The 51429-nt window shown below is 68.7% G+C and carries 47 protein-coding genes and 2 pseudogenes; 24 read left to right on the forward strand and 25 right to left on the reverse strand.

Annotated features, from left to right (window positions below; translation table 11 throughout):
* Window positions 1-928, reverse strand: a 928-nt coding sequence (locus QZ500_RS05055; RefSeq protein ID WP_295851673.1) for an amino acid--tRNA ligase-related protein, incomplete at its 3' end; no start/stop codon positions are given.
* A 97-nt stretch (window positions 929-1025) separates the two neighbouring features.
* Window positions 1026-1670, reverse strand: a complete 645-nt coding sequence (locus QZ500_RS05060) for an LON peptidase substrate-binding domain-containing protein (protein WP_295851676.1) — start codon at window positions 1668-1670, stop codon at window positions 1026-1028.
* 79 nt (window positions 1671-1749) lie between these two features.
* On the opposite strand from QZ500_RS05060, the gene QZ500_RS05065 reads away from it, so the two are divergent.
* Complete coding sequence (locus QZ500_RS05065; RefSeq protein WP_295851679.1) at window positions 1750-2307, forward strand: YggT family protein; 558 nt, start codon at window positions 1750-1752, stop codon at window positions 2305-2307.
* Between the two features lie 57 nt (window positions 2308-2364).
* On the opposite strand, the gene accD is transcribed toward QZ500_RS05065, so the two are convergent.
* The 7 genes from accD to asd form a co-directional block, all read right to left on the reverse strand.
* The gene (gene accD, locus QZ500_RS05070) at window positions 2365-3237 is read right to left on the reverse strand and encodes an acetyl-CoA carboxylase, carboxyltransferase subunit beta (RefSeq protein WP_295851682.1); all 873 of its coding nucleotides are present in this window, start codon (window positions 3235-3237) and stop codon (window positions 2365-2367) included.
* A 78-nt stretch (window positions 3238-3315) separates the two neighbouring features.
* Window positions 3316-4125 carry a tryptophan synthase subunit alpha gene (gene trpA / locus QZ500_RS05075; RefSeq protein ID WP_295851685.1) on the reverse strand — a complete coding sequence of 270 codons (810 nt, stop codon included), beginning with the start codon at window positions 4123-4125 and terminating at the stop codon, window positions 3316-3318.
* On the reverse strand, window positions 4122-5423 hold the full coding sequence (trpB, locus tag QZ500_RS05080) for a tryptophan synthase subunit beta (protein WP_295851688.1): 1302 nt from the start codon (window positions 5421-5423) through the stop codon (window positions 4122-4124). Before trpB ends, trpA begins: the two co-directional genes overlap by 4 nt.
* A gap of 57 nt (window positions 5424-5480) precedes the next feature.
* The gene (locus QZ500_RS05085; RefSeq protein ID WP_295851691.1) at window positions 5481-6182 is read right to left on the reverse strand and encodes a phosphoribosylanthranilate isomerase; all 702 of its coding nucleotides are present in this window, start codon (window positions 6180-6182) and stop codon (window positions 5481-5483) included.
* The gene (truA, locus tag QZ500_RS05090; RefSeq protein WP_295851693.1) at window positions 6179-6982 is read right to left on the reverse strand and encodes a tRNA pseudouridine(38-40) synthase TruA; all 804 of its coding nucleotides are present in this window, start codon (window positions 6980-6982) and stop codon (window positions 6179-6181) included. Before truA ends, QZ500_RS05085 begins: the two co-directional genes overlap by 4 nt.
* Window positions 6983-7025: 43 nt before the next feature.
* Window positions 7026-9605, reverse strand: a complete 2580-nt coding sequence (locus QZ500_RS05095) for a FimV/HubP family polar landmark protein (protein WP_295851697.1) — start codon at window positions 9603-9605, stop codon at window positions 7026-7028.
* 120 nt (window positions 9606-9725) lie between these two features.
* Window positions 9726-10835 (reverse strand): aspartate-semialdehyde dehydrogenase, encoded by a 1110-nt coding sequence (gene asd, locus QZ500_RS05100; RefSeq protein WP_295851701.1) that lies wholly within the window; start codon window positions 10833-10835, stop codon window positions 9726-9728.
* Window positions 10836-11139: 304 nt separating this feature from the next.
* Between asd and QZ500_RS05105 the strand changes: the two genes are divergently transcribed.
* Complete coding sequence (locus QZ500_RS05105; RefSeq protein ID WP_295851704.1) at window positions 11140-12456, forward strand: diguanylate cyclase; 1317 nt, start codon at window positions 11140-11142, stop codon at window positions 12454-12456.
* A 48-nt stretch (window positions 12457-12504) separates the two neighbouring features.
* On the opposite strand, the gene leuB is transcribed toward QZ500_RS05105, so the two are convergent.
* The 7 genes from leuB to grpE form a co-directional block, all read right to left on the reverse strand.
* Complete coding sequence (gene leuB, locus QZ500_RS05110; protein ID WP_295851706.1) at window positions 12505-13581, reverse strand: 3-isopropylmalate dehydrogenase; 1077 nt, start codon at window positions 13579-13581, stop codon at window positions 12505-12507.
* Between the two features lie 70 nt (window positions 13582-13651).
* Window positions 13652-14305: a 3-isopropylmalate dehydratase small subunit gene (gene leuD / locus QZ500_RS05115; RefSeq protein WP_295851708.1), complete on the reverse strand. Its 654-nt coding sequence runs from the start codon at window positions 14303-14305 to the stop codon at window positions 13652-13654.
* A 137-nt stretch (window positions 14306-14442) separates the two neighbouring features.
* Entirely contained in the window at window positions 14443-15861 is a 1419-nt protein-coding gene (gene leuC / locus QZ500_RS05120) for a 3-isopropylmalate dehydratase large subunit (protein ID WP_295851710.1), read from the reverse strand.
* A gap of 53 nt (window positions 15862-15914) precedes the next feature.
* Window positions 15915-16865, reverse strand: a complete 951-nt coding sequence (locus tag QZ500_RS05125) for a LysR family transcriptional regulator (RefSeq protein ID WP_295851712.1) — start codon at window positions 16863-16865, stop codon at window positions 15915-15917.
* A gap of 110 nt (window positions 16866-16975) precedes the next feature.
* Window positions 16976-18106, reverse strand: coding sequence for a molecular chaperone DnaJ (gene dnaJ / locus QZ500_RS05130; protein ID WP_295851714.1), 1131 nt, complete (start codon window positions 18104-18106; stop codon window positions 16976-16978).
* Window positions 18107-18202: 96 nt separating this feature from the next.
* Entirely contained in the window at window positions 18203-20146 is a 1944-nt protein-coding gene (dnaK, locus tag QZ500_RS05135; RefSeq protein WP_295851716.1) for a molecular chaperone DnaK, read from the reverse strand.
* A gap of 127 nt (window positions 20147-20273) precedes the next feature.
* Complete coding sequence (gene grpE, locus QZ500_RS05140; protein WP_295851718.1) at window positions 20274-20828, reverse strand: nucleotide exchange factor GrpE; 555 nt, start codon at window positions 20826-20828, stop codon at window positions 20274-20276.
* 231 nt (window positions 20829-21059) lie between these two features.
* Here grpE and rpsF point away from each other — a divergent pair, with 231 nt between their 5' ends.
* From rpsF to dnaB, 5 genes are all read left to right on the forward strand, one after another.
* Window positions 21060-21509 carry a 30S ribosomal protein S6 gene (rpsF, locus tag QZ500_RS05145; protein WP_295851720.1) on the forward strand — a complete coding sequence of 150 codons (450 nt, stop codon included), beginning with the start codon at window positions 21060-21062 and terminating at the stop codon, window positions 21507-21509.
* Window positions 21510-21523: 14 nt separating this feature from the next.
* Window positions 21524-21814, forward strand: coding sequence for a primosomal replication protein N (priB, locus tag QZ500_RS05150; protein ID WP_295851721.1), 291 nt, complete (start codon window positions 21524-21526; stop codon window positions 21812-21814).
* 18 nt (window positions 21815-21832) lie between these two features.
* Complete coding sequence (gene rpsR, locus QZ500_RS05155; RefSeq protein ID WP_295851722.1) at window positions 21833-22117, forward strand: 30S ribosomal protein S18; 285 nt, start codon at window positions 21833-21835, stop codon at window positions 22115-22117.
* A 13-nt stretch (window positions 22118-22130) separates the two neighbouring features.
* The gene (gene rplI, locus QZ500_RS05160) at window positions 22131-22583 is read left to right on the forward strand and encodes a 50S ribosomal protein L9 (protein ID WP_295851723.1); all 453 of its coding nucleotides are present in this window, start codon (window positions 22131-22133) and stop codon (window positions 22581-22583) included.
* Window positions 22584-22730: 147 nt separating this feature from the next.
* Complete coding sequence (gene dnaB, locus QZ500_RS05165; RefSeq protein ID WP_295851724.1) at window positions 22731-24137, forward strand: replicative DNA helicase; 1407 nt, start codon at window positions 22731-22733, stop codon at window positions 24135-24137.
* Between the two features lie 75 nt (window positions 24138-24212).
* Here the strand turns inward: dnaB and QZ500_RS05170 are convergent, their stop codons facing one another.
* From QZ500_RS05170 to QZ500_RS05185, 4 genes are all read right to left on the reverse strand, one after another.
* Window positions 24213-24596 (reverse strand): hypothetical protein, encoded by a 384-nt coding sequence (locus QZ500_RS05170; protein ID WP_295851727.1) that lies wholly within the window; start codon window positions 24594-24596, stop codon window positions 24213-24215.
* Between the two features lie 13 nt (window positions 24597-24609).
* Window positions 24610-26463 carry a PhoH family protein gene (locus QZ500_RS05175; RefSeq protein WP_295851731.1) on the reverse strand — a complete coding sequence of 618 codons (1854 nt, stop codon included), beginning with the start codon at window positions 26461-26463 and terminating at the stop codon, window positions 24610-24612.
* A 159-nt stretch (window positions 26464-26622) separates the two neighbouring features.
* Window positions 26623-27102 (reverse strand): peroxiredoxin, encoded by a 480-nt coding sequence (locus tag QZ500_RS05180; protein ID WP_295851733.1) that lies wholly within the window; start codon window positions 27100-27102, stop codon window positions 26623-26625.
* Window positions 27103-27291: 189 nt separating this feature from the next.
* Window positions 27292-27666: an Mth938-like domain-containing protein gene (locus QZ500_RS05185; protein WP_295851736.1), complete on the reverse strand. Its 375-nt coding sequence runs from the start codon at window positions 27664-27666 to the stop codon at window positions 27292-27294.
* Between the two features lie 136 nt (window positions 27667-27802).
* On the opposite strand from QZ500_RS05185, the gene QZ500_RS05190 reads away from it, so the two are divergent.
* The 9 genes from QZ500_RS05190 (at window position 27803) to QZ500_RS05230 (ending at window position 35955) form a co-directional block, all read left to right on the forward strand.
* Entirely contained in the window at window positions 27803-29026 is a 1224-nt protein-coding gene (locus QZ500_RS05190; RefSeq protein ID WP_295851738.1) for a pyridoxal phosphate-dependent aminotransferase, read from the forward strand.
* A gap of 55 nt (window positions 29027-29081) precedes the next feature.
* Window positions 29082-30404 carry a homoserine dehydrogenase gene (locus tag QZ500_RS05195; RefSeq protein WP_295851741.1) on the forward strand — a complete coding sequence of 441 codons (1323 nt, stop codon included), beginning with the start codon at window positions 29082-29084 and terminating at the stop codon, window positions 30402-30404.
* Window positions 30404-31831 carry a threonine synthase gene (thrC, locus tag QZ500_RS05200; protein WP_295851744.1) on the forward strand — a complete coding sequence of 476 codons (1428 nt, stop codon included), beginning with the start codon at window positions 30404-30406 and terminating at the stop codon, window positions 31829-31831. The genes QZ500_RS05195 and thrC overlap by 1 nt, the downstream gene beginning before the upstream one ends.
* A 147-nt stretch (window positions 31832-31978) precedes the next feature.
* A complete protein-coding gene (gene mobB / locus QZ500_RS05205; protein WP_295851747.1) occupies window positions 31979-32536 on the forward strand; it encodes a molybdopterin-guanine dinucleotide biosynthesis protein B in 558 nt (185 codons plus the stop codon).
* 183 nt (window positions 32537-32719) lie between these two features.
* Complete coding sequence (glp, locus tag QZ500_RS05210; protein ID WP_295851751.1) at window positions 32720-33994, forward strand: gephyrin-like molybdotransferase Glp; 1275 nt, start codon at window positions 32720-32722, stop codon at window positions 33992-33994.
* Window positions 33991-34287 (forward strand): molybdopterin converting factor subunit 1, encoded by a 297-nt coding sequence (gene moaD / locus QZ500_RS05215; protein WP_295851754.1) that lies wholly within the window; start codon window positions 33991-33993, stop codon window positions 34285-34287. The genes glp and moaD overlap by 4 nt, the downstream gene beginning before the upstream one ends.
* Window positions 34288-34290: 3 nt before the next feature.
* Window positions 34291-34788: a molybdenum cofactor biosynthesis protein MoaE gene (locus tag QZ500_RS05220; protein ID WP_295851757.1), complete on the forward strand. Its 498-nt coding sequence runs from the start codon at window positions 34291-34293 to the stop codon at window positions 34786-34788.
* Window positions 34789-34798: 10 nt separating this feature from the next.
* Complete coding sequence (locus QZ500_RS05225; RefSeq protein ID WP_295851760.1) at window positions 34799-34981, forward strand: hypothetical protein; 183 nt, start codon at window positions 34799-34801, stop codon at window positions 34979-34981.
* Between the two features lie 470 nt (window positions 34982-35451).
* On the forward strand, window positions 35452-35955 hold the full coding sequence (locus QZ500_RS05230) for a DUF3592 domain-containing protein (RefSeq protein ID WP_295851762.1): 504 nt from the start codon (window positions 35452-35454) through the stop codon (window positions 35953-35955).
* 503 nt (window positions 35956-36458) lie between these two features.
* Here the strand turns inward: QZ500_RS05230 and QZ500_RS05235 are convergent.
* Window positions 36459-37379: a phosphatase PAP2 family protein gene (locus tag QZ500_RS05235; RefSeq protein WP_295851765.1), complete on the reverse strand. Its 921-nt coding sequence runs from the start codon at window positions 37377-37379 to the stop codon at window positions 36459-36461.
* Entirely contained in the window at window positions 37379-38335 is a 957-nt protein-coding gene (locus tag QZ500_RS05240; protein WP_295851769.1) for a Bug family tripartite tricarboxylate transporter substrate binding protein, read from the reverse strand. Before QZ500_RS05240 ends, QZ500_RS05235 begins: the two co-directional genes overlap by 1 nt.
* Before the next feature lie 164 nt (window positions 38336-38499).
* Between QZ500_RS05240 and clpB the strand changes: the two are divergent.
* Window positions 38500-41148, forward strand: a pseudogene (clpB, locus tag QZ500_RS05245) (ATP-dependent chaperone ClpB).
* A 12-nt stretch (window positions 41149-41160) separates the two neighbouring features.
* Window positions 41161-41475: a hypothetical protein gene (locus QZ500_RS05250; RefSeq protein ID WP_295851771.1), complete on the forward strand. Its 315-nt coding sequence runs from the start codon at window positions 41161-41163 to the stop codon at window positions 41473-41475.
* 113 nt (window positions 41476-41588) lie between these two features.
* On the opposite strand, the gene QZ500_RS05255 is transcribed toward QZ500_RS05250, so the two are convergent.
* A complete protein-coding gene (locus QZ500_RS05255) occupies window positions 41589-42107 on the reverse strand; it encodes a nucleoside deaminase (protein WP_295851788.1) in 519 nt (172 codons plus the stop codon).
* Between the two features lie 17 nt (window positions 42108-42124).
* The gene (locus QZ500_RS05260; protein ID WP_295851773.1) at window positions 42125-43174 is read right to left on the reverse strand and encodes an ABC transporter substrate-binding protein; all 1050 of its coding nucleotides are present in this window, start codon (window positions 43172-43174) and stop codon (window positions 42125-42127) included.
* A 557-nt stretch (window positions 43175-43731) separates the two neighbouring features.
* Between QZ500_RS05260 and QZ500_RS05265 the strand changes: the two genes are divergently transcribed.
* The gene (locus QZ500_RS05265; RefSeq protein WP_295851791.1) at window positions 43732-44676 is read left to right on the forward strand and encodes a 2OG-Fe(II) oxygenase family protein; all 945 of its coding nucleotides are present in this window, start codon (window positions 43732-43734) and stop codon (window positions 44674-44676) included.
* Window positions 44677-44706: 30 nt separating this feature from the next.
* Here the strand turns inward: QZ500_RS05265 and QZ500_RS05270 are convergent, their stop codons facing one another.
* Entirely contained in the window at window positions 44707-45294 is a 588-nt protein-coding gene (locus tag QZ500_RS05270) for a hypothetical protein (RefSeq protein ID WP_295851775.1), read from the reverse strand.
* 447 nt (window positions 45295-45741) lie between these two features.
* Between QZ500_RS05270 and QZ500_RS05275 the strand changes: the two genes are divergently transcribed.
* The 5 genes and pseudogenes from QZ500_RS05275 to QZ500_RS05295 form a co-directional block, all read left to right on the forward strand.
* Window positions 45742-46110 (forward strand): hypothetical protein, encoded by a 369-nt coding sequence (locus tag QZ500_RS05275; RefSeq protein WP_295851776.1) that lies wholly within the window; start codon window positions 45742-45744, stop codon window positions 46108-46110.
* Window positions 46111-46127: 17 nt separating this feature from the next.
* Window positions 46128-49373: a hypothetical protein gene (locus tag QZ500_RS05280; protein ID WP_295851779.1), complete on the forward strand. Its 3246-nt coding sequence runs from the start codon at window positions 46128-46130 to the stop codon at window positions 49371-49373.
* Between the two features lie 26 nt (window positions 49374-49399).
* A complete protein-coding gene (locus QZ500_RS05285; protein WP_295851781.1) occupies window positions 49400-49843 on the forward strand; it encodes a hypothetical protein in 444 nt (147 codons plus the stop codon).
* Window positions 49844-49943: 100 nt separating this feature from the next.
* Window positions 49944-51173 (forward strand): hypothetical protein, encoded by a 1230-nt coding sequence (locus QZ500_RS05290; RefSeq protein WP_295851784.1) that lies wholly within the window; start codon window positions 49944-49946, stop codon window positions 51171-51173.
* Window positions 51170-51429: pseudogene (locus QZ500_RS05295) on the forward strand (hypothetical protein); the annotation flags it as partial. The gene QZ500_RS05290 and the pseudogene QZ500_RS05295, both read left to right, overlap by 4 nt.

Consider the following 51429-nt stretch of genomic DNA (forward strand, 5'->3'; position numbering starts at 1 on the left):
TCTCGGCGATGGTGCGGATCAGCGTCTCGGTGAAGTCCATCAGGTCGCGGTAGTTCCAGTAGGCCGCGTAGAACTCCATCATCGTGAATTCCGGGTTGTGCCGGACGCTGATGCCTTCGTTGCGGTAACTGCGGTTGATCTCGAACACCCGCTCGAAGCCGCCGACGATCAGCCGCTTCAGGTAGAGCTCCGGCGCGATCCGCAGGAACATCTCCTGGTCGAGCGCGTTGTGGTGCGTCTTGAACGGCTTGGCGTTGGCACCGCCGGGGATTGGATGCAGCATCGGCGTCTCGACCTCCAGGAAGTCGTGCGACACCATGAATTCGCGCAACGCCGACACCGCCTTGCTGCGGGCCGCGAAGCGGGCGCGGGCCTGCTCGTCGGTGATCAGGTCGACATAGCGCTGGCGGTACTTCTGTTCCTGGTCGGCCATGCCGTGGAACTTGTCGGGCAGCGGCCGCAGGCTCTTGGTGAGCAGCCGCAGCGAGGTCACCTTGATCGACAGTTCGCCGGTCTTGGTTTTGAACAGCGTGCCTTCCGCGCCGACGATATCGCCCAGGTCCCAGCGCTTGAAGTCGGCGTAGGCCTCTTCGCCCAGCGCATCGCGGGTGACGTAGAGCTGGATGCGACCGGTGGCGTCCTGCACGGTGGCGAAGCTGGCCTTGCCCATCACCCGCTTGAGCATCATCCGGCCCGCGACGCCGGCTGCCGGTGCGGCGGCTTCCAGTTCGGGCGCCTCGGTCGCGCCATGGGTGTCGAGCAGTGCGGCCGCCCGGTCGCGGGGCTTGAAGTCGTTGGGGAACGCCGCGGTGCCAGCATCGGCATGGAAGGCCCGCAGGGCCCGGAGCTTGTCGCGCCGCTCGGCGATCAGCTGGTTCTCGTCCTGCGAGGGGAGGGCGGCGGTGTTCGGAGCGGAAGGTGCAGACATGGGTACGGACAGAGCGAGGGGCCGGACAGGCCAAACCCGCGATTGTAAATTTGTACCTGCCGTCCGCGCCGCCGGCACCGTGCCGGCCGCCACGACTTCAGGGGCCGATGCCGCTGCGCGCCAGGATGTCACCCACCAGCTCCAGCCGCACGACTGGATTCTCGAGGGCCATCAGCTGGTGGCGCAGTTCCAGCGGCAGCGGCAGCAGCTCGGCCCACCGGTTCGCGACCCAGCCGCAGTCGTCGAGCCGCCAGGGCGGCGTCATCGGCAGCGGTGGCGCCTCGGGCTGGTGGATGCGCTGCTCCAGGGTGTCGATCAGCTGGCGCAGCGCGTCGGCATGCGGCTGCAGGTCCTCGGGCACCGCGACCGCCCGGTCGTCGTCGATCTGCCGCACGTCCGCCAGCCACAGGCCGTGCTGCAGCTGCTGGTGCTGTTCGATCCGGAAACGCTGGGTGCCGGTGCAGCGCACCGCGAGCAGCCCGGCCTGCGGCGATTCCACCGACTCGATCACCGCCAGCGTGCCGACGGCCTGGAAGGTTTCCGCCGGCGCGCCGGCCGCCCGCACCTCGCGCCCGCCGGTGAGCGCGACAACACCGAAGGGCGCACCCGCCGCATGGCAGCGCCGCACCATGTCGAGGTAGCGCACCTCGAAGATGCGCAGCGGCAGCAGCCCGCCGGGAAACAGCACGGTGGACAGCGGGAAGAGCGGCAGGGAGCGCAGGCTGAGGTCGGACGTGGTCATGGCGGGCCTCTCGGAGGTGCCGACTATCATCCCACGGCGTCCCATTCCGCGGTGTCCGCGCTCCGAACGACCGTCCTCCATGCTCTACAACATCCTGTCTTTCCTGCTCGATACCGCCGTGGCCATCGTCGGCGGCGCCTGCCTGCTGCGCTTGGTGATGCAGCGCCAGCGGATGCCGTTCGGCAATCCGGTCGGCCGGCTGGTCTTCGCGCTCACCGACTGGATCGTGCTGCCGCTGCGGCGCGTGGTGCCGGGTATCGGCGGCTGGGACGTCGCGAGCCTGCTGGCCGGCTATCTGCTGGTGCTGGCCAAGCTGCTGGCGCTGTGGGGGGTACGCGGGGCGATGACGCCCGGGATGTTCCTGCCGGTGATCGCGCTGTTCGGACTGGCCCAGCTGGCGATCTCGGTCTTCACCGCGCTGCTGATCCTTTATGCGGTGCTGTCGTGGCTGCAGCCGCAGTCGCCGGTCATGCCGGTGCTCGACCGGATCTGCGCACCCCTGCTGGCGCCGCTGCGGCGCAGCCTGCCGTCGGTCAGTGGCTTCGATTTCTCGCCGCTGGTGCTGCTGCTGATCCTGCAGGTGCTCGGCATGCTGCTCGCCGGTGTGCAGGGCGAGGTGCTGCGGCTGATGTTCTGACGAAAAAAAGCCGCGATGGCACGGACCGTGCCATCGCGGCGGTGGGAACCGGATCGGTCAGGCGACGGCGTCGGCCGGCTGGCGCTGCAGCATCGCCAGGGCGCTGGCGATCGTCTTGCGCAACTGGCGGCGGTCGCTGATGAAATCGACCGCACCCTTGGTCTGCAGGAATTCGGCGCGCTGGAATCCTTCGGGCAGCGTGACCCGCACGGTGGATTCGATCACCCGCGGGCCGGCGAAACCAATCAGCGCCTTCGGCTCGGCGATCACGATGTCGCCCACGAAGGCGAAGCCGGCGGAGACGCCACCCATCGTCGGGTCGGTCAGCACGCTGATGTAGGGCAGGCCCTTCTTCGCCAGGCGGGTGAGCGCGGCGTTGGTCTTGGCCATCTGCATCAGGGACAGCAGGCCTTCCTGCATGCGTGCGCCGCCGGTGGCAGTGAAGCAGACGAACGGCACCTTCTGCTCGATGGCCGTTTCGACGCCGCGCACGAAGCGTTCGCCGACGACCGAACCCATGCTGCCGCCCATGAAGTCGAATTCGAAACAGGCGACGACCAGGCTGACGCTGTGCACCGCGCCGCCCATCACGATCAGCGCGTCGGTCTCGCCGGTGGCTTCCAGGGCTTCCTTCAGCCGCTCGGGGTACTTGCGGCTGTCCTTGAACTTGAGCGCATCGACCGGCAGCACTTCCTGGCCGATCTCGTAGCGGCCTTCCGGATCCAGGAAGGCGTCGAGCCGGGCCCGCGCGCCGATGCGGTGGTGGTGGCCGCAGCTCGGGCAGACGTTCTGGTTTTGCTCCAGATCGTTCTTGTAGAGCACCGTCTCGCAGCTCGGGCACTTGATCCACAGGCCTTCGGGCACCTGGCGGCGCTCTGTCGGGTCGGTCTGGGCGATCTTGGGGGGGAGGAGTTTCTCGAGCCAACTCATGGATGGGTCTCCTGGCTGCCGTGTGGAAATGGAGCGGGGCGCCCTTAGTGGGCGCCCCGGCAGGGAATCGGCGCGATTTTACCCGTCGAGGGCTTGGCGGATGCCGGCGATGAACGCGCCCGCGACCGTGGCGACCTGGTCGCGCGGCGCGTCTTCGACCAGCTGGATCAGCCGGGTGCCGATCACCACCGCGTCGGCCACCCGGCCGACCGCGCGCGCGGTTTCCGCATCCCGGATGCCGAAGCCGACGCCGACCGGAATCTTCACATGCTCGCGGATCTTCGGCAGCATCGCCTCGACCGCCGACGTATCGAGATGGCCGGCACCGCTCACGCCTTTGAGCGACACGTAGTAGACGTAGCCGCTCGCGACCTCCGCCACCTGGGCCATCCGCTGCGGCGTGCTGGTCGGCGCGAGCAGGAAGATCAGGTCGAGTCCGTGCGCCTTGAGCTGCGCGGCGAAGTCGCGGCACTCCTCGGGCGGGTAGTCCACCACGAGCAGGCCGTCCACACCGGCGGCCGCCGCATCGCGGACGAACGCGTTCGTGCCGTGCCGGCCGTCGTAGCGCTCCACCGGATTGGCGTAGCCCATCAGGACGATCGGCGTCGTGTCGTCGCGCTGGCGGAAATCGCGCACGATGTCGAGCACCTGCCGCATGCCGATACCGAGCGCCAGCGCCTTTTCGCCGGCGGCCTGGATGACCGGCCCGTCGGCCATCGGGTCGGAGAACGGCACGCCCAGCTCGATCACGTCGGCGCCGGCCGCGACCATCGCATGCAGGATGTCGGGCGTCGCGTCGGCGAACGGGTAGCCGGCGGTGATGTATGGGATCAGCGCCTTGCGGCCCTGCGCGCGCAGCGCGTCGAAGGTGGCGGCGATGCGGCTCATTGTTGCGTCCCCACGCCCTTGGCGCCCGAGGCATCGTGCTCGGCCACCATCGCACCCTTGACCACATGGCCGCGCATCGACGGCCGGTCGTAGAAGTCTACACCCGACAGGTCGGCGACGGTGCCGATGTCCTTGTCGCCGCGGCCGGACAGGTTCACCAGGATCGACTGGTCGCTGCGCATCGTCCTGGCCAGCTTCATCGCATAGGCCAGCGCATGACTGGATTCCAGCGCCGGGATGATGCCCTCGGTGCGGCACAGGTGGTGGAAGGCATCGAGCGCCTCCTGGTCGGTGGCGCCGACGTACTCGGCCCGGCCGATGTCGGCCAGGTAGGCATGCTCCGGCCCGACGCCGGGATAGTCCAGGCCCGCGCTGATGCTGTGCGTCTCGGTCACCTGGCCGTTGTCGTCCTGCAGCAGGTAGGTGCGGTTGCCGTGCAGCACGCCCGGGCTGCCGCGCTGGATCGAAGCGGAATGCTTGCCGCTGTCGAGCCCTTCGCCGGCGGCTTCCACGCCGATCAGCCGGGTGTTCGCATGCGGGATGTACGGATGGAAGATGCCCATCGCGTTGCTGCCGCCGCCGACGCAGGCGACCACCGCATCGGGCTGGCGGCCGGCGCCCAGGAATTGCGGCATCTGCTGCAGGCATTCGGTGCCGATCACGCTCTGGAAGTCGCGCACCATCGCGGGATAGGGGTGCGGGCCGGCGACTGTGCCGATGATGTAGAAGGTGTTCTCGACGTTGGTGACCCAGTCGCGCATCGCCTCGTTCAGCGCGTCCTTCAGCGTCTTGCTGCCCGATTCGACCGGCACCACCTGCGCGCCGAGCAGTTGCATGCGGTAGACGTTGGGGCTCTGGCGCTTGACGTCCTGGCTGCCCATATAGACCACGCATTCCAGGCCGTAGCGCGCGCAGATCGTGGCGGTCGCCACGCCGTGCTGGCCGGCGCCGGTCTCCGCGATGATCCGCGGCTTGCCCATGCGCCGGGCGAGCATCGCCTGGCCGATCACGTTGTTGATCTTGTGGGCGCCGGTGTGGTTCAGGTCCTCGCGCTTCAGGTAGATCTGCGCGCCGCCGATCTCCTGGCTGGTGCGCGCGGCGTGGTAGATCGGCGAGGGCCGACCGACGAAATGCGCAAGTTCGTAGCGGAACTCGGCGAGGAACTCCGGATCGTCGCGGTAGCGCGCATAGGCTTCGCGCAGTTCGTCGATCGCATGGGTGAGAGTTTCGCTGGCGAAGCTGCCGCCGTAGGGGCCGAAGTGCCCGGAAGCGTCGGGCTGCTGGTAGTCGAAGGACATGGTCGGAATCTCGAAGAAGGCCGGGCGCGGAGCCGGCCGGTGATCGCAGAAGGGAGGCTAGGCTGCGTCGGCGGCGCGCACGGCCGCGACGAAAGCCCGGATCTTGCCGGGGTCCTTGATGCCCTTGGACACCTCGACCCCGGAGCTGACGTCAACCGCGAGGGAGCGTCCCCGCGGGCGCAGCGCCGCGATCCCTTCGCCCACGTTTGCAGGCGTGAGTCCACCACTCAAGACGAGGTGAGCGTCGACGTTTGGAGGAAGCAGTGACCAATCGAATGTCTTTCCACCGCCGCCGTAGCCCTCGACATGGGCGTCGAGCAGGAGGCCGCGGGCGCGGGCGTGATCGGACGCGAATTTTACGAGGTCGACCGTCGGCGCGCCGGCGCCGAGGGGAATGCGCGCCGCCCGCAGGAAGGGGATGCGGCCCCGGTCGGATGCTTCCCAGCAGGCTTCGGGCGATTCGTCTCCATGAAATTGGAGGTTTGCGCCCGCCACACCTGCGCAGGCAGCTATCGTTTCAGGAGCAGACGCGTTGACGAACAGCAGCACTGGCGTGACCCAGGGCGGCAGGCGCGCCGCCAGCGCGGCGGCGCGTGCGGCGCTGACGTGGCGCGGGCTCGGCGGGTAGAGCACGAAGCCGACGGCATCGGCGCCGGCCTCGACCGCGGTGTCCAGGTCTTCCTCGCGGGTGATGCCGCAGATCTTGATGCGGGTGCGGGCGGGAACGTGGGGTGGGCGTGGGATCGGTGCGGCGGTCATGGCAGCCAATCGTACGCGGCGGCCGACGACGGCAGGCCCCAGGCCGGGTCGTAGACCGGGCCGACGAAGTAGAGCCCGTCGGGCGCGAAGGTCGGCGCGGCCGCGTCGCGCGAGCGGGCAGCGATCACCTCCGCGATCCAGTCGGGCGATGCGCGCCCGGTGCCCACCGCGATCAAACAGCCCATGATGTTGCGGATCATATGGTGCAGAAACGCGTTACCTTCGAAGTCGAAACGCCAGTAGGCCGAGGATGCGGCGCGGCTGTCCCGGCGGTGGATGTCGGCGCGATACAGCGTCTTGACCGGCGTCAGCGCCTGGCAGCCGGAAGCGCGGAACGAGGTGAAATCGTGCTCGCCCAGCAGGTGCCGGGTGGCCGCGCGCATCGCCTCGCCGTCGAGCGGCCGGAACACCCAGCCGACGCGGCCGGCCTCGACGCTCGGCCGTACCGGGGATTCCAGCAGCACATAGGCATACCGGCGGCGCTGCGCCGAGGCGCGAGCATGGAAGCTGTCGGACACCGGCTGCGCCCACTGCACCGCGATGTCCGGCGGCAGGAAGCTGTTGGTGCCGCGGACCCAGGAGCCCGGCGCCCGGTCGAGGGCCGTGTCGAAATGGACGACCTGCATCAGCCCGTGCACGCCGGCATCGGTACGGCCGGCGCAGATGGTGGAGACAGGCTGCACCGCGAAGGCGCCGAGGGCAGCTTCCAGCCGGTCCTGCACCGTGCGGCCCGACGGCTGGCTCTGCCAGCCTGCATACGATCCGCCGCCGTAGCTGACCCCGAGCGCGATGCGGCTCATGCCGCAGGTCGCGCGGCGATCGCGCGCCGGACTGCAGGTGCCGTCACTGCAGCGAGGCGAGCATGCGCTCGGCGCGTTCGCGCACCGAGCCGGAGGCCTCGGCAATCACCTCTTCGATCAGGTGGCGGGCGCCGTCCACATCGCCGATCGCGTTGAACTCTTCGGCCAGCGCGAGCTTGGTGGCGAGGGCGTCCTCGCCCGAAATCTCGCCGGGCTCGGCATCCGCCGCACCGGTGTCGGCGGGCGCCGGCGTGGGGCTGGGCGGCTCGCCGATGTCGAGCGACAGGTCGCCGAAATCGAAATCCGCCGGCGCGGGAGTGGGTGCGGGCGCATCCGCGATCGGTGGGCGGGCCGGCGGTTCGTCGAGGGTGAAGTCGAGGCCGAAGTCCGGGTCGGCCTCTGCGGCGGCAGCCGGTGCGGTCGGCGGAGGCGCCGGCGGCGGCTCGGAGAACGCGGAGAAATCCAGGTCCAGCGACGGCGGGATATCGATGGGCGGCGGGGCAGGCGATTCGTCCACTTCCGGAACGGGTATAGGCTCGGGCGGCGGCGGTGCGATCGGTGCAGGGGGCGGAGGCGGCGGTTCGATTTCCAGGTCGAGCGGAGGCGGTTCGGCCGAGGGAGGCGCGACGGTCAGTGCGGCAGCGCCGACCGCAGCACCGGCCATCAGACCGGCGCCACCGGCGGCTGCCTGGAACAGCGGATCGGCGGGATCGAGCTGCTCGCCGAGCGCACGGATGCGCTGCCAGTCCTCGCCGATACCGCCGGTCTGCCGGTGCGCCTCGGCGGCCAGCTCCTTGAATGCCGTAATGTCCTTGCGCTTGGCGTAGATCTCGGCCAGCTTGGCATGCAGCGCGGTGCGCGTCGGCTGGTTGCGCAGGGCTTCCTTGAGGATTTCTTCGGCCTGCAGATCGCGGCCGTACGCCAGATAGACGTCGGCCTCGGCCAGCGGATCGACGTCGCCGCCGGCATCGAGCTGGCTGGGCGAATAGGTGGTGGCAAGGCTGGAAGGCGCCCCCTCGCGGGTGTCCACATGCTGGCCGCCGCTGGCACCGAAGAAGGAGTCGGGCGGCAGCTTGCTTTCGAGGAAGCTGCTGTGGTTGTGGGCGGCCCGGCGCCGCTGCACCGTCCGGTAGGAAATAAGTGCGACCAGCAGCGCGACGAGCAGCCCGACGATACCGAGGACCCGCGGATCGCCCAGGGGGCCGCTGTCGAGCGGGTCTTCGGCGGGGGCGGCAGCGGGTGGAGCTGCCTGCGCGGTGGGCGGCGCGACCGGCGCCGCGGTGGGCGTCGGAGCAGGCGCGGGCGCCGTGGCTGTCGCCGGAGGCGATGCCGGTGCAGCCGGCGTCGGCGCGGGCGCAGCGGCCGGTGCTGGAGGCGCAGCGGCCGGCGTCGGTGTCGGCGTCGCCGCGACCCCAAGGCGATTCAGTTCGTTGACGTTGCGCGAGAGTTCCGCTACCCGGGCCGCGTTGTCGCGCGCCTGGCTGGCCTGGGCGATCTGCTGTTCGGCGTCGTTGCCGCCGCGTCCGGTGCCTTTGGACAGGGTCAGCCGGTCCGGGGTGGTGGCAGCCGGACGCCGGTCTTCCACTTGCGTCTGCACCGAGCCGGCGGCCGAGCGCTGCGGCTGCGCGGTTTCCACGCCGGGTGCGCGTCCGGCCAGCCGCCGGCGGAACTCGTTGAAATCGCGACTCTGGGCGACGATGATCTGCCGCGCTTCCGGTGCCGGTGTGGCGGCAGCCTGTGCGGCATCCGGCACGGCGAGGACGGCGCCGGAGCGGACACGGTTGACGTTGCCGCCTATGAAGGCATCCGGATTCGCCTGGAGCAGGGCCACCAGCATCTGGTCGAGCGACACACTCGGCGGCCGGACGCTGGCCGCGATCCGACCAGCGGTGTCGCCGGGGCGAACGGTGACCTGGCCGCCATTCGAGGTGGCCGGCGCCGGAGCGGCGCGCACGGGGGCCGTCCGTGCGGCGGCCGGCGCACGCGGCGGGGGTGCAGCCACCGGGGATGCCGGCGGCGGGGGCGCAGGTGCGATGGCAGGCGCCGGCACCGTCGCGCGAACCGGGGGCATCGGTGCAGGCGCCGTGACGACCGGCGGCGCAGGCGGCGGAAGCTGCGGCGCGACCGGCGCAGGACTGCGGTTCGCGGCGGCCGTCGGTGGATCGAGCAGCAACGTGTAGTTGCGCGAGAGCCGACCGCCGGCCCAGTTGGCCTCGATCAGCAGTTCCAGGAAGGGTTCGTTCACCGGACGGCTGCCGGCGACGCGCAATACCGCGCGGCCCGGGCTGCTGCGGTCGAAGGCGATCTGCAATCCTGCCAGCGCCGCGTTGAATTCGATGCCGGCGGCCCGGAACGCCGCGGGCGACGCCGGTTGTACCGAGAGAGATTCGGCCTCGGCGGCGGTGAGTTCGTTGACCTCGATCTCGGCACGCAGCGGCTCGCCGAGGTTGGAGCGCACCGTCATCCGGCCGAGCGACAGGGCCGCCGCATCCTGCGCCACGAGGCTGGCACCCAGCACGAGTGCGATGGTGGTGGCCGATACCCAGCGGTGGTGGTGGTCGTCGGAGGCAGTCGCTGCCTGCCGCACGCCGCGGCCGGGGATCGCCCCCACTGTTCTCGTCATGTCGCTGCCTGCCTCAAATCCCCCATGGCGGGATGGGCACCATAGCATCAACGTTTTGGGGTGACAAGCAACGTCGGTGCCGTGAGACAGCCGCTGCCGCAGCGGCTGCTCACAGTGCGGTCAGCGCGCCAGCAGGATGCGCAGCATGCGGCGCAGCGGCTCGGCCGCGCCCCACAGCAGCTGGTCGCCGATCACGAAGGCCGACACGTACTCCGGGCCCATGTTCAGCTTGCGCACGCGGCCGACGCCGACCTGCAGTCCGCCGGTGATGGAGGCGGGCGTCAGTTCCTTGACGGTGACCGCACGGTCGTTGGGCACCCACTTCACCCAGGGGTTGCCGGCCTTCACGATCGACTCGATCTCGGACAGCGGCAGATCCTTCTTCAGCTTGAGCGTCAGCGCCAGGCTGTGGCAGCGCATCGCGCCGATGCGCACGCACAGGCCGTCGACCGGAATCGGCGCTGGCGTGTCGAGGATCTTGTTGACCTCGGCCTGGCCCTTCCACTCTTCCTTCGACTGGCCATTCTCTAGCTGGGCGTCGATCCAGGGAATCAGGCCGCCAGCCAGCGGCGCGCCGAAGAATTCGGTCGGCACGTCCTCGCGGATGGTGGAGGCGACCTTGCGGTCGATGTCGAGGATGGCGGAGGAGGGGGTGCGCAGTTCCTCGGCCACCGCGTCGTGCACCACGCCCATGCCCTTGAGCAGCTCGCGCATGTGGTTGGCGCCGCCGCCGGAAGCTGCCTGGTAGGTCATCGAGCTGACCCATTCGACCAGCCCCTGCTTGAACAGGCCGCCCACGCCCATCAGCAGGATCGAATTGGTGCAGTTGCCGCCGATGTAGTTCTTCACGCCGCGGTCGAGGGCGCGCTGGATCACGTCGTCGTTGACCGGGTCGAGCACGATGACCGCGTCGTCCTTCATGCGCAGGGTGGAGGCGGCGTCGATCCAGTAGCCGTTCCAGCCGGCGGCGCGCAGCTTCGGGAAGATCTCGGTCGTGTACTCGCCGCCCTGGGCGGTGATGACGATATCGCACTTCTGCAGCGCGGCGATGTCGTGCGCGTCCTGCAGCGTGGTGTGCTGGCGGGCCTGCGCCGGTGCCTTGCCGCCGGCATTCGAGGTGGAGAAGAACACCGGCTCGATGACGTCGAAGTCGCCTTCTGCCTGCATGCGGTCGATCAGCACCGAGCCGACCATGCCGCGCCAACCGACCAGACCTACCAACTTGCTCATTTTCAAACGCCCCTACAGTGAAGAAACAGTGCCGACCGGGGGTGATCGCCTGGCTCGTCTGGGCCAGGAAGGGCGCACGACGAACCAGGCTGGATCAGCCCGTAATGGTCGTGGTTTTGGTGGTGATTGCGCGCGGCGCCACGTCAGCCAGGGCGGCAGGGACGGTGTTCGGTGCGAACGGGCGGGCGGCAAACATGGGTCGGCATTGTATATGCGGACGCGACAACGCCCTTGGCCTGGCGCGGATATAGTGCCGGGGCCGTCGCAGCGCCACGCCCGCGCGCGCCTCCACTCCAGGCCTCCCATGCCCGAATCCCCCGGCGTTCCGCCCGCTTTCCAGCACGACCTGGACCACCTCCGCGACCTGCTCGACCACAACACCGACTGGATCTGGGAGGTCGATGCGCAGGGGCGCTACACCTACTGCTCGGCGATGGTCACCCAGCTGCTCGGCCGCACGCCGGAGGAGGTCATCGGCCGCACGCCGTTCGACTTCATGCCGCCGGCCGAGGCCGCGCGGGTCGCCGGCACCTTCGGCGAGATCGTCGGCGCACGGCGGCCGTTCTCCGGCCTGGTGAACCGTAATCAGCGGCCCGACGGCAGCATCGTCATCCTGGAGACGAGCGGCGTGCCGCTGTTCGATGCCGCAGGGGCGCTGCGCGGCTACCGCGGCATCGATCGCGACATCTCCGCACTCGGCGAACGGGTCCTGCAGCTCGAGGCGGTGTACGACAGCACGCCGGTCGCGCTGTGCACGGTGGACCGGGACGGCCGCATCGCCATGGCCAACCGCGCGATGGGCGAACTGCTCGGCCGGGGCGCAGCCGAACTGCCCGGCCTGCGCATCGCCGAACTGCTGCCGGCGGCCCTCGACTGGATGGCCGCCGACTTCGCGCTGGCGGACGCCGACAGCGCCGCGCCGCTCGCGAGCCACGAGGTCGAGCACGACGGACGCTGGCTGCACGTCACGCCCCATGCGTTGCGGGATGCGCTTGGCGCGGTAGCGGGCCTGTCGCTCGCATGGCTGGACATCACGGCGCGCAAGCGGGCCGAACGCCAGTTGACCGAGGCGAACCAGCAGCTCAACCTGTATGCCCGTCAGGACTACCTGACCGGCCTCTACAACCGCCGCTACCTCGACGAGCGGCTCGCACGCGAGATCGGCCGCGCGCAGCGCGACGGCCAGCCGCTTTCGGTCTGCATGGTCGATGTCGACCATTTCAAGGATTACAACGACGCCCTCGGCCACCTTGCAGGCGACGCCTGCCTGCGGTCGGTGGCGCGCACGCTGGCGCAGGACGTGATGCGGCCGGGCGACCTGGTGAGCCGCTACGGCGGGGAGGAATTCGTGGTGGTGCTCGCGGCCACCGACGGGGACGGCGCGGCCCGCGTGGCGGAGCGCCTGCGTGCCGCGGTCGCGTCGCTGGGCCTGCCGCACCCGACGGCGCCGGCGGGCTGCGTGACCGTCAGCGTCGGTCTGGTCAGCTGCCGACCGCAGCGCAGCGGCACGGAGCTCGACGTGGCGACCCTGCTGCGGGCGGCCGACCGTGCGCTCTACGCCGCCAAGCGCGCCGGGCGCAACTGTGTCGCCGCCGAACCCGACCAGCGCCAGGCGCACTGACACACGCTCCGGCGGTGCCGCGCGTGCGGCCCGCCAGACACCGACCGTTCAACCGGCCGACAACGCCTTCACCACCGCATCGCCCATCTCGCGAGTGCCGACGCGGGTCGTGCCCTCGCTGTGGATGTCCGGCGTGCGCAGACCCTGGGCCAGCACCTTCTGCACAGCAGCCTCGATCCGGTCGGCGGCCTCGGTCTGCTGCAGCGAGAAGCGCAGCATCATCGCGGCGCTCAGGATCGTCGCCAGCGGATTGGCGATGCCCTTGCCGGCGATGTCGGGCGCGCTGCCGTGGCTCGGCTCGTACAGGCCCTGCTTCCGGTCGTTGAGCGAGGCCGAAGGCAGCATGCCGATCGAGCCGGTCAGCATCGCTGCCGCATCCGACAGGATGTCGCCGAACATGTTGCCGGTGACCACCACGTCGAACTTCTTCGGCGCCTTGACCAGCTGCATCGCGGCGTTGTCCACGTACATGTGGTCCAGCGCCACGTCCGGGTACTGCTTGGCGACCTCGACGACCACGTCCTTCCAGAGCTGGAAGGTCTCCAGCACGTTGGCCTTGTCGACGCTGGTCACCCGCTTGTCGCGCTTCTGCGCAGCCTGGAACGCGACGTGGGCGATGCGTTCGATCTCGGGGCGCGAATAGCGCATCGTGTCGAAGGCTTCCTCGGCGCCGGGGAAATGGCCGTCGGGTGCACTGCGGCGGCCGCGCGGCTGGCCGAAGTAGATGTCGCCGGTCAGCTCGCGGATGATCAGGATGTCCAGTCCCGCGACCAGTTCCGGCTTCAGGCTCGACGCGCCGACCAGCTCCGGATAGCAGATCGCCGGGCGGAAGTTGGCGAACAGGCCCAGGTGCTTGCGCAGGCCCAGGATCGCCTGCTCGGGCCGCAGCGGGCGGTCGAGCGTGTCGTACTTCCAGTCGCCGACCGCGCCGAACAGGATCGCGTCGGAGGCCCGGGCAAGGTTCAGCGTGGCGTCGGGCAGCGGATGGCCGGAGACCTCGTAGGCGGCGCCGCCGACCGGCGCGCTCTCGAGCGTCAGGTCCAGGTCCAGCACCTTCAGCACCTTGACGGCCTCGTCGACGATCTCGGGACCGATGCCGTCGCCCGGCAGAACTGCGATTTTCATGAGTTGCTCTTCTTTTGATAGCGGGGTGCGCAGGAGCCACCTGCGCAGGAGGCTGATTTCCCTCGAAAGATCAGGCGCTGACCATGCTGTGGGCGAGCCACGGCTTCTGCGCCAGGCGCTCGGCCTCGAAGGCCTTGATCTTGTCCTTGTGGCGCAACGTGAGGCCGATGTCGTCGAAGCCGTTGAGCAGGCAGTAGCGGCGGAAGGGCGCCACGTCGAACGGGATCTCCTCGCCCTGCGGGCGTACCACCACCTGGCGCTCCAGGTCGATCGTCAGCTGGTAGCCGGGGAAGGCGTAGACCTCGTCGAACAGCTGGACCACCGTCGCCTCCGGCAGGACGATCGGCAGCAGGCCGTTCTTGAAGCTGTTGTTGAAGAAGATGTCGGCGAAGCTCGGCGCGATCACGGAGCGGAAGCCGTACTGGTCCAGCGCCCACGGCGCATGCTCGCGGCTCGAGCCGCAGCCGAAGTTCTTGCGGGCCAGCAGGATCGAGGCGCCCTGGTAGCGCGGCTGGTTGAGCACGAAGTCCGGATTCGGCTTGCGGCTCGCCGGGTCCTGGCCCGGCTCGCCGTGGTCGAGGTAACGCCACTCGTCGAACAGGTTCACGCCGAAGCCGGTCTTCTTGATCGACTTGAGGAACTGTTTGGGGATGATCGCGTCGGTATCGACGTTCTCGCGGTCCATCGGGGCGACGAGGCCCTGGTGCACGGTGAATTTTTTCATGTCACGTAGTCCTTCGAATATCAGCCGCGCTCGCCTGTCTTCCCCAGCGGACGCCGCGGAACCGGCTCCGCCGGGCCGCCAGCGTCGCCCCCTGCAAGGGGGGAGGCGAAGCACGCAGTGCGCAGCCTGGGGGTTTGCTAGATCTTGCGGATGTCGACGAAATGGCCGTGGATCGCCGCAGCCGCGGCCATCGCCGGGCTCACCAGGTGGGTGCGGCCGCCGGCGCCCTGCCGGCCTTCGAAGTTGCGGTTGCTGGTGGAGGCGCAGCGCTCGCCCGGCTCCAGCCGGTCGGCGTTCATCGCCAGGCACATCGAGCAGCCGGGTTCGCGCCATTCGAAGCCGGCGGCCTTGAAGACCTGGTCCAGGCCCTCGCGCTCGGCCTGGTCCTTCACCAGACCGGAGCCGGGCACCACCATCGCCACCTTCACGTTCTTCGCGACCTTCTGGCCGAGCTTCTTCACCACCGCGGCGGCTTCGCGCATGTCCTCGATCCGGCTGTTGGTGCAGCTGCCGATGAAGATCTTGTCGACGAAGATGTCGTCGAGCGGCTTGCCCGGCGGCAGGCCCATGTAGTTCAGCGCCCGTTCGATCGCGCCGCGTTTGGTCGCGTCCTTCTCCTTGTCCGGGTCGGGCGTGCGGCCGTCGATGCCGAGCACCATCTCGGGCGAGGTGCCCCAGGTGACCTGCGGCACGATGTCCTCGGCACGCAGCTCGACCACCGCATCGAACTTCGCATCCGCATCGGAGTGCAGCGTGTTCCAGTAGGCGACCGCCTGGTCCCACTCCACGCCGGTCGGCGACAGCGGGCGGTTCTTCACGTAGTCGATCGTCTTCTGGTCGACCGCCACCATGCCGGCTCGGGCGCCCGCCTCGATCGCCATGTTGCAGACCGTCATGCGGCCTTCCATGCTCAGGCTGCGGATCGCCGAGCCGCCGAACTCGATCGCGTAGCCGGTGCCGCCGGCCGTGCCGATCCGGCCGATGATCGCCAGCACGATGTCCTTGGCGGTCACGCCGGGGGCCAGCGTGCCTTCTACCTTCACCAGCATGTTCTTCATCTTCTTGGCGAGCAGCGTCTGCGTCGCCATGACGTGCTCGACCTCGCTGGTGCCGATGCCGTGGGCCAGCGCGCCGAACGCGCCGTGGGTGGAAGTGTGGCTGTCGCCGCACACCACCGTCATGCCGGGCAGGGTCGCGCCGGTCTCCGGGCCGATCACGTGCACGATGCCCTGGCGCTTGTGCAGGAACGGGAAGAACGCGGCGGCGCCCAGGCCGTCCATGTTCTTGTCCAGCGTGGTGATCTGCTCCTTGCTCACCGGGTCGGTGATGCCGTCGTAGCCGCGCTCCCAGCCGGTGGTCGGGGTGTTGTGGTCGGCGGTGGCGACGATCGAGCTGACGCGCCAGACCTTGCGGCCCGCCTCGCGCAGGCCTTCGAAGGCCTGCGGGCTGGTCACCTCGTGGACCAGGTGGCGGTCGATGTAGAGGACGGCGGTGCCGTCTTCCTCGGTGGTGACGACGTGCTCGTCCCAGATCTTGTCGTAGAGGGTGCGTCCCATGGTGCTGCTTCCTTCGTGGGGTGGATATTCGTGGGGAATCGGTGTCGAGGCGGTCAGGCGGCGGCCAGCGCCGGCCGTGCCGCCTGCGGCGCGGCCAGGTGGTCGACCAGCATGCGGGCGGTGACGGGCAGGGCGGCGAAATCGCGGGCGAGGATGCGCAGTTCGCGCGCCGCCCAGTCGTCGGTCAGCGCCACGGCGCGCAGCGCGCCCACGCCGCCCATCAGCGCGAAGGCCCGGTCCGGCAGCACGCCGATGCCCAGGCCGTTGTCGATCATGCGGCACATCGCGTCCAGGCCGGTGACCTGGATGCGCAGCTTCAGCGGCTTGCCGGCGCGAGCGGCGGCACGCTGCATCGCCAGCCCGATGCTGCTGTTGGCATGCAGGCCGACGATGTCGCAGTCCAGCGCTGCTTCGAAATCGATAGCATCGTGCGCAGACAGGGCGTGCGCTTGCGGCACGACGAGCACCAGACGGTCCTGGCGGTACGGCTGGCTCTGCAGGTCGGCGGTTCCGCCGGTCCCGGCCGCATAGTGGGCGATGCCGATGTCGGCCGCGCCTTCGCGCACAGCCTGCGCGACGTCGGCGCTCAGATGCTCCTGCAGGTCGATCTTCACCTGGCCGTGGCGGGAAACGAAAGCGCCCAGGTCCTCGGGCAGGAACTGCACGATCGCGGAAATGTTGGCGTGGATGCGCACGTGGCCGCGCACGCCGTCGGCGTATTCGCTCAGCTCGCCCTGCATCTTTTCCAGGCCAAACAGGACGGCGCGGGCATGGTGCAGCAGGTTCTCGCCGGCGGGGGTGAGCCGCACGCCGCGGCTGTGGCGGTAGAGCAGGGGGGTGTCGACCGTGGCTTCCAGTTCCGCCAGCCGCTTGCTGACCGCCGAGGCGGCGATGAATTCCCGTTCCGCCGCGCGGCCGATACTGCCCAGCTCGCACACAGCCACGAAGAGCTGGAGCGAGGTCAGGTCGATGCGGCGCGCAAAACTGCGCTCGGTACTTTTCATGGGGCGTGGGCCATCGCGGTTGGCGACGTGATCCACGATTTTCTCTGCAAAAAGAAACCCCCGCCATCTCTCATGGAGACGGCGGGGGCATCGTGCGACGAGTGCGGCGCTTAACTGAACAGGTTCTTCAGCTTGTCGGTCCAGGTTTCGCCGTTGGGCGAATGCTTGCCGCCACCCTTCTTCAGCGACTCTTCCAGCTCGCGCAGCAGCTTGCGCTGGTGCTCGGTCAGCTTCACCGGCGTCTCGACCGCGATGTGGCAGTACAGGTCGCCCGGGTAGCTGGAGCGCACACCCTTGATGCCCTTGCCGCGCAGCCGGAACTGCTTGCCGGCCTGGGTGCCTTCGGGAATGTCGATCGCCGCCTTGCCGTTGAGCGTCGGCACCTCGATCTCGCCGCCGAGCGCTGCGGTGATGAAGCTCACCGGCACCTGGCAGTGCAGGTCGTCTCCGTCGCGCTCGAAGATGTCGTTCTTCTTGACGCGGATCTCGATGAACAGGTCGCCCGGCGGCCCGCCGTTGGTGCCCGGCTCGCCGTTGCCGACGCTGCGGATGCGCATGCCGTCGTCGATGCCGGCCGGGATCTTCACTTCCAGCGTCTTCTGCTTCTTGATCTGGCCCTTGCCGTGGCAGGTCGTGCAGGGCTCGGGAATGATCTTGCCGGTGCCGTGGCACTGCGGGCAGGTCTGCTGCACGCTGAAGAAGCCCTGGCGCATCTGCACCGTGCCGCCGCCGTTGCAGGTGGTGCAGGTGATCGGCTTGGTACCGGGCTTGGCGCCGCTGCCGTGGCAGGTCTCGCAGGATTCCCAGCTCGGAATGCGGATCTGCGCATCCTTGCCGCGGGCGGCTTCCTCGAGTGTGATCTCCATCGCGTAGCTCAGGTCGCCGCCGCGGTAGACCTGGCGGCCGCCCGCCCGGCCGCGCTGCTGGCCGAACATGTCGCCGAAGATGTCGCCGAAGGCTTCCGCGAAGCCGCCGAAGCCTTCCGCGCCGCCCGGGCCGCGCATGTTGGGATCGACGCCGGCATGACCGTACTGGTCGTAGGCCGCCCGCTTCTGCGGATCGGCCAGCATCTCGTAGGCCTCCTTGGCCTCCTTGAACTTTTCCTCCGCCGCCTTGGCCGCATCGCCCTGGTTGCGGTCGGGGTGGTGCTTCATCGCGAGCTTGCGATAAGCCTTCTTGATGTCCTCGTCGCTCGCGTTCTTCGCGAGGCCGAGCACTTCGTAATAGTCACGTTTCGCCATTGCTTCTCTTCAGGTCTGTCGACAACAGAACGCCGCGCCGGCTTTCTTGCGAAACCCGGCGCGGCGGCACAGACGCTCGAGCGCCCGGTGGGCTGGTCAGCCCTTCTTGACTTCCTTCACCTCGGCATCGACGACGTTGTCGTCGGCCGGGCCGGTGGCGGTGGTGTGCGCCTGCGGCTGCTCGGCGGCACCGTCGCCGCCCATGCCGCCTGCGGCCGCCTGGTCGGCGTACATCTTCTCGCCGAGCTTCTGGCTCGCGGTCATCAGGGCGGTCGTCTTTTCCTCGATGGCCGACTTGTCCTCGCCCTTCAGCGCTTCTTCCAGGTCCTTGGCGGCCGCCTCGATCTTCTCCTTCTCGCCGGCCTCGAGCTTGTCGCCATGCTCGGCCAGGGACTTGCGCACGCCGTGGACCGTGGCCTCGCCCTGGTTACGGGCCTGCACGATCTCCAGCTTCTTCTTGTCCTCGGCCGCGTTCAGCTCGGCGTCCTTCACCATCTTCTGGATTTCCTCCTCGGAGATGCCCGAGTTGGCCTTGATGGTGATCTTGTTCTCCTTGCCGGTCGCCTTGTCCTTGGCGCCCACGTGCAGGATGCCGTTGGCGTCGATGTCGAAGGACACCTCGATCTGCGGGGTGCCGCGGGCGGCCGGCGGGATGCCTTCCAGGTTGAACTCGCCGAGCAGCTTGTTGGCCGAGGCCAGCTCGCGCTCGCCCTGGAACACCTTGATCGTCACCGCCGGCTGGTTGTCGTCGGCGGTCGAGAAGGTCTGCGCGAACTTCGTCGGGATCGTGGTGTTCTTGGTGATCATCTTGGTCATCACGCCGCCGAGCGTCTCGATGCCGAGCGACAGCGGGGTCACGTCGAGCAGCAGAACGTCCTTGCGGTCGCCGGACAGCACCTGGCCCTGGATCGCGGCACCGACGGCCACGGCCTCGTCCGGGTTCACGTCCTTGCGCGGCTCCTTGCCGAAGAACTCCTTGACCTTCTCCTGCACCTTGGGCATGCGGGTCATGCCGCCGACCAGGATCACGTCGTCGATGTCGGATACCGACACGCCGGCGTCCTTGATCGCAGTGCGGCAGGGCGCGATGGTGCGCTCGACCAGCTCGTCGACCAGGCTTTCCAGCTTGGCGCGGCTCAGCTTGATGTTCAGGTGTTTCGGGCCGGTCGCGTCGGCGGTCACGTAGGGCAGGTTGATGTCGGTGCCGCTCGAAGACGACAGCTCGATCTTCGCCTTCTCGGCCGCTTCCTTCAGGCGCTGCAGCGCGAGCACGTCCTTCGACAGGTCGACGCCCTGTTCCTTTTTGAACTCGCTGATGATGTAGTCGATGATGCGCTGGTCGAAGTCCTCGCCGCCGAGGAAGGTGTCGCCGTTGGTCGACAGCACTTCGAATTGCTTCTCGCCGTCCACGTCGGCGATCTCGATGATCGACACGTCGAACGTGCCGCCGCCCAGGTCGTACACGGCGATCTTGCGGTCGCCCTTCTCGTTCTTGTCGAGGCCGAAGGCCAGTGCCGCGGCGGTCGGCTCGTTGATGATGCGCTTGACATCCAGTCCGGCGATGCGGCCGGCGTCCTTGGTGGCCTGGCGCTGGGCATCGTTGAAGTAGGCCGGCACCGTGATCACGGCCTCGGTCACCGGCTCGCCCAGGTAGTCCTCGGCGGTCTTCTTCATCTTGCGCAGCACTTCGGCGCTGACCTGCGGCGGGGCCAGCTTCTGGCCGCGCACTTCCACCCATGCGTCGCCGTTGTCTGCCTTGGCGATGCTGTAGGGCATCAGGTCAATGTCCTTCTGGACTTCCTTTTCCTCGAACTTGCGGCCGATCAGGCGCTTGACCGCATAGAGGGTGTTCTTCGGGTTGGTGACCGCCTGGCGCTTGGCGGAGGCGCCGACGAGGATCTCGCCGCCTTCCTGGTACGCGATGATGGACGGCGTGGTGCGAGCGCCTTCGGAGTTCTCGATGACCTTGGTGGTGTTGCCCTCCATGATCGCAACGCACGAGTTGGTCGTGCCCAGGTCGATGCCGATGATCTTGCCCATGAATTTCTCCTGATCTGAAAAAGTTTGCTTGTCGTCGAGTTGTGGATAACTTTGCACGATTCAAGAGGCGAAATGCCTGTCGATCGCACGGTGCCGCCCTCTGCGGCATCCACGGGAAACGGGTGGCTTACTTCGGCGCCGCGACGGTCACCAGTGCCGGGCGCAGCGTGCGGTCGGCGATGGAATAGCCCTTCTGCAGGACCGACACGACGGTGTTGGCTTCCTGCTCCGCCGGGACCATGCTGATCGCCTGGTGCAGATGCGGATCGAACTTCGTGCCGGCGGGCGGCGCGATCGCGATCACCTTGTTGCGCTCCAGCGCCGAGCTCAGCTGGCGCAGGGTGGCTTCCGCACCTTCGCGCAGCTGCTCGGGCGTAGCTTCCTTCACCGCCAGCGCGGCTTCGAGGCTGTCAGCCACCGGCAGCAGGCTCTCGGCGAAGGACTCGATGCCGAACTTGCGGGCCTTGGAGATTTCCTCCTCGGCACGGCGCCGGGCGTTCTCGGCATCGGCCTTGGCGCGCAGGTACTGGTCGGCGAGATCGGCGCTCTTCTTCTGCAGCTCGGCGAGTTCGGCCTGCGCCTGGGTCAGCGCGTCGTGCGCGTGGGCGTGCAGGGCAGCCTCGGTTTCCTCGGGCGAGGCATCGGCGGGCGGAACGTTCTGGTTCTGGGAGGGATCGCTCATCGGTTCTGCGGAGGTTTCGGGTTGGTACGCGCGCCAGCTGGCGGCGGGCGGCAGGATTTCAAGGGTGGCGTCCGTACAGCCTGCGGTGCGCCGGAACGTCCCGCACATGGCTCTGGTTCGGTCGATTGCAAGGCGGGCTCCCGAACGAAAAAAGCCGGGCTATAATCGCCGGCTTTGCCTTGCCGCACCGCAAACAGACGCTGCGGGCGGCTTCATCCAGAAGGAGATCCGATGCGTCATTATGAAATCATCCTGTTGATCCACCCGGATCAGAGCGAGCAGGTGCCTGCCATGCTCGAGCGCTACAAGGGCATGATCACCGCCGGCGGCGGCAAGATCCACCGCGTGGAAGACTGGGGCCGCCGTCAGCTGGCGTACCTGATCAACAAGCTCGCCAAGGCCCACTACATCTGCATCAACATCGAAGCCGACCAGGCCGTGATGGCCGAACTGGAACATGCGTTCAAGTTCAACGATGCCGTGCTGCGCCACCTGACCGTGCAGCGCAAGAAGGCCGACACCGGCCCGTCCTCGATGATGAAGACCGTCGAGCGCGAGGAAGCCCGCAAGGCCCAGCAGGCCGAGTTCGCCGCTTCCGGCGAGCGCGGTGACCGCGGCGGCGACCGTGGCGATCGTGGTGGTGACCGCGGCGATCGCGGCGGCGACCGCGACCGCAGCTGACGTCTCCTGGGGGAGTGGACAACCGGGTCGTGCTGGCTGCCAGCATTGCCGAAGCCAAAGCCCTTCGTTTCACGCCTGCCGGGTTGCCCGCGCTGGACCTGCGGCTCGAACACGAGTCGCGGTGCGCGGAAGCCGGACAGCAGCGCGACGTGAAGGCCGCACTGAAGGCGGTGGCATTCGGTGCGGTAGCCGAGCGGCTCGCAAGCCAGCCGATCGGCAGCCTCTGGCGCTTCACCGGTTTTCTGGCCACCCCCCGGAACGCGAAGCACGTCGTGCTCCACATCCAGGATTTTCAACAGATCTAATTTCATCAGGAGTCCACCATGCCCGGACCGAAACGTTTCAACAAAGACAAGCGCCCGAAGCGCAACACCCAGTCGCTGCTGTTCAAGCGCAAGCGCTTCTGCCGCTTCACCGTGACCGGCGTCGAGGAAATCGACTACAAGGACGTCGACACCCTGCGCGACTTCATCGCCGAGAACGGCAAGATCATCCCGGCACGCCTGACCGGCACCCGCGCTATCTTCCAGCGCCAGCTCAACACCGCCATCAAGCGTGCGCGCTTCCTGGCCCTGGTCCCGTACAGCGACCAGCACAAGTCCAACTAAGGAGCCACCTGTCATGCAAATCATCCTGCTCGACAAGGTCGTGAACCTCGGCAACCTCGGCGAAGTCGTCAAGGTCAAGGACGGCTACGCCCGCAACTTCCTGATCCCGCAAGGCCGTGCACGCCGCGCGACCGCGGCCGCCAAGGCCGAGTTCGAAGCCAAGCGCGCCGAACTGGAAAAGGCGGCCGCTGCCAAGCTGGCCGAATCCCAAGCCCAGGGCGAAAAGCTCGCCGGCACGACCGTCAAGCTGACCCAGAAGGCCGGCGTGGACGGCCGCCTGTTCGGTTCGGTCACCAACGCGGACATCGCCGAGGAACTGAACAAGAACGGCTACAAGGTCGCGAAGTCGCAGATCCGTCTGCCGAACGGCCCGATCAAGGTCGTGGGCGACAACACCGTCTCCGTGCAGCTGCACACCGACGTGACCGTCGACATCACCGTGACGGTCTACGGCGAAACCGCCTGAGGTCCGCCACTCCGACGCAGAAGCCGCCGCAGGGCGGCTTTTGTGTTTCTGGCGGCGCGACTTATACCGGGTTGCCCCCCGGAACTGCACCGCCTGTCCACCCCTTATCCCCAGCCGGCGCCGGTGCGCCGGCCCGCCGAGGTCGCCATGTCCGCCGTTCCCAGCTACAGCAGCTTTGACGATGCCGCCGACCGCGAGGTTGCGCAGCTGCGGGTGCCGCCGCATTCCATCGAGGCCGAGTCCAGCGTGCTCGGCGGCCTGCTGCTCGACAACGGCGCCTGGGACCGCGTCGGCGACCTGCTGAAGGACGCCGACTTCTACCGGCACGAGCACAAGCTGGTATACGCAGCCATCGGCACCCTGATCAACGCGTCGAAGCCGGCCAACGTGATCACGGTGTTCGAGCAGCTGCAGAGCCTGGGCAACGCCGACGAGGTCGGCGGGCTGACGTACCTGAACGCGCTGGCGCAGTACGTGCCCAGCGCCGGCAACATCCGCCGCTATGCAGAAATCGTGCGGGAGCGTTCGATCCTGCGCAAGCTGGTCAGCGCCAGCGACGAGATCGCCACCAACGCCTTCAATCCGCAGGGCAAGCCGATCGCCAAGATTCTCGACGAGGCCGAGCAGAAGATCTTCAACATCGGCGAGGAAGGCTCGCGGATGAAGCAGGGCTTCCAGAGCATGGACACCCTGGTGGTTGACCTGCTCGACCGGGTGCAGGAGATGGCGGACAACCCGAACGACATCACCGGCGTGCCGACCGGCTTCTACGACCTCGACCGCATGACCTCCGGCCTGCAGGCCGGCGACATGGTGGTGCTGGCGGCGCGGCCGTCGATGGGCAAGACGGCGTTTGCGGTCAACATTGCCGAGCATGTGGCGCTGAACGAGGGTCTGCCGGTGGCGGTGTTCTCGATGGAAATGGGTGCCGCCCAGCTGGCGGTGCGTATCGTCGGCTCGATCGGGCGGATCGACCAGGGCCACCTGCGCACCGGCAAGCTGACCGACGACGAATGGCCGCGTCTCACCGAGGCGATCGAGCGGTTGCGGACCGTGTCGCTGCACATCGACGAAACGCCCGGCCTGACGCCGAGCGAACTGCGCGCCAATGCCCGCCGGCTGGCGCGGCAGTGCGGCAAGCTCGGCCTGATCGTGGTCGACTACCTGCAGCTGATGAGCGGCTCCGGCGGCGCGGGCGGCGACAACCGGGCGACCGAACTGGGCGAGATCTCGCGGGGCCTGAAGATGCTGGCCAAGGAGTTGCAGTGCCCGGTGATCGCGCTATCGCAGCTCAACCGGTCGGTGGAGCAGCGCACCGACAAGCGGCCGATGATGTCCGACCTGCGGGAGTCGGGCGCCATCGAGCAAGACGCGGACATCATCATGTTCATTTACCGCGACGACTACTACAACAAGGACAGCAAGGAGCCGGGCGTGGCCGAGGTGATCATCGGCAAGCAGCGGAACGGCCCGACCGGCACGGTCAAGCTGGCCTTCCTGAAGCCGCTGACGCGCTTCGAAAGCCTGATGACCGGTTCGTCGGACGACTTCTGAGGCCGTTTCGCACGAAAAAGAGCGCCCTGCGCCCGTCCGACGGGCGCAGGGCGCTCTTGTTTCGATAGCAGACGGTCAGCGGCCTGACGCCCAGACGATCAGCACGACCACCGCCACGAACAGGACGGCGCAGGCGATCGTCAGCAGCCGGGCGCGGGCCCGCAGGGTGCCCAGCGCCTGGACGACCATTTCGTGCTGCTCGGCCAGCGACTCCATCAGCGCGGCCGACGCCTGTTGCTCCTTCTCCAGCACCTGCACCCGCTCGTGCAGTGCCCGGGCGAGGGTGGCGATCGCCTCCGGGTCGTGCGAGCGCAGCACGTCGGCCGACACCTCGGCACCGGGCGGCGCGGGTTCCTTGCTGCTGCGGAACAGCTGCTTGGCCTGGCGCACCAGCTTCGGTGTCGCCTTGATCACGTCGTCCCAAGGGACGAGCTTGAGGGCGGTCATCCACAGGGCCATGGCCGCCTCCTGGTCAGAGCACTTCGCTCGCGAAGTCCGCGAGGCGCGAACGCTCGCCGCGGGCCAGGGTGATGTGCCCGCCGTGCGGCCAGCCCTTGAACTTGTCGACCGCGAAGGTCAGGCCCGACGATCCCTCGGTGAGGTAGGGCGTGTCGATCTGCGCCAGGTTGCCCATGCAGACGATCTTGGTGCCGGGGCCGGCGCGGGTGATCAGCGTCTTCATCTGCTTGGGCGTGAGGTTCTGCGCCTCGTCGATGATCACGTAGCGGTTCAGGAATGTGCGGCCGCGCATGAAGTTCAGGCTCTTGATCTTGATGCGCGAGCGGATCAGCTCGTTGGTGGCGGCCCGGCCCCATTCGCCGGCGTTGCCGCCGTCGCCCTTGGCCAGGAATTCGAGGTTGTCGTCGAGCGCGCCCATCCAGGGGCCCATCTTCTCTTCCTCGGTGCCGGGCAGGAAGCCGATGTCCTCGCCGACGCTCACCGTGGCGCGGGTCATGATGATCTCGGTGTAGCGGCGGTCGTCGAGCACCTGCGTCAGGCCGGCAGCGAGCGCCATCAGCGTCTTGCCGGTGCCGGCGGTGCCGGTCAGCGTGACGAAGTCCACTTCCGGATCGGTCAGCAGGTTCATCGCGAAGTTCTGCTCGCGGTTGCGGGTGTTGACGCCCCAGACCGCGTTCTTCGCGGAGCCGAAATCCTTCAATGTCTGCAGCACCGCGGTCTTTTCGCGGATCTCGGTCACGCGGGCGTAGAGGCTCGGCTCGCCGGGCGCCTCGAAGTACACGAACTGGTTGACCAGCAGGCTGGGCACCACCGGGCCGTTGATCCGGTAGAAGGTGCTGCCGCCGCTCTGCCAGCTCTCGACGCTCTTGCCGTTCTTGGTCCAAAAGTCGGGCGGCAGCGCCATCGCGCCGGAGTACAGCAGGTCGCCGTCTTCCAGCACCTTGTCGTTCTGGTAGTCCTCGGCGTCGAGGCCAAGGGCGCGCGCCTTCACGCGCATGTTGATGTCCTTGGACACCAGCACCACCTTGCGCGGTGCATGCTTGTCGCGCAGTGCCTCAACGACGCCGAGGATCTGGTTGTCGGCCTTGCCCTGCGGCAGGCTGGTCGGCAGGCTGTAGTCGAGCGCCTCGGTCTGGAAGAACAAACAGCCGCCGGCCTCGCGGTGGCCTGTGGTGTCGAGCTGCAGGCCCTTGGCGATGTCGGCGCCCTGCGCACCGGCCAGCGCATCGAGCGTGCGGCTGGTCTGGCGGCCGTTGCGGGCGACTTCGGTCATGCCCTTCTTGTGGCCGTCGAGCTCTTCCAGCACGATCATCGGCAGATAGATGTCGTGCTCCTCGAAGCGGAACAGGCACATCGGATCGTGCAGCAGCACGTTGGTGTCGAGCACGAACAGCTTGGTTTGTGCGCTGTCGGCGGCGGTGCGGCCGCGGCGCGCCTTCGGTGCGGCGGGTGCGTCGGCGCGGGTCATGCGGCCGCGAGCAGTCGATGGTGCGGTGGCCGGGGGCGCGACGGCGGGGGCCGGCGCCGCGGGGGCAGGCGCCTTCGCGCGCGATGCGGGGCGGCTGCCGCTCGGATGCGCCGTCAGCAGCGATGCGGTGGCCGGGCCGGCGGTCGTGGTGGACAGGACCTCGGGCACGGTCGGCGCCTCGACCGTGTCGGTGCGGTCGAGCGTATCGCGGGTGACCGGCACGGCCTGCAGTGCGACGGCCTCGGTGCGGCGTGTGCGCTTCTTCGCAGGCGCAGGCGACTGCGGCTCCACCGCGGCGGCGGTGTCGCGGGGCGTGCGGCCGGCTTGGGCGTCGGCCTCGTGGTAGGCCGATACCGGCAGGACGGTGGCGCGCTTCGAAGGGGCGGGAGGCAGGGGCATGGCGGTCAGTCGGCGAAGAGAACCGGAACAAATTCCGAAACAAAAAAGCCGTCTGGAAGCAGACGGCTTTCGGGGGCGATCGTGTCGGTGCGGACCAGGGTCATGAACCCATTATGCAGTCCCGCCGAATCGGTCGAGCGCCAGTTGTTGCAGCGTATGTCAGGCCGCCTGGCGGTTCAGTTCCTTGACCGCGGCGAGCACTTCGTCCACATGGCCCGGCACCTTCAGGCCGCGCCATTCGGCCCGCAGCACGCCATCCGGGCCGATCAGGAAGGTGCTGCGCTCGATGCCCTTGACCTTCTTGCCGTACATGATCTTGTTCTTGACCACGCCGAACATGTGGCACATCTTCTCTTCGGTGTCGGCGATGAGTTCGAAGGGCAGTTCGACCTTGGCCTTGAAGTCGTCGTGCGACTTCATGTTGTCGCGCGAGACGCCGAACACGGTGGCGCCGGCCTTCACAAACTCCTGGTAGTAGTCGCGGAACTGCATCGCTTCGGTGGTGCAGCCGGGCGTGTTGTCCTTCGGGTAGAAATACAGCACCATCGTGTGACCGAGGTGGGAGGTGTTGGAAACCTTGATTCCGTTCGTGGCGTTCGCTTCGAATTCGGGAATGAGCTTGTTGACAACGATCGCCATATGAGTTCTATTTCCTGTGACGGGACCTGGCCGTTGAAAAGCCGGGGGCGGGGACGCCGCAAAGGACGTCCTGCCGCAACACACCAGGCGCAAAAGCATCGCCGCTCGCTTTGCGCCACCCGGTAGCAACCGCTTATTTTACCATTCGCAGCCCGCTGCGCGGACCACGCATCGGATGGGAACGACCGCTTAAGGGGTTTCCAACAGCAGCGCGGCCACCACGCGCCGTCCTTCGCCCGCAAGGATGTTGTAGGTCCGGCAGGCGGCCGACGTGTCCATCGTCTCCAGGCCGATGCGCCGCGCGATCAGCGGCTGCAGCCAGGCCGGCGGCGGAAAGCGCAGCTTGAGCCCGCTGCCGAAGATCACCAGTTCCGCATCCAGTTCGGCGAGCCGCGCGAAGTGGTCCGGGCCCAGGTCCGCAAAGGTCGCGCAGTGCCAGTCGAAACGCTCGCCGCGGGCGCCGATCACGACGCTCTGCATGACCTTCTCGGTATCGATCGCGATCCAGCCGGGGCCGTAGCCGCCGATGGACTGCACGTCGAGCTTGTCGGGCTGGAGCTTCATGGATCAGGGAGGGGGATGAGCCGTCGGCGCGGGCCGTGGCAGGTGGCCGACGGGCAGGCGCCGGGTGCCGGAGGCGGCGGGGAACTGTGGTCCAATTATAGGTTTCCCCGCTGTTGCACCGCCCCCGGGAGGGACTTTGAAAGCGATCCAGAAATCCGCCAAGCTGGCCAACGTCCTCTACGACATCCGCGGTCCGATCATGGACCGCGCCAAGCAGATGGAGGAAGAGGGCCAGAAGATCATCAAGCTCAACATCGGCAACCTGGCGGTGTTCGGCTTCGATGCGCCCGAAGAAGTGCAGCAGGACATGATCCGCAACCTGCCGAATTCGGCAGGTTACTCGGACAGCAAGGGCATCTTCGCCGCGCGCAAGGCGGTGATGCACTACACCCAGGAGCAGGGCGTCGAGGGCGTGACGCTCGAGGACATCTACCTCGGCAACGGCGCCTCCGAACTGATCGCGATGGCGACCAACGCGCTGCTCGACGACGGCGACGAGCTGCTGGTGCCGATGCCCGACTACCCGCTCTGGACCGCCTGTACCAGCCTGTCGGGCGGTACGCCGGTCCACTACCGCTGCGACGAGGCCAACGGCTGGATGCCCGACCTGGCCGACATCCGCGCGAAGATCACCCCGCGCACCAAGGGCATCGTCGTCATCAACCCGAACAACCCGACCGGCGCGCTGTATTCCGACGAATTGCTGAAGGGCATCGTCGCGATCGCACGCGAGCACGGCCTGGTGCTGCTGGCCGACGAGGTCTACGACAAGGTGCTGTACGACGACGTGCGCCACACCGCGATCGCCAGCCTGTCGGAGGACGTGCTGACGCTCACCTTCAATTCGCTGTCGAAGAGCTACCGGTCGTGCGGCTACCGCGCCGGCTGGATGGTGGTGTCGGGCGACAAGAAGGCGGGCCGCGACTACATCGAGGGCCTGAACATGCTCTCGAACATGCGGCTGTGCGCCAACGTGCCGGGCCAGTGGGCGGTGCAGACCGCGCTCGGCGGCTACCAGAGCATCAATGAACTGGTCGGCCCCGGCGGCCGGCTGCGGCGCCAGCGCGACCTGGCCTACGAACTGATCACCGCGATCCCGGGCGTCAGCTGCGTCAAGCCGCAGGCGGCGCTCTACATGTTCCCCCGCCTCGACCCGGCGGTCTACCCGATCAGGGACGACCGGCAGTTCTTCCTGGAGCTGCTGCAGGAAACCCGGGTGATGCTGGTGCAGGGCACCGGCTTCAACTGGCCCGATCCGGACCATTTCCGGATCGTGTTCCTGCCGCACGAGGACGATCTGCGCGAGGCCATCGGCCGCATCGCCAAGTTCCTCGAAAGCTATCGAAAGCGTAGCGCCTGACGCAAGCTGCACCGGCGCTCGACCCGTTTTTCCATCTCACAATTCCAAGAGTTCCATGAAACCGATTCAAGTGGGCCTGCTGGGCATCGGCACCGTCGGCAGCGGCACCTTCAACGTGCTGCGCCGCAACCAGGAAGAGATCCGCCGCCGCGCCGGCCGCGGCATCGAGATCACGATGGTCGCCGACCTCGACACCGAACGCGCTCGCGCTGCGGTGGGCGAAGGCGTGCAGGTGGTCGGCGACGCCCGCCAGGTGGTCGCCAACCCCGAGATCGACATCGTGGTCGAGCTGATCGGCGGCTACGGCATCGCCAAACAGCTGGTGATGGACGCCATCGCCGCCAGCAAGCACGTGGTGACGGCCAACAAGGCCCTGCTCGCGGTGCACGGCACCGAGATCTTCGAGGCGGCGCACAAGAAGGGCGTGATGGTCGCGTTCGAGGCCGCGGTCGCCGGCGGCATCCCGATCATCAAGGCGCTGCGCGAAGGCCTGACCGCCAACAGCATCCAGTGGCTCGCCGGCATCATCAACGGCACCACCAACTTCATCCTGTCGGAGATGCGGGACAAGGGCCTGGACTTCGACGTGGTGCTGAAGGAAGCCCAGCGCCTCGGCTATGCCGAAGCCGACCCGACCTTCGACATCGAGGGCGTGGACGCCGCGCACAAGGCCACGCTGATGTCGGCGATCGCCTTCGGTATCCCGGTGCAGTTCGACAAGGCGCACGTCGAGGGCATCACAAAGCTCGGCGCACAGGACATCCGCTATGCCGAACAACTGGGGTACCGCATCAAGCTGCTGGGCATCGCCAAGCGTCGGGACAATGGCATCGAACTGCGGGTGCACCCCAGCCTGGTGCCGGCCAAGCGGCTGCTCGCCAACGTCGAGGGCGCGATGAACGCGGTGATGGTGCAGGGCGACGCCGTCGGCACCACGCTCTACTACGGCAAGGGCGCCGGCAGCGAGCCGACCGCCAGCGCGGTGATCGCCGACCTGGTGGACATCGCCCGCCTGCACACCGCCGACCCCGGCAACCGCGTACCGCATCTCGCCTTCCAGCCGGACGCGATGAGCGACCTGCCGGTGCTGCCGATGGCCGACGTGGTCACCGGCTACTACCTGCGGCTGCGCGTGGCCGACCAGGCCGGCGTGCTGGCCCGCGTGACCGGCCTGCTGGCCGACGCCGGCATCAGCATCGACGCGGTGCTGCAGCGCGAGGCCGACGAAGTGGCGGGCGAGGGCGCGACGCAGACCGACGTGATCATCCTGACCCACGACACCCGCGAAGGCACGATGGACGCCGCCATCGCCCAGATGCAGGCGCTGCCGACCGTGCTGGCGCCGATCGTGCGCATCCGCAAGGAAGAGCTGGCCTGATGCAATACCTCTCCACCCGCGGCCACCCGGACCGCAAGCGCTTCTCCGACATCCTGCTCGAAGGCCTGGCGCCCGACGGCGGCCTGTACCTGCCGGAGCACTACCCGCAGGCCGATGCCGCGACGCTGCGGCAATGGCGCACCGTGTACGACCAGCAGGGCTACGCCGCACTGGCATTCGAGATCCTGTCGCTCTACATCGACGACATTCCGGCGGCCGACCTGAAGGCGATCTGCGAGAAGACTTACACCCAGGAAGTCTTCGGCACGAAGGAAATCGTGCCGCTGCGCGAACTGGAGGACGGCGTGTACCTGGAGGCGCTGTCGAACGGCCCGACGCTCGCCTTCAAGGACATGGCGATGCAGCTGCTTGGCAACCTGTTCGAGTACGAGCTGGGCCGCCGTGGCGAGGAACTCAACATCCTCGGCGCGACCAGCGGCGACACCGGTAGCGCCGCCGAATACGCGATGAAGGGCAAGCGCGGGGTGCGCGTGTTCATGACTTCGCCCAAGGGCCGGATGAGCCCGTTCCAGCAGGCGCAGATGTTCAGCCTGCAGGACGCCAACATCCACAACCTGGCAATCGACGGCGTGTTCGACGACTGCCAGGACATCGTGAAGGCGGTGTCGAACGACCTGGATTTCAAGCGCCAGTACAAGATCGGCACGGTCAACTCGATCAACTGGGCGCGGCTGCTGGCGCAGGTGGTGTACTACTTCGCCGGCTACTTCCAGGCGAGCCGCAGCAACGACCAGAAGGTCAGCTTCTCGGTGCCGAGCGGCAACTTCGGCAACGTCTGCGCCGGCCACGTGGCGCGGATGATGGGCCTGCCGATTGCGCGGCTGGTGGTGGCGACCAACGAGAACGATGTGCTCGACGAGTTCTTCCGCACCGGCGTGTACCGGGTGCGCGGCAGCGCCGACACGCACGAGACCTCCAGCCCGTCGATGGACATCAGCAAGGCGAGCAACTTCGAGCGTTTCGTGTTCGACCTGCTCGACCGCGACGGTGCGGAAGTGAAGCGGTTGTTCCAGGACGAGCTGGGCCGCCACGGCAAGTTCGAGCTGCACGAGCACCGCTCCTTCGCCGACGCCTCGGGCAAGTACGGCTTCGCGAGCGGACGCAGCACCCATGCCGACCGGCTGGCGACGATTCGCGACACCTGGACGCGCTTCGCCACCATGATCGACACCCACACCGCCGACGGCCTGAAGGTGGCGCGCGAGCAGCTGCAGCCCGGCGTGCCGATGGTGGTGCTGGAAACCGCGCTGCCGATCAAGTTCGCCGCGACCATCGTCGAGGCGCTCGGCCAGCAGCCGGAGCGGCCGGCGCAGTTCGAGGGCATCGAGGAACTGCCCAAGCGAGTGACCGAACTGCCGGCCGACACGGCGGCGGTGCAGGCGTACATCGCCGCGCACTGCGCCTGAGCGGACGCGTGCTGGCGGCACTTCGGTCTGTGGCGGATGCATACACAGCCGCCAAGTCGAACGGCTGCGTCTCGTTTTGCTTCGAAAATCGGCCATTTGCGCAGGCAGGACGTGCGCCACGTGCTATGAAAAGATGAGCGAACAGCAATGCGCGTCGTAGGCTTCGCCGGCTATTCCGGCGCCGGCAAGACCACGCTGCTGGAGCAGGTGGTGCGCCTGCTGGCGACCGGCGGCGCCCGCGTCGCGGTCATCAAGCACGCCCACCACCGCTTCGACATCGACCACGAAGGCAAGGACAGCTGGCGCCACCGCAAGGCCGGCGCGCAGGAAGTGCTGGTGGTGTCGGACATCCGCATGGCGCTGATGCGCGAATTCCTCGCGCCGCGCGAGCCCGAGGTGCATGCGCTGATCGCCGAGATCGACCCGGCGACCGACTGGCTGCTGGTCGAGGGCTTCCGCGGCAGCGACCTGCCGAAGATCGAGGTGTGGCGCGCGCCGTCGCCCGACTTCGACGCCCGGCCGGCGCGCTACCCCGACGACCCGCAGGTGCGGGCGATCTGCACCGACGCGACCCGCGACCGGCTGCCGGTGCCGACCGACCTGCCGCTGCTCGACTGGACCGACGCGCCCGCCGTCGTCGCCTGGATGCAGGCGCACGCTGCGGCCTTCGACTACTGCCCGCCGGCGGGCGCATCGGCATCCTGAAAGGCAGCGCCTGCGCACCGTGCAGCGCGCCGCCAAGAGCCGCCAGCAGGCGCCCCGGCATCCTGCCGCACCCGAACTCCTGATTCCATAGCGCACTGCGCAGGCCCCACCTGCGCAAAATCATGATTCGCCTCCGAATCTTCCGGTTGCGGCACCACGCCCCGCCGCGCCGACAATCGGGGCATGACTGAACCCCTTTCCCCCGCCGCCGCCCAGCCGCTGTCGGCCGGCGCGCCCCGCAAGGCGCTCACCCCGCTCGACGACGCACTGGCCGAGCTGCTGTCGCATGCCGCGCCGCTCGGCGCGCTTGAATCCGTCTCCACCTTCGACGCCGACGGCCGGGTGCTGGCCGAGGACCTGCGGTCCGCCCTGCAGGTGCCGCCGCAGGACAACAGCGCGATGGACGGCTACGCGGTCCGCGCGGCCGACATCGCCGCCGCCGGCACCGTGCTGCCGGTCGCCCAGCGCATCGCGGCCGGCCAGGCGCCGCAGCCGCTGGCCGCCGGCACGGCCGCCCGCATCTTCACCGGCGCGCCGATCCCGCCGGGCGCCGACGCCGTCGTGATGCAGGAGCACTGCACCGCCCTGGACGGCGGCGCGGCCGTCCGCATCGACCGACCGGCCGCCGCCGGCACCGCGATCCGCCGCGCCGGCGAGGACGTGGCGCTCGGCGCCGTCGTGCTGTCGCGCGGCACCCGCCTGACCCCCGGCGCGCTCGGCATGGCCGCGAGCATCGGCCGGGCAGAGCTGACCGTCGCCCGCCGGCCGCGCGTCGCACTCTTTTCCACCGGCGACGAGCTGGTCATGCCTGGCGAGGTGCCGCCCGAGGCGATGCCGCCCGGCGCGATCTACCACTCCACCCGCTTCTTGCTGCGCGCGCTGCTGCAGCGCGCCGGCTGCGCCGTGACCGACCTGGGCATCGTGCCCGACCGGTTCGACGCGACGGTCGAGGCGCTGCGCGGCGCCGCCGCGTCGCACGACCTGGTGCTGACCAGCGGCGGCGTCTCGGTCGGCGAGGAGGACCACGTCAAGCCCGCCGTGCAGGCGCTGGGCGAGCTCACGCTCTGGCAGATGGCGATGAAGCCCGGCAAACCCTTCGCCTACGGCCGCGTGGCTGGCGCGCATTTCATCGGCCTGCCGGGCAACCCGGTCTCCAGCTTCGTGACCTTTTTGATGATGGTGCGGCCCTTCGTGCTGGCGCTGCAGGGCGCGGCCCGTGTCGCGCCGCAGCCGATGCGGCTGCCGGCCCATTTCGCCTGGCCCAAGGCCGACCCGCGGCGCGAATTCCTGCGCGTGTCGCGCAACGACCAGGGCGGGCTGGAGCTGTTCGCCCACCAGGGCTCCGGCGTGCTGACCTCGGTAGTCTGGGGCGACGGGCTGGTGGACAACCCGCCGTCCACCCCCATCGCGCACGGCGACCTGGTGCGCTTCCTGCCCTTCGCGGAGCTGCTGGCATGACGACGACAACGACCACGACGACGACCGACACGCCCACCCCCCGGACCCTGACCGTGCGCTACTTCGCCTCGGTCCGCGAGGCCGTCGGCACCGGCAGCGAACACCTGCAGACCGCCGCCGCGACTGCCGGCGCGTTGCGCGACGAACTGATCGCCCGCGGCGCCCCCTGGGCCGACGCCCTGGCCCGCGGCCGCGCCGTGCGCATCGCCGTGGACCAGACGATGGCGCGCGACGACGCACCGCTCGCCGGCGCGGCCGAGGTCGCGTTCTTCCCGCCGGTGACGGGGGGCTGAGCGATGGCGGATACGCAGCGACACCCGCAGCAGCCACGCGTGGCGGTCCAGACCGCCGACTTCGACCTGAGCGACGAGGTCGCCCGCCTGCGCGCCGGCGACGGCGGCGTGGGCGCGGTGGTCGCTTTCGTCGGCACCGTACGCGACCGGGGCGGCGACCTCACCGTGTCGGCGATGGAGCTGGAGCACTACCCCGGCATGACCGAGAAGTCGATCGAGGCGATGGTCGACGCGGCCCACGCCCGCTTCGACATCCGCGCCGCCCGGGTGGTGCACCGCATCGGCCTGCTGCAGCCGCAGGACCAGATCGTGCTGGTCGCCGTCGCCTCGGCCCACCGCGGCGAGGCGTTCCAGGCATGCGAGTTTCTGATGGATTATTTGAAGACCCAGGCGCCGTTCTGGAAGAAGGAGACGACGCCGGAGGGGGCGCGGTGGGTGGATGCGCGGGTGGCGGATGATGCGGCGTTGGCGCGGTGGGGGATTGAGGTGTCGCGGAATTGATGGACTTACTATGACCGCCTTCGGCCAGAAGCAGTCATCGGAAATGCACCTTTCAAGCGGCACGGATGAAAGAGACTTCGCGATCACCGCCGCGTATTTTCATCTCGGCTTAGAAGCAGGCATTTTCTGTGTCGAGCAAGTTCGAGATTGGGCACTCGCGATAGTCGAATGCGCGGTGCGCGCCGCCACTTGAAATTGTCGAGGTTTTGGCGAGTAGAAACCTTCTCAATTTGATTGAGGCGCTAAAGGCCGTTCCCGGTGTTAGGGATGTCGAGTCGGCTGCTAGATAGCTGTTGTATACACTGAACCGCGAGCTTGCCTCCGATGGTCATGGAGCGAGGACGGTGCTATAGCAGGTGCTTCAAATCGCTCAGTCGACTGGTCTAGATGAGGAGATCCGGTTTGCATTCGATGGCATTGATGACAGCTTCGCGCTGGCACAGTCAGGCACTTACGGGACGTTTGAGGACTGCAAGAGCGAGCTGCTGACCGCCTTGTTGCGGTGGGGAGCAACACCGGCTTTGCATCTTTCCTAACTTCTGCTTCGGAGCGTCACCATGGTCGGCTTTGGGCCCAAGGCAGCCCCGCTCCGGTTAGCGATTTTAACCAGATAAGCCAATTAAAATTGGTTGCCAAACAAAGAATGAGGCTATTATAGTAATTATGAAAAAAGTGGCCCTGGTTTTGACCGCTTTGGTCTGTGGACTGTTTGGGATTATGCTCGGATCATTTGCCATTGAAGGTCTTGTGGCGCAAGAATCAGCGCGCTCATGGCCAACTACTGCGGGGGTTGTGCGCTCAGAAAAAATTCATCCATCTAACGGACGCATGGGGCTGCACTGGTGTGTTAGCTGGAGTTACGAATACACAATAAACGGAAAAATTTATACTGGTGATCGGCGAACATTTGGAGCATTCGATTGCCATAGAAGGCGGAAAAATGCTGAAAATGAAGCGCATTCACTTCCTGTCGGTACCCGCGTCGTGGTTTTTTACCAGCCAGAAGCGCCGTCCAATGCAACTCTAAGCGCGACAAGCGAAAGCTCGTTCCTTTGGTGGCTTTTTGTCGCCGTCGCTGCAGCCTTCGTAACGATAGCTGTGTTGATAGTCTTTCAGTCGAAAAAACTAGACATGAAATTAGTGCGTAGCGACGCGAAAGAAACTTAGCAGTCTGCTTTGGGCCCAAAGCAGACTTTTGATTCGCTCAAAGGCGTACACAGGACCACGCCCAATGCTAGGCTGGGCGCGTTTGCAGCGCCCGTTTGGTCGCCAATAACCGAGCAAGCATATTCGCGTCATTGTGGAGTATTTTGGGCGACTTGCCGAAGTCCAGCCACGCATGCTCTGAAACCCACTCACTATTGCCCCACGTCGATTTTTGGGACGGACTCTTCGGAGTTGGCTTCTCCGCGATGCTATGACCATCCTCAAGATGGTTTAACTCAAAACCTCTGCTCCCCAGCCGGAACCAGAGCGTTACCAAAGATACAGCGCCCGGGGGCGCCTCGCCCGCAACTGTTGATCCCTGCTCTGCCGCCATTGAAGTGGCTCCAAAAGGCAGCATGCTGCCAGATAAACCTGGGCTGGAATGCGATGGCGCATGACCGCTCTTGGCCGAAAGCGGTCATCGGATAGATTCAATTCAAAGAATATAAGTCGCTCTTGTCGACCTATCGATCAATTTGGCGCTTCGGTGTCATATCGGAAGCGCAATTGAATCCACGCTGGGCTGTTGACAGTGCACCTGCCGCCCGTTGCACTTCTATTTCCTGCTGCGCCAGTCCCCCCTGCGCCCGGAAGACCGCATCACTCTGCAAACGCGCCACAGCCGCAGCCCCCACCAGCATCCCCGCCTCCACATCGCTCGGCCAGTGCACGCCGCAGATCGCCCGGCTCTGCGCATATTGCCGGCCGCGGTGCAGCAGCGCATCCGCGCGGTCGGGCGCGATGCCGGTCAGCACCAGCGCCCAGGCCCAGCCGATGGCGGCGTGGCCGGAGGGGTAGGAGCCGTCTTTCGACAGTGAGGCTTCCTCGTCCGGCGTGCAGCTCGGCGCGTTCAGGGCGGCGTAGGGGCGGGTGCGGCGGTAATGGTCCTTGGCGGCGTAGGTCGGACCGGCGGCATCGACGAGGGTGCGGCGCAGCAGGGTGTAGAGGTGCGGCGTCGCGGTTTCCGACACTTGGACGCCCAGCGCGCAGGCGAATGCGTTGGCGGCGGCGGGGAAGTGCAGGTCGGCGTCGCGCACCGCCAGCGCGCCGCGCGGGGTGGCACGCAGGGCGCCCAATTCCTGCAGGCCGGCCAGGTCGGCGGCGAAGGCGGGCGTGCCTGCGGCGGGCGGGGGCGGCAGCAGCGCGCGGCTGTCGGGCCAGGCGGTGCGGGGCAGGTAGCCGTTGAGGTAGCCGGGCCACATCTCGCCGATGGCGGCGGGGTCGGTCGGGGGGAGGGCGGTTGCCGGCGCGGCGGCAGGGACGGTGGCGACCGCCGGGGCGGGCGGCGCGGCCGGTGCAGGCGTGGTCGCCAGCGGGCCGCACGCCGCGGCCAGGGCCGCACCACCCGCCAGCAGCAGCGCCCGGGCGGCGGTGCGCGCCGTCATCACTGCGGCTGGAATCCGCTGGTGCGGATGATCCGGGTCCACGACTGGGTATACGCCTTTTCGCGGGCTGCAAACTGCGCCTGCGGCAGGTAGCCGACGGCCAGGCCCAGGTTGGCGAAACGCTCGCGCACGTCCTGCATCGCCAGCACCTTGGCCATCGCGTCGGAAAAGCGGTCGATCACCGGCTGCGGCGTGCCGGCGGGCGCAAACACGCCGTAGTACGGCATGTCCTCCAGCCCCTTCAGGCCGAGTTCGGCGAAGGTCGGCACCTCGGGCAGCAGCGGCTGGCGGCGCTCGCCCACCACCGCGACGATGCGCAGCTTGCCGGCCTTCTGGTTCTCGATCAGGTCGGGCACCGAGCCGATGCCGGCGGGGATCTGGTTGCCCAGCATGTCGGCCACCATCGGCGCGCTGCCGCGGTAGGGCACCGGCTGCAGGTCGAGCTTGTTGGCGTCGGCCACCAGCTTGACGGTGAATTCGGGCGTACTGGCCGGCGCCGGGATGCCGACGCTGCTCTTGCCGCCCTGCGACTTCACCCAGGCGACGTATTCGGCATACGTCCGGGCGGGCGTGCCGCCCGACACGGCCAGCGCGTTGGCAAATGTGGCGAAGCCGGCGACCGGCACGAAGTCGCGGGCCGGCTCGAAGCCCGGGTTCTTCACCACCAGCGGCAGGACCGAGATGGTGTGGTCGTGCGTCACGAAGAAGGTGTGGCCGTCGGGTGCGGCCGCCTTCAGCGCCTGCGCGGCGATCTGGCCGCCGGCGCCGGCGCGGTTCTCGACGATCACGGTGTTGCCCAGCAGCGGCTGCAGCTTCTCGGCCAGGGTGCGGGCGATGGCGTCGGTGCCGCCGCCGGGCGGGAAGCCGACCAGGAGCCGCACGGGGGTGTCGGCCTGAGCGGTGCCGCCGGCGAGGCAGGCCAGCAGGCCGCCGAGGGCGAGAAGACGTCGTTGCATCGAGAACATGGAAAGGCTCCGTCGAAGGGGAAGACAGCGGGAAGGGCGAAAGGGGCGGACGTGTGGCGGCCGGGCCGCAGGTTGACATTCGGCAACTGTCGGCATCGGCAACGCTTGAATCATTTCTGCCGGTCCTCAATTGTTACGGCAACAGGAGATTCCCGATGCGAACCGACAAACTGACAACCAAATTCCAGGAAGCGCTGGCCGACGCGCAGAGCCTCGCCCTCGCCAACGACAACGCCTACATCGAACCCGCCCACCTGCTGGCCGCCATGCTGCGGCAGGAAGACGGCCCGCGCGCGCTGCTGGAGCGCGCCGGCACCAACGTGCCAGGCCTGCTGGCCGCGGCCGATGCGGCGATCAAGAAGCTGCCGCAGGTGCAGGGCCAGGACGTGACCGTGGGCCGCGACCTGGGCAGCCTGCTGCAGGCGACCGAGAAGGAGGCGCTCAAGCGCGGCGACCAGTTCGTCGCGGGCGAACTGTTCCTGCTGGCGGTGGCCGACGCCAAGACCGACATCGGCACCATCGCCAAGGCCAATGGCCTGACCCGCAAGTCGCTGGAAGCCGCGATCGAGGCGGTGCGCGGCGGCCAGGGCGTGGACAGCGCCGACGCCGAGGCGCAGCGCGGCGCGCTGAAGAAGTACACCCTCGACCTGACCGAGCGCGCCCGCGTCGGCAAGCTCGACCCGGTAATCGGCCGCGACGACGAGATTCGCCGCGCGATCCAGGTACTGCAGCGCCGCAGCAAGAACAACCCGGTGCTGATCGGCGAGCCTGGCGTCGGCAAGACCGCCATCGTCGAGGGGCTGGCGCAGCGCATCGTCGCGGGCGAGGTGCCGGAGTCGCTGAAGAACAAGCGGGTTCTGTCGCTCGACATGGCCGCGCTGCTGGCCGGCGCCAAGTTCCGCGGCGAGTTCGAGGAGCGGCTGAAGAGCGTGCTGAACGAGCTGGCCAAGGACGAGGGCCGCACCATCGTCTTCATCGACGAGCTGCACACGATGGTGGGCGCCGGCAAAGCCGAGGGCGCGATGGACGCGGGCAACATGCTGAAGCCCGCGCTCGCTCGCGGCGTGCTGCACTGCGTGGGCGCGACCACGCTCGACGAATACCGCAAGTACATCGAGAAGGACGCCGCGCTGGAGCGCCGGTTCCAGAAGATCCTGGTCGGCGAGCCGACGGTGGAAGCCACTATCGCGATCCTGCGCGGCCTGTAGGAGAAGTACGAGCTGCACCACCAGGTCGACATCACCGACCCGGCCATCGTCGCCGCGGCCGAGCTGAGCCACCGCTACATCACCGACCGCTTCCTGCCCGACAAGGCGATCGACCTGATCGACGAGGCCGCGGCCAAGATCAAGATCGAGATGGACTCCAAGCCCGAGGTGATGGACCGCCTCGACCGCCGCACCATCCAGCTGCAGATCGAGCGTGCCGCGGTGGAGCGCGAGAAGGACGAGGCTTCGCAGCGGCGGCTCGCGCTGCTGGACGAGGAGATCGCCCGGCTGCAGAAGGAATACGCCGACCTCGACGAGATCTGGCAGGCCGAGAAGGCCCAGGCCCAGGGCAGCGCGCACATCCGCGAGGAGCTGGACAAGCTGAAGTTCCAGATCGCCGAGCTGACCCGCAAGGGCGACTTCAACAAGGTCGCCGAGCTGCAGTACGGCCAGCTGCCCGCGCTGGAAAAGCGCCTGAACGATGCGCTGGACACCGAGTCGAGCAAGGGCGCATCGAACACGCCGCAGCTGCTGCGCACCCAGGTCGGCGCCGAGGAAATCGCCGAGGTGGTGTCGCGCGCGACCGGCATCCCGGTGGCCAAGATGCTGCAGGGCGAGCGCGACAAGCTGCTGCAGATGGAAGGCAAGCTGCACGAACGGGTGGTGGGCCAGGACGAGGCGGTGCGGGCGGTGTCGGATGCGATCCGGCGCTCGCGCTCGGGCCTGTCGGACCCGAACCGGCCGACCGGCAGTTTCCTGTTCCTCGGCCCCACCGGCGTCGGCAAGACCGAGCTGTGCAAGGCGCTGGCCGGCTTCCTGTTCGACAGCGAAGACCACCTGATCCGCATCGACATGAGCGAGTTCATGGAGAAGCATTCGGTGGCCCGGCTGATCGGCGCGCCGCCCGGGTACGTGGGCTACGAGGAGGGCGGCTACCTGACCGAGGCGGTGCGGCGCAAGCCCTACAGCGTGGTGCTGCTCGACGAGGTCGAGAAGGCCCACCCGGACGTGTTCAACATCCTGCTGCAGGTGCTCGACGACGGGCGCCTGACCGACGGCCAGGGCCGCACGGTGGACTTCAAGAACACCGTGATCGTCATGTCCAGCAACATCGGCTCGCCGATCATCCAGTCGATGGTCGGCCGGCCGAACGAGGAGGTGAAGGACGCGGTCTGGGACGAGCTGAAGAACTACTTCCGCCCCGAGTTCCTGAACCGGATCGACGAGACGGTGGTGTTCCACGCGCTCGACGCGAAGAACATCGAGTCGATCGCCGCGATCCAGCTGCGCACGCTGCAGCAGCGGCTCGCGAAGATGGAGCTGTCGCTCGACGTGTCGCCGGCCGCGCTGGCCGAACTCGCGAAGGTCGGCTTCGACCCTGTGTTCGGTGCGCGGCCGCTCAAGCGGGCGATCCAGCAGCGCATCGAGAACCCGCTGTCGAAGCTGCTGCTCGACGGCAGCTTCGGGCCGAAGGACACGATCCACGTGACCACCGACCCGATCCATGCGCCGGGCCGCTTCGGGTTCAGCCGCGACGGCCAGCCGCCGCTGGTGATGGACGCGACCGGGGAACCATCGGCACCGATGGCGTCCTAACCCGGCATGCTGATGAATTTCCTGCTCCGGGTGGTGCTGTTCGTGGTGGGCGCGGTGGTCGCGCTCAGCCTGGCGGCGCTGATGATGGTGCTTGCGATGGTCTGGATGCTGCGTGCCGGCTGGGCGCGGCTGACCGGCCGGCCGGTGATGCCGTGGACGATGCAGGTCGATCCGCTCGGCGGTTTCGCCCGCTACCGGGCGGCGCAGGCCCGGGCCGCACAGCCGGAAGAGCGCCGCTACCGGCCCGGCACCGAGCCGCTGCACATCCGCGGCGAGGGCGGCGACGTGACCGACGTCAAGGCCCGTCCGGTGCAGGACGGCCACTGACCGGCCCCACGCGCACCTTGCTATCGTTTGTATAGCTGGTGGCGCAGGAGGGACGGGCGAAGAAGCCGTATTTCCTTCATGAAAAGCCGACGACGGGGCCCGCGGCCCCGTCGTCATTTCCAGAAGCCGACGTGGCTTTCGCTCGCCTCGTCCACCAACGCCGGGCCGATGCAGTCGATCGGATGCGGCGAGGCGGCGAACACGTCGCGGCACGACAGTTCGGCGTCGCGCTGCTCGGCCCGCTCGCCGCGGAACACCCGCAGCCGCACCGCGTCGATGCCGAACACCACCCGGCCGACGTTGGACCAGAAGATCGCGCCGGCGCACATCACGCAGGGTTCGGCCGAGGAATACAGCGTGGCGGCGGCCATCTGCTCGCGGCTCCAGCGGGCGCTGGCTTGCCGCACCAGGTTGGTTTCGGCGTGGCCGGTGCAGTGGCCGGTCTCGGTGGTGTTGCAGTAGGCCTCGCCCATCGTCGTGCCGTCGGGCGCGACCAGCACCGCACCGAACGGCCGGTTGCCGCGCTGCCGGGCGACGCCCGCCCAGCGGATCGCATCGCGCAGGTAGCGGCCGTCGCGTGCGTCGAGTTGCGCGGGTACCGGCAGCGCTGCGGCGGCGCGGGGCGCGGCCATCGGCATCACGGCGGCGCTCATGCCTTGACGGCCCGGTCGGCCTGCGCCGGCAGGAAGCTGCGGTTGAAGAGCGCATCGGCCGACGGCCGGTTCTTCAGGCCGAACACCTCCACCACCTCGTCGACCTGTTGCTCCAACGTCAGTTTGCGGATGTCGCCGAGGCCGTGGCCGCGGGTGTCGGCGGCGGCCACGTACTGGGCGGTGATGCCCCAGCGCTGCAACTCGATCTTCTCGTCGAGGATCGGCTCGCGGCTGCGGATCGCGGCGATGCCGGCGGCCGGATCGACCAGCATCTCCTGGATGGCGCGGTTGGTGGCGCGCAAAAAGCCGGCGACCGCCTGCGGCTGCTGCACGATCAGCGCGTTGCTCGCGAGGATCGCGTTGCCGTAGAGGTTCACGCCCGCATCGGCGTACTTCAGCACCGCCAGGTCTTCCTGCTTCATGCGGGCGAACAGCGAGATGGCCGAGTCGTGGAAATAGGTGGCGGCATCGACATCGCCGCGCACCATCACGTTGTCGCGGGCCGAGAAGTCGGTGGTGGACCAGGCGAACAGATCGGACGGCAGGCGCTGCTTGCGCGCGACCATCGGCCAGGCGCGCCGGGTCGATTCGACGGCCGCGGCGGCGACCTTCTTGCCTTTCAGGCTCGCGAAGTCGGTGGCCACGCCACGGTCGCGCCGGCCGATGATCACGAACGGTGCGCGGTTGTAGTACTGGTAGACCGCCTGCACCGGCGGGGTACCCGGGTTCTGGGCGTTGAACTCGACCAGCGAGCTGATGTCGCCCAGCCCCATCGGATAGACGCCGCTGGCGATCCGGGTGATCGACGCGACCGAGCCGGCGCCCACGTCGATCGACACGTCCAGCCCTTCGGCGCGGTAGTAGCCCTTCTGCAGCGCCAGGAAGAACGGCGCGGTCTGGCCGTTGACGCGGAAGTCCAGGGTGAACTTGATCGGCACCAGCTTGCCGCCGGCGGGCGGCGCGGACTGGGCGTGCAGGCCCAGCGGTGCGAGGGCCGCGGCGAAGGCGGCAGCGGCGGGGGTGGCGAGGAAATGGCGGCGTTGCATGGCGGGCGCTCCGGGAAACGGCAGGCAGCTTGAGGAAACCGGTGCCGGAGGTGGCGCCGCGCCGTCTGCAGGCGGCTGCAGGGGCGAAGCGGTCACCGGCCGGCAGCCGGTGCATCAAGAGCAATTTCCGGGCGTCGCCTCCCCATCGGGGTGCGGGCGCTGAACGCTTCTACTCTCTCGCAGCGGGCTTTGCAGGTTGCATGCCAGCGTGGCCGGGCAGGGCCTGCGGGCAGCGGATGCGGCGGGCTGGCCCGGTCCTTGCACGCAGGGACGGCGAGAGTAGAAGCGTCCACCGTCCGTCCTGCCCCAGGCAGTGCGGGCGACCGGGAATTGCTCTCCGGACCCGCGCGGCGCGGCACCTCCGGAGGGCACGATGCACTCCTGTCGGGCATCACCGTCGCGCAGGAGCCGCCCATCCATCCTCTCGACGGAGTTTTCCGATGACGCTAGCCCTGATTTCCTCTGACGCCGTTTCCGCCCCGCACGACGCGGCCGACGCTTCCTCTTCCTCCTCCTCCTCCTCGGCCGTCTGGGCCGAACTGCAGAAGGAGTCGCGCATGGGCGCGCTCGGCGCCGAGACCGGTCGGCGCGAGATCCGCCGTATCAGCCTGGCCGACTTCGACCGCCGCCGCGACGAGATCGCCGCCCAGCTGTGGGATGCGGCGGTGGACGTGGGCTTTTTCCAACTGGTGGACCACGGCCTGCCGCTCGACACCATCCGCGCCGCCTTCGCCGAGGCCGAGCGCTTCTTCGCGCTGCCCGACGCGGTGAAGGCCCGCCGGCCGCTGCAGAAGGCGCTGAACGCTGGCTGGGAAAGCAAGGCGCAGGTGCGGCCCTCCACCGGCACGCCCGACCAGAAGGAGAGCTACCAGATCACCCGCCCGCACATGGACGGGCTGTGGCCGACCGAGGACGAACTGCCGGGCTTCCGCACCGCACTGCTCGCGTTCGAGGCGCAGAGCCGCGCGATCGGGATGCAAGTGTTGTCCTGCTTCGCGGACCGGCTCGGGCTGGCGCGCGACTTCTTCGACCGCGCCCACAACCCCGACAGCCCGCACTACCAGAGCACCCTGCGCCTGCTGCACTACTACGCCATCCCGCCCGAGGCGCAGGCCAACCTCGACCTGTGGCGCGCCGGTGCGCACACCGATTTCGACTGCCTGACGCTGCTCTACCAGCGCCAGGGCCAGGGCGGCCTGCAGGTCTGCCCCGGGAAGGAGATGGATGCGCAGGAATGGACCCCGATCCCGCCGGACGAGGACGCGATCACCTGCAACATCGGCGACATGCTGATGCGCTGGAGCGACGACCAGCTGCCGAGCAATTTCCACCGGGTGAAGAACCCGCTGCCCGGCGAATACATGGGCCCGCGCTACAGCTTGGCGTTCTTCTGCCAGGCCGACAAGGACGTGCTGATCGAGAGCCCGTCGGGCAAGTACCCGCCGATCACCGCCGGCGACTACCTGAAGCAGCGGGTGGCCGCGAACTTCAAGGCGTACTGATCGGGACGGGGCAGGGGCGCGGGCGGGCGGTCAGGCCGGCAGGCAGACCAGCTGCAGCCGCGGCGATTCGAGCTTCTCGGCGTAGAAGCCGTCGCGCGCGGGCGAGACCAGCGCCCGCAGGCCGCCCATCAGGTCCACCGTCTCGCCGGACTTGCGCTCGCGGTAGCACTTGCCGAGCGTCTCCACGCTGCGGCGCAGGGCGGCGGCCTGCGCCTTGTCGGTCTTCTCGAGCGCCTGGGCCTGCGCGGCCAGCCACTGCTCGTAGCCGGCGAGCGACTTGTCCTGCAGTTTGGCGTCCTCGGGGGCCGGGACCATGCTGGCATAGAGGGCGCGCAGGCTCTCGGCGCCGTCCTGCGCCAGCTTCAGGGCCACGTCGTAGTGGACTTCGTAGGCCGGCTGCCGGTACACCACCCGGCGGACCGCGTACTGCAGGGTGCCCTGGTCGCCGCCGAGCCGCCGCACCAGGTCGCGCGCCTGGGCGCTCGACGGGTCCTGCGCATAGTCCTCCTGCAGCGCCTTGGTGATCTGCTCGTCTTCCGGATAGGCCGGGCCGGCGGCCCGGCCCGGGGGCGTGCCCACCGGGTCGCAGCCGCTCAGGGCGGCCAGGGTGCCCAGCACCAGGGCGGTGCCGGTGCACCGGCGAAGGACAGGTCGAGCAGATCGGAAAAGGCGCATGGCGGGCAGAAGCGGGGCTGAAAAGGGCCGGCCAGTGTGCGCGAGGCCGGGCCGTGCGCGACGTGGGAAGGCTCCTACACGTCTCAAAACCGATGAAGTTGTGAGCAGGCGCTAATGGAAATATCCGGGGCCTGGCGGTCGCTCCGCGCCGTGGCGATGTTGGCGCATGCTTACGATAAATCTACCGTGGATTCAAGCGCTTTTGCCGATTTTCACGGTGCGGTCGGGCAGGGGCAAAACCGTGCCGGCAGGGTGCGACCGTCCTGAACAGGGCTTTACAACTAAGTCAGAACCGCTGCAGGACCCGGCCTACAGTGCGGCCACGGCCCGGGCACCGGCGCCGTTTTCCACACCACCGGGCCCTTGCGCTCGACCGACCCAGGAGTACGCATGAACAAGTTCACCGCCGCCACCATCGCCTCGGCACTCGCCCTCTGCGCCGCCTCGTCCTTCGCCCAGAGCGGCTCCGGCAGCATCCCCGGCATCGGCAAGGGCTCCGGCTCCGCCGGCTCCGACATCGTCAACAGCCGCATCACCGTGGCCGGCAACAAGGCCACCGACGTGATGGCCATCGGCGGCTCGGCCGGCGTGATGAAGCTGGCCGGCAGCGTCGACATGGCCGGTACCGCCAACGTCAACAGCGTGAACATCACCGGTTCCCGCCTGAACAACGCCGACATCACCGTCAGCAACAACGAAGCCACCGGCATCAAGGCGATCGGCGGTACCGCCAACGTCAACAGCGTGAACATCAACTAAAGGAGAAAGGCCGCCGCATGCCGCCGATGACGCGCCCGTCGCCCCCGCACCGCATCCGTCCGCTGGCCGCTGCCGCACTCGCGCTGGCCGGCGCCGCCAGCGTCTGGCCCTCGGCCGCCCCCGCACAGTCGGTGCTCGGCTGGAGCCAGGTGCAGCGCGCGGGCAGCCAGGTCGAGCAGAGCCGCGCCACGGTCGCGGGCAACCGGGCCGATGGACCGGTCTCCGCGACGGGCGGGGTGCTGTCGTCGGGCTCGGGCGTGGTCGGCGCGCTGGCGCTGTCGGCCCAGGCCCAGGCGAACGCCATCGGACTGACCGGCGTGGAGGCGCGCAACGCGCGGCTGCAGGTGCTGCAGAACCAGGTCGGCGGCTTCGTCGAGGCGCTCGGCGGCACGGCTGCCGCCAACAGCGTGCTGGTATCGGCCGGCGGCGGCCGCCAGCCACTGACCGACAGCCAGCTCGTCCTGAGCGGCAACCGCGCCGGCCGGGTGCAGGCGACCGGCGGCATCGCCAGCGCGGCTGCAGGCCTGGGTGCGGTGCAGGTCGGCGCGCAGGCGCTGGCCAACAGCATCGGCGCCGACCAGACGGCGCTGCGCAGGGTGCAGGCGACGCTCGCCGACAACCGTGGCGACGGTGTGGGCGCCCTCGGCGGCACGGCACGGGCCAACGGCCTGTTCGCCGCCCGCAGCACGCTCGACGATGTGCGGGTCACCCAGACGGGCAACATCGCCCAGGAGATTTCGGCCGCAGGCGGCAGCGCCAGCCTCGGCTACGGCGCCGTCGCGCAGGCGGGCCTGGACGGCAGCGCCGCGGCGAACGCGGTGCTCGCGACGCAGAGTCGGATCGCCGGCGCCACCTTCCAGCAGCAGGACAACACCGCCCGCAACCTGTCGGCGCGCGGCGGCGCGGCCTGGGCCAACAGCATCGGCCTGCAGCAGGTCGATGGCGACCTGCGCCAGTACCGCGCATCGGTCGCGGGCAATACCGCCGACGGCGTGCGTTCCGAAGGCGGTGCCGCCTCGGTGGCCGGCGGAGTGCTGGCGGAGCTGCAGGTCGCGTCGCTCGCGCTGGCGAATGCGGTGTCGGTCCAGCAGGGCCAGCTGCGCGGGTCCGCGCAGCACACCGTCACCGGCAACCGTGCGCAGGACATCGTCGCCCGGGGCGGCGCCGCGGCGGCTAACAGCCTCTGGCTGGCCGATGCGACGCTGCAGGACACCGACGTGCGCATCGACGGCAATACGGCACGCGGCGTGCAGTCCGGCGGCTTCTCGGGCAGCGTGGCCGGCGGGCTGGGCGCCTCGGCCCGGCAGAACGGCAGCGCCACTGCCAACAGCGTGGCGGTCGCCGGCTCCGAGGTGCGCGGTGCGGCGCTCACGCTGTCGAACAACACGGCCACCGACCTGTCCGCCCAGGGCGGCGCTACCCAGGCCAACGCGATCAGCGTGGAGCGCGGCGACGGCGGTGCATCCCGGCTGGCCGCGCGCACCACGGTCACCGGCAACACGGCATCGCAGATGTCGTCGCGCGGCAGCAGCGCCTCGGTCGCGGCAGGACTCGCCAGCGCCGACAGCAATGCCCGCGCCGCGGCCAACGCGGTCGTGCTGAAGGACGATGCGCAGGTCGACTGCGGATCGCCGCTCGCGCTGTCCACCAACACGGCGCGCGGCATCACGGGCCATGGCGGCACCGCGCTGGTCAATGCGCTGGCGCTCTACCGCGGCGCGCGGCTCGGCGCCAGCCCGGTCACGATTTCCGGCAACACCGCGACCGACGTGGCCAGCGGCGGCGGCAGCGGCCAGGCGGTCGGCATCGGGTCCGCGAAGAACGGCATCGCCGTCGCCAACGGCCTGTACATGGAAGGCTCTGGCGCAGTGCGGCTGCAGGAGTCGCCGCTGACCGTCTCCGGCAACACCGCCGCGGCGCTGAACGCCGACGGCGGCCGGATCAACGCCAATGCGGTCGCGCTCAACGGCGCGGCCGACGTGCAGGGCAGCCGGCTGACCGTCGGCGGCAACACGGCGCGCGGGATCCGCAGCCGGGGGCAGGAAGGCACCGTCGCCGGCGTGGCGGTGATCGACCGTGGCGTCGGCACCGCCAGCGCCAACGCGCTGCAGGTGCTCGGGCGGCTGCAGTCGGCAGCGCTCACGCTCACCGGCAACACGGCGACGGACGTGTCGGCAGAGCAGGGCTTGGCGCTCGCGAACGCCGCCACGGTGGACGACGGTGCGCGGGTCGAGGGCGGCAGCACCACCATCGCCGGCAACACCGCATCCGGCGTGCAGGCGGCCGACGGACGGACTGCCACCGCCAACAGCGTCTACCACCAGGGCCGCGCGGCCGACACGCAGGTCGCGGTGACCGGCAACCGCGGCGGCGCGCAGGCGGGCGGCGGCAAGGACGCGACCGCCAACAGCGTGCGCAACCGCGACGGCGCCCGCATGACGGGCGGCAACGTCACCGTCGCCGGCAACCAGGGCAACGCCGCGCGCGGCGGCACCGTCAACAGCGTGGACAACCAGGGCCGGCTCGAAGGCGGCAGCATCACCGTGCTGAACAACCGCGGCTCGGCGGCCGACGGCGGCATTGCCAACAGCGTGGCCAACGACGGCCGCATCGCCGGCGGCCGCATCGCGATCATCGGCAACCAGGGCGACGCGCGCGGCGACGGTAGCCTGGCGAATGCGGTCTCCAACGCCGGGCGCATCGTGGACAGCAACATCCTGATCGCCGGCAACACCGGCAGCGCGAGCGGCGGCGGCATGGCAAACGCGGTGCGCAACAAGGGCCGCATTTCGGGGGCGAGCATCACCATCAGCAACAACCGCGGCACAGCATCGGGCGGCGGCGTCGTCAACAGCGTGGACAACCGCGGCACGCTGACCGGGCGGGTCGTGATCGCCGGCAACAGCGGATCGGCCTCGAACGGCGGCACCGCGAATTCGCTGGTCAACCACGGGACGATGAGCGGACGTGTCGCGATCGTCGGCAATCGGGGCAGCGCCGCGGGCGGCACGGTGAACTCGGTCGTGAACCGCGGAGTCATCACCGGCGCCGTAACAATTGCAGGCAATGGGGGTGGGGCGGTGAGCGGTATAACGACCAACACCGTACGCACCAGCATGGGCGGGGTGCTCACCGGATCGGCCGCCGTGTCCGCCGGCATCCCGAGCGTCGCCAATCCGGGCATCACCACCCTGCGGCCCTCCACCGGCGTCATCAACCATTCGGTGACCGTGGGGCCGGTGACCAACCGGGTCAACCTCTAGAACGACCGATCGGCGAGGAGCACACGATGGATTCGCAACACCCATTTCCGCGCGCGGCGCTGCGCGGGCTCGGCCTGGCCGCGCTGGTGCTGGGCGTCACCGCGGCCCAGGCGCAGCTGGTGAACTACGGTGGGCCGATGGCGGCCTACAAGGACCAGCGCGACGGCGGCATCAAGCTGCTCGACAGCGTGACGCCCGGCGTCGCGGCCAAGACCACCGTCAACCGGGCGCTGCTGCGCAGCCAGGTCACCGACCAGGCCGCGCTGGTGCAGCCCGACGGCACCCTGAAACTGCCGGCCGACCAGACCAACCTGGTCGTGCGCACCGGCTACGACAACGTCACGCAGGGCGCGGACGGCGTGGTGCGCATCGCCAGCCCCAGCATCCAGGGCAACGTGACCGGCAACGTGGTGCTGTTCGTCGACGGCAAGGGCGTCGAGAACATCACCGTGCTCAACAACGGCCGCTGAGCGCGCAGCGCGCGCCACGCACGGCGCCGGCACACCGCTTCGGGAGGGGAGCGTGCCGGCCGCCCCGGCCTCGGGTTTCCAACCACCTGCATCCGCCAGCATGACAACGAAGAACAACGCCAGCAGATTCCGATCCACCCTGTTCCGCACCGCCACGCTCAGCCTCGCGGCCGCGCTGCTCGCCGGCTGCGCCAACACCGCCAACACCCTGCGCGACGCCGACGACCTGTACGCCGAGCGCGAGGCGGCCAAGGCGCTGCCGACCGCCAACCTCAGCACCTATGCGAATGCGCTGCAGCGCTTCGGCTACATGCTCGACATCTACAAGGATGGCGATCCGGTGGTCTACATGCAGACCCGCAACATCCTGGACGCGACCAACCTGTCGAGCCCGTTCGTCGGCGCCGAGATCCCAGGCGACATCACCGAGATGGTCCGCACCGCGGTCAACCGCATCGGCGCGCGGGTGGTGTACGTGCCGTTCCATCCGGACTACCTGATCTCGCAGGCGCAGCTCGGCGCGAAGTTCGGCGTGACCATGCCCGACTACCTGATCACCGGCGCGCTCACCGAGTTCGACCGGGCGCTGTCCGGCGCGGGCCGCTCCAACACCGCGTCGGCCACCTTCGGCAGCGGCCGCGGCGAGACGGTGCTGGGCGCCAACCTGACCCGCACCGCCATCCTGTCGGCGCTGGCGCTCGACCTGAACCTGGTGAGCTTCAGTACCCAGCAGATGGTGCCGCGGGTGCAGGCCTCGAACGTGGTGAAGGTGCTCAACTTCAGCAGCGAGAACAACGCGAGCCTCGGCTTCTACGGCGACTCCTTCGGCTTCAAGATGGAAGGCAAGTACCTGCAGGGGCGCCATTCCGCGATCCGCACGCTGGTCGACCTGAGCGTGCTGGAACTCGTCGGCAAGGCCACTAATACGCCGTACTGGCGCTGCATTCCCAATGGCCGTCCCGACCCGATCGTGATGGAGAACATGCGCATCGCCTTCAACGGCCTGACGCCGGAACTCAAGCTCGGCATGGTGCAGGTGATGCTCGCCAAGTACGGCGAGCCGGTGGCGGTGACACGCCAGCTCGACGAGCCGACCCGGCTGGCGATCCGCAACGTCTACACCACGCGGTTCCCGCAGTTCGGCGACACGGTGGACGTGCTGTCGTGGCAAGGCTTCGAGCCGCTTTTCTTCAACGTGCCGATGCCGTGGGAAGCGACGACCGCCTCCGCCGGCGCCGTGGCCGCGCCGGTGGTGCTGCGCCCCGACGCGGCAGGCGCCGCGCCGGCTGCGGCCCCGGCCACACCGGCTCCGGCGAGGACCGGCGCATGACCGCCGCTGCGAAGCCGCCGTTCCGCCGCTGGGCCGCCTGCGCCGTCGCCGGTGCCGCATGGGCGCTGGCGGCCGGGGCGCAGGCCCAGCCGGCGGTGCTGACCGGCACCATCACCGGGCCGGGTGTCGCCGTCGGTACCGGCGCCGGCACGCCGGCGGCATCGGTGACCGGCATCGGATCGGTCAGTGCCGAGGCGGCCCGTGCCGCCGCCGCCAGCGGGGCTGCCGGGCCGGCCGGCACCGCCGCCGCGGCGGG

Source organism: uncultured Xylophilus sp. (assembly GCA_913776965.1).
Classification (GTDB): domain Bacteria; phylum Pseudomonadota; class Gammaproteobacteria; order Burkholderiales; family Burkholderiaceae_C; genus Xylophilus.

Coding starts and splice junctions, on each gene's coding strand:
- QZ500_RS05060 (WP_295851676.1), bottom strand. CDS start 1,670: ATGACCACGTCCGACCTCAGCCTGCGCTCCCTGCCGCTCTTCCCGCTG.
- QZ500_RS05065 (WP_295851679.1), top strand. CDS start 1,750: ATGCTCTACAACATCCTGTCTTTCCTGCTCGATACCGCCGTGGCCATC.
- accD (WP_295851682.1), bottom strand. CDS start 3,237: ATGAGTTGGCTCGAGAAACTCCTCCCCCCCAAGATCGCCCAGACCGAC.
- trpA (WP_295851685.1), bottom strand. CDS start 4,125: ATGAGCCGCATCGCCGCCACCTTCGACGCGCTGCGCGCGCAGGGCCGC.
- trpB (WP_295851688.1), bottom strand. CDS start 5,423: ATGTCCTTCGACTACCAGCAGCCCGACGCTTCCGGGCACTTCGGCCCC.
- QZ500_RS05085 (WP_295851691.1), bottom strand. CDS start 6,182: ATGACCGCCGCACCGATCCCACGCCCACCCCACGTTCCCGCCCGCACC.
- truA (WP_295851693.1), bottom strand. CDS start 6,982: ATGAGCCGCATCGCGCTCGGGGTCAGCTACGGCGGCGGATCGTATGCA.
- QZ500_RS05095 (WP_295851697.1), bottom strand. CDS start 9,605: ATGACGAGAACAGTGGGGGCGATCCCCGGCCGCGGCGTGCGGCAGGCA.
- asd (WP_295851701.1), bottom strand. CDS start 10,835: ATGAGCAAGTTGGTAGGTCTGGTCGGTTGGCGCGGCATGGTCGGCTCG.
- QZ500_RS05105 (WP_295851704.1), top strand. CDS start 11,140: ATGCCCGAATCCCCCGGCGTTCCGCCCGCTTTCCAGCACGACCTGGAC.
- leuB (WP_295851706.1), bottom strand. CDS start 13,581: ATGAAAATCGCAGTTCTGCCGGGCGACGGCATCGGTCCCGAGATCGTC.
- leuD (WP_295851708.1), bottom strand. CDS start 14,305: ATGAAAAAATTCACCGTGCACCAGGGCCTCGTCGCCCCGATGGACCGC.
- leuC (WP_295851710.1), bottom strand. CDS start 15,861: ATGGGACGCACCCTCTACGACAAGATCTGGGACGAGCACGTCGTCACC.
- QZ500_RS05125 (WP_295851712.1), bottom strand. CDS start 16,865: ATGAAAAGTACCGAGCGCAGTTTTGCGCGCCGCATCGACCTGACCTCG.
- dnaJ (WP_295851714.1), bottom strand. CDS start 18,106: ATGGCGAAACGTGACTATTACGAAGTGCTCGGCCTCGCGAAGAACGCG.
- dnaK (WP_295851716.1), bottom strand. CDS start 20,146: ATGGGCAAGATCATCGGCATCGACCTGGGCACGACCAACTCGTGCGTT.
- grpE (WP_295851718.1), bottom strand. CDS start 20,828: ATGAGCGATCCCTCCCAGAACCAGAACGTTCCGCCCGCCGATGCCTCG.
- rpsF (WP_295851720.1), top strand. CDS start 21,060: ATGCGTCATTATGAAATCATCCTGTTGATCCACCCGGATCAGAGCGAG.
- rpsR (WP_295851722.1), top strand. CDS start 21,833: ATGCCCGGACCGAAACGTTTCAACAAAGACAAGCGCCCGAAGCGCAAC.
- rplI (WP_295851723.1), top strand. CDS start 22,131: ATGCAAATCATCCTGCTCGACAAGGTCGTGAACCTCGGCAACCTCGGC.
- dnaB (WP_295851724.1), top strand. CDS start 22,731: ATGTCCGCCGTTCCCAGCTACAGCAGCTTTGACGATGCCGCCGACCGC.
- QZ500_RS05170 (WP_295851727.1), bottom strand. CDS start 24,596: ATGGCCCTGTGGATGACCGCCCTCAAGCTCGTCCCTTGGGACGACGTG.
- QZ500_RS05175 (WP_295851731.1), bottom strand. CDS start 26,463: ATGCCCCTGCCTCCCGCCCCTTCGAAGCGCGCCACCGTCCTGCCGGTA.
- QZ500_RS05180 (WP_295851733.1), bottom strand. CDS start 27,102: ATGGCGATCGTTGTCAACAAGCTCATTCCCGAATTCGAAGCGAACGCC.
- QZ500_RS05185 (WP_295851736.1), bottom strand. CDS start 27,666: ATGAAGCTCCAGCCCGACAAGCTCGACGTGCAGTCCATCGGCGGCTAC.
- QZ500_RS05195 (WP_295851741.1), top strand. CDS start 29,082: ATGAAACCGATTCAAGTGGGCCTGCTGGGCATCGGCACCGTCGGCAGC.
- thrC (WP_295851744.1), top strand. CDS start 30,404: ATGCAATACCTCTCCACCCGCGGCCACCCGGACCGCAAGCGCTTCTCC.
- mobB (WP_295851747.1), top strand. CDS start 31,979: ATGCGCGTCGTAGGCTTCGCCGGCTATTCCGGCGCCGGCAAGACCACG.
- glp (WP_295851751.1), top strand. CDS start 32,720: ATGACTGAACCCCTTTCCCCCGCCGCCGCCCAGCCGCTGTCGGCCGGC.
- moaD (WP_295851754.1), top strand. CDS start 33,991: ATGACGACGACAACGACCACGACGACGACCGACACGCCCACCCCCCGG.
- QZ500_RS05220 (WP_295851757.1), top strand. CDS start 34,291: ATGGCGGATACGCAGCGACACCCGCAGCAGCCACGCGTGGCGGTCCAG.
- QZ500_RS05225 (WP_295851760.1), top strand. CDS start 34,799: ATGACCGCCTTCGGCCAGAAGCAGTCATCGGAAATGCACCTTTCAAGC.
- QZ500_RS05230 (WP_295851762.1), top strand. CDS start 35,452: ATGAAAAAAGTGGCCCTGGTTTTGACCGCTTTGGTCTGTGGACTGTTT.
- QZ500_RS05235 (WP_295851765.1), bottom strand. CDS start 37,379: ATGACGGCGCGCACCGCCGCCCGGGCGCTGCTGCTGGCGGGTGGTGCG.
- QZ500_RS05240 (WP_295851769.1), bottom strand. CDS start 38,335: ATGCAACGACGTCTTCTCGCCCTCGGCGGCCTGCTGGCCTGCCTCGCC.
- QZ500_RS05250 (WP_295851771.1), top strand. CDS start 41,161: ATGAATTTCCTGCTCCGGGTGGTGCTGTTCGTGGTGGGCGCGGTGGTC.
- QZ500_RS05255 (WP_295851788.1), bottom strand. CDS start 42,107: ATGGCCGCGCCCCGCGCCGCCGCAGCGCTGCCGGTACCCGCGCAACTC.
- QZ500_RS05260 (WP_295851773.1), bottom strand. CDS start 43,174: ATGCAACGCCGCCATTTCCTCGCCACCCCCGCCGCTGCCGCCTTCGCC.
- QZ500_RS05265 (WP_295851791.1), top strand. CDS start 43,732: ATGGGCGCGCTCGGCGCCGAGACCGGTCGGCGCGAGATCCGCCGTATC.
- QZ500_RS05275 (WP_295851776.1), top strand. CDS start 45,742: ATGAACAAGTTCACCGCCGCCACCATCGCCTCGGCACTCGCCCTCTGC.
- QZ500_RS05280 (WP_295851779.1), top strand. CDS start 46,128: ATGCCGCCGATGACGCGCCCGTCGCCCCCGCACCGCATCCGTCCGCTG.
- QZ500_RS05285 (WP_295851781.1), top strand. CDS start 49,400: ATGGATTCGCAACACCCATTTCCGCGCGCGGCGCTGCGCGGGCTCGGC.
- QZ500_RS05290 (WP_295851784.1), top strand. CDS start 49,944: ATGACAACGAAGAACAACGCCAGCAGATTCCGATCCACCCTGTTCCGC.